The sequence below is a fragment of the Marinobacter sp. 3-2 genome, assembly GCF_003751355.1.
In the GTDB taxonomy this organism is placed as follows: Bacteria; Pseudomonadota; Gammaproteobacteria; order Pseudomonadales; family Oleiphilaceae; genus Marinobacter; species Marinobacter adhaerens.
The window spans coordinates 111,631-169,301 of the sequence record NZ_RJUQ01000020.1 but is presented as its reverse complement, the minus strand read 5'-3'; the positions used below and the strand labels follow the sequence as shown (position 1 = coordinate 169,301).

Below are 57,671 nucleotides of genomic sequence, written 5' to 3'. Positions count from 1 at the left end.
TTCGTTATGCAGGTAAAGCCAATACGGAGAAACAACCACGCTCAACCAACATAGAGAATACCGTTCTTACAGAGATACAGACTGTAAGACCAAACACACCTGGTTGCACAGTAAACGAACTGATTGCAGGAGCCGCAAGCCTTGATATAAACCAATCAAAGCCACTGAACATCAATCGGATCTTCAACATTCTGCAATGCATACAGGTGATCAACACTCGAGAGATCAAAACAATGACTGGACTTAATAAACGGCAGGCTCAGAAGTACATGAGAGCAGTTAAGTTCATCATTCCGTATCTGGAATCATACTTTAACTCCATAGAGGCGCCCGACCACTTCATTCAACCCATAACACATTGACCAAACCGCTTTAATCAAACCACGAACTGATAACAACCAAACCAGACATCCCAACAATCGGAATCAAAGGTTTCAGAACTCCACTCGTGAGATTCAGAGACGCCTATGAGCAATCCAGTTAACCAAGACGCAACATCACAACCTCAGTTCTACACAACTGAACCTCCTAAAACCCCAATCAATAAACCGCTAAGGACATTTCATGGCATATATACAAGGATCACCACCGGTTAAATCCAACCAAACCAGCGCAGAGAACACCTCTCAGGTACTGCTACCCAAACCACTCACATTAAACCCCGACATAAAAGGAGGAACACACATGTATAAGGCACGCTTTGATCCAAACTACGTTCAGGTCGCCAAACATGAAGCCGCAGAAATTCTGGGCATCACTACTGAAGAGCTGGATCACCGAAGAGCACGCGACAAGCATTGCCCAAAAGGATTCAGAGACTGGGAACGCTTTCCGCCAACCACCCGCTTCCGACTCTCTGACATCTACGAATACAGTGAAAACATAATGAACAGAGCACAAGAAGCCCCCACAGATCCCATTGTCGATTAGAACAAGCGTTCAGTGATAAAGGAGCAGTCATGCACCAACTAGACTACAAACATATAAACCCATATCACGTTCAAATCCCCAAGAAGCAGGCCGCAACTATACTTGGAATTAGCGTTTCCGAGTTAGATAGGCTCAGAAAGTCAGATCCCCGGTGTCCCAAAGGGCACAAAAGAGATCCTGAAAGGCTTGCCAGAGTATATTTCCGCTTGTCTGACATTTATGCCTATAGCGAGGCTCTTATAGCAGACTCGATGCCGACTGAAAGCTACCAAGACGCCGGAAATGAATCTTAAACCACTAACAGCCCTCCGAAGAGCTCCAAGTACCTGAAAACCTCATGCATATATGGACTTGCGTAAGCACTCGGGCTATATAAATGGCTCGCTGGGGAACTTTTGAGACTGACTTAAGTTGATAAAAGCCCTCATGCTTCCCGCAATGTCAGCATAGCGGAAGGCACTTGAGGGAAGACTGGCGTAATGGCCTGTCGTCAGACGAAAACCCTTACCCAAAAGGCTCTTCCGAGCACCAGTACTACGCCTGGGAGCATCACCGGCTCATGCACGACGAGTTTGTTCGGGATTGTCTGGCGCCTTCCTATTCAAAGAACCAAGGACGTACCCATGAAAAAGTTGTTGTTTGCCATGCTGGCACTGACCATTTGCTTGCCCGTACAGGCTCTTGAGCAATATGAACCTAGCACCTGTATGGATCACGCGGATATGGCCACAGTTGTCATGGAATACCGACAAACCGGACAGCTACGTAGTCGACTGATTGAAATAATCGACGACGCCTACGAGAAAGGCACAGCAATACATAGTGTCAACGTGGAAATCGTGAACCAGGCCTACCTTAAACCAGTCCTCGTTGATCCCCAGGCAAAGCAGGACGCTGTTCATCAATACGCAGTCTATTGGTACAACGTCTGCCAAGACGTACAAAAGAACCAATAATACTGCTGCCCCTTGGTTTCAGGGGGCATCGGAGAGGGGTTGGATATAATGGACGACATCTGACCTCAACCCTTCAACAAGATCTGCCGTTATCGGCCACCCTCAGCATTTTCTGTCCGGCGAACCTAAGCAGGTCTTTCGCTGGGGGAGCAGAATCCTTATAGCAACCTGTTCAAAACTGGCACTTAGCCTTCAAGGCCGTAAATTGCCACATCACGAGTCAACTTGACCGCCGGCAAGAACTGAATCTTCTTGAACAAGAGCCTTTCTTGTAAATCCGCAGATCGCAGATTACTAGCTGTCGACTCTAATCCAGCAATACCACGCCTTACCTCTCAACAACCGTTTGCACCAGTCCAGCAACTTCGTTGATGACGTGTAACCGCTTAATCAATCAAACAACTAAACCCATGTACAAACAAAATACAACGCACTACTGCACACCCAATAGTACCAATAGACGGTACAGCCACAACAAGCCCAACCAATACACCAACGCGGGGGGTAGATGATGAATCAACCCCGCTGGGTACTTGAACGAAGACTAACCGAACTCACTGGCCTCACCAAAGAACAAGTAAGACTCCGAAGATCCCAATGGATTGAGAGTCGACAGTGGAAAGTCGGGCCAGACAAATCCTTTTGGTACAACCTTGAAGAGATAGACAAATGGGTAGAACTAGGAAGGGCAGCTTAAGCCCTGAGGAGGAACGCAAAGCGATTGAACAGTTGGTTCAACAGTCACCAGGCATTGAACTGCGGGGTGAAGCGCTCCGAATTGATTTCATGTATGAAGGCAAACGATGCCGGGAAACACTGAAGATACCGTTAACCTTTTCCAATGTTGAATATGCGGTCAACAAACGTAAGAGCATTCAGTTGGAGATCCGCCAAGGCACATTCGACTACGCAGTGCATTTTCCTGAGTCGGCAAAGTCTCGGAACACTCCGGCAAGTCGAAAGATCACACTGAAGGAGTTGTATGACCGGTATTTGTTGGTTAAGACCACAGATATCACTGAAGAAACCGAACGGAGATACAAGGTGGCTCTCAAAGTCTGTGGCGAGATGGTTGGCTGGTCTGTGCCGGTCAACACGTTGATGCCCGAGGATGTTGACCAACTCAGAGCTCGCCTGATAGCGAGTCGAAAACCCGCCACAGTTAACCATTACCTAGCCACATGGAACGGAATGGTGGAATGGGGACGGTCAAACGAGTACGTCACCAGATCATTGGAAGCGGTCTTCTTCAAAAATCGGGCAGAGGATCCAGACCCGCTCACTTTGGATGAATACAAGCAGATCATCGAGAAAGGCTGCCTACACGCCCAGGATAAAGCGCTGGTGACGTTAGCGGTCTACGCAGGCCTACGTCCCGGGGAGCTCTGTGCATTGGCAAGAGAAGACGTGAAAGGCAACCTGCTGCATGTTCGCCGTTCAGTGACTGCCTCCAAGGTTCTAAAGGTACCGAAGACTGGCATGGCTCGGAAAATTTGGTTGGTTCCTCCCGCCATGGAGGCCGTAAACGCTTTGCTGAAAATGACCGAGAATGCAAAACCAAAGCAGGAGACCGTTGAGATCAGCCGCCACCAGACGCGCCAGGAAACGCTCACACCACTGGTCACACCATTGCAGGCCCGAAATAAATCTGTCGCCACTCCTCGGATGCAAGTTGGATCATGGGCCAGAAAATGGGCGAAGCTGTTGTCAAGGGCGGGTGTCCGACGTCGGGTGGCCTATCAAACCAGACACACTTACGCCTGCTGGTCTCTGACTGCCCATGGTAACATTGCGTTCATTGCAAAGCAGATGGGCCACAAGGACTATTCCATGTTGGTGAAAGTCTATGGCCGGTGGATGGATTCAGAATCTGAAAACGAGGCGGAATTCATCTGGCAACAGTTGCAGAAAAGCGGTGCGTTTTGCCCCACGATTGCCCCAAGCTAATGAGGAAGTATGCCGAAAGTCAGTAACGAAGCGCCCTCCAGCGAGTTATCCAAGCACACCCCAATGATGCAGCAGTACCTGAAGATCAAGGGCCAGCACCCCAATGAACTGGTTTTTTACCGCATGGGGGACTTTTACGAACTGTTCTATGAAGATGCCAAGAAAGCGGCCGAGCTGATGGATATTACCCTCACCGCCCGGGGCCAATCTGGCGGCAATCCGATCCCCATGGCCGGCATCCCCTATCACTCTTCTGAGGGCTACATTGCCCGGCTGGTTCGGGCAGGTCAATCCATCGCCATCTGCGAACAGATCGGAGATCCTGCCACCAGCAAGGGTCCGGTTGAGCGACAGGTGGTGCGGATCGTCACACCGGGGACCCTGAGCGACGACGCCTACCTGGAGGATCGACGGGACAATCTACTGGTGGCTATCTATAACCATCGGGAGCAGTTCGGTTTTGCCTCGCTCGATATTTCCAGCGGCCGTTTTGCCGTGTCGGAGCTGGAAAACCTGGAGGCCCTGCAGGGCGAACTGCAGCGCCTGCGTCCGGCGGAAATCCTGATCAGCGAGGATTTTCCCTACGAGGACGTTCTGGAGGGTTTCACCGGAATACGCCGTCAGGGGCCCTGGCTCTTCGAATCCGATACGGCCCGCAGGGTTATTACCCATCAGCTTCAGGTCAGGGACCTGACAGGTTTCGGCTGCGAGGAACTCAATCTCGCCGTCTGTGCCGCGGGCTGCCTGCTGCAGTATGCCAAGGAAACCCAGCGTACCGCCCTGCCCCATATTCGCAAGCTGACCCGCGAACGGCGCGATGAAGCAGTCATCCTGGACGCTGCCAGCCGTCGCAATCTGGAAATTGACACCAATCTCATGGGCGGCCACCAGTACACCCTCGCCTGGGTCATGGACCGCACTGCCACATCCATGGGTGGACGGGAACTCCGGCGCTGGCTGAATCGGCCGCTTCGGGATGTGGAGATCGTCCGCCAGCGTCAGCAGGCAGTATCGGCGCTGCTGGACGGGTTCCACTATGAGCCGGTGCACGATCTGCTGAAAGCTGTTGGCGACATTGAGCGCGTGCTCGCACGGGTCGCCCTTCGTTCGGCCCGGCCAAGAGACCTGGCGCGGCTTCGGGATGCCTTCCAGGCCCTGCCGGACCTGCAGGAAACCCTGAAACCGGTCAATTCCCACCACGTCGTCAGGCTGGCGACCATCATTGGGGAATACCCGGAACTGGCGGATCTGCTGGAGCGCGCCATCATCGACAATCCCCCGGTCGTGATCCGTGAAGGCGGGGTCATCCGGGAAGGCTTCGACGAGGAGCTGGACGAGCTGCGCAACATCAGCGAAAACGCCGGCCAGTATCTGCTGGATGTCGAAACCCGGGAGCGGGATCGCACCGGTATCAGCACCCTCAAAGTAGGTTACAACCGGGTCCACGGCTACTACATCGAAATCAGCCGGGCCCAGTCCGATCAGGCGCCGGTGGATTATATTCGCCGGCAGACCCTGAAAAACGCCGAGCGATTCATCACGCCGGAACTCAAGGAGTTCGAGGACAAGGCCCTTAGTGCCAAGAGCCGGGCCCTGGCCCGTGAGAAAGGCCTGTACGATGACGTACTGGAAACCGTCGCCGGGCAACTTGCGCCACTTCAGGATGCCGCCCAGGCACTGGCAGAACTGGATGTGCTGAGTAATTTTGCCGAGCGCGCCACCTCCCTGCGCTTTTCCGCGCCGGAGTTCAGCGAATCCCCGGGTTTTGACATTGAAGAAGGGCGCCATCCGGTGGTTGAACAGTTACTGGACGAGCCGTTCGTACCGAACGATCTGCTAATGGACACCCAGCGCCGCATGCTGGTGATAACCGGCCCGAACATGGGCGGTAAATCCACCTATATGCGTCAGGCCGCGCTGATTGCCCTGCTCGCCTACACCGGCAGTTTCGTGCCCGCCAACCGGGCAGTGATCGGCCCCGTGGATCGGATTTTTACCCGCATGGGTTCCTCGGACGATATCGCCGGCGGCCGATCCACCTTCATGGTGGAAATGACCGAAACCGCCAACATCCTGCACAACGCCACCGAGCACAGCCTGGTGTTGATGGACGAGGTTGGTCGTGGCACCAGCACCTTTGATGGCCTGTCCCTGGCCTGGGCTACTGCCGAACACCTTGCCCGGGAGATACGCTGCTACACGCTGTTTGCCACCCACTATTTCGAGCTGACCCAGCTGGCCGATGAGCTGCAGCATGCCGTTAACGTGCACCTCACGGCCACTGAGCACGACGACAGCATCGTGTTCCTGCACAACGTGCATGATGGCCCGGCAAGCCAGAGCTACGGTCTGCAGGTAGCAAAGCTGGCAGGCGTGCCACAGGATGTGATCCGTAACGCCAAAACCCAGCTCTCCCACCTGGAGGGCAGCGCTTCGCCAGCGGCGCCGGCAGCCTCGGCCGCCGAACAGGGCAACAACGCATCCCTGGCCAAGCCGGCAACAAAGGTAAATGAATCCGTTTACCAGGGCGACATGTTCGCCAGCCTGGAGCCCAGCGCCGTGGAAGAGGCACTTAAAGACATGGACCTCGACGGACTAACCCCCCGGGATGCCATGAATCAGCTTTACGAACTGAAGGCGTTGATGAAGAAATAGCGAAGAATTGATCTGTGTAATAAGGTTATAGCAGTCGAACGCTTGCGGCTGTGCGGGTCGCTCCCTACAATATCGCGCACCAAAATATAACGGCAGCGCCCGACGGCGCTCCTGATGAGACTGACCGACCACTGGACCAGGGATCTGACTATGGCGTTTATCGTTACTGATAACTGCATCAAGTGTAAGTACACAGACTGCGTGGAAGTCTGTCCGGTAGACTGCTTCTACGAGGGACCGAACTTTCTGGTAATCGACCCGGACGAATGTATCGACTGCGCCCTGTGCGAGCCAGAGTGCCCGGCCGAAGCCATTTTCTCGGAAGACGAGCTGCCGGCCGATCAGGTCCAGTTTGTGGAGCTGAATGCCGATCTGGCCGCCAAATGGCCGAACATCACCGAAAAGAAAGATCCGCTGCCAGACGCTGAAGAGTGGGATGGCAAGCCGAACAAGCTTCAGTATCTGGAAAAGTAAGCATCCGGAACTGGAACAAAAAAGGGAAGCCGAGGCTTCCCTTTTTCTTTGCCTGAAGCTCCATGATTGCGTCAGGTGCTGGCCAGCTTGGCGCCCATGGCCACGAAAAACCCTCCCGTCAGGCCGTTCAGCGTTCGCTTCACACGCGCGTTTACACCAAGACTCCGAAACGTAACCACCACCCAGGCCAGACCACACTGCCAGAGCATTGCCAGCAGAAAATGCACACCGGCCAGCATCAGCGATTGCTGAAAGGCGTTGCCTGCCGGATCCACAAACTGTGGCAGCAAAGCCATGTAGAACAGCGCGGTTTTGGGATTAAGAACGTTGGATAGCAGGCCCTCACGAAAGGACACCGCCAAGCCAACCTTCCGGCGGGCGACCGTTACATCCTTTGCCGCAGGCGCGTCACCCCTGCGAAGGGCCTGGCGCAACGAACCGATGCCGAGCCAGACCAGGTAGCAAGCGCCGGCCCACTTCAATGCAGAAAATGCCCAGGCGGTTTCCACCAACAGGAGCGAGATGCCCAGCGCCGAGAGCGTGGCATGAATGAACAGGCCGCTACAGATGCCGACACTGGTCACGCACCCATCCCGCAAACCGCCCCGGCCGGTGTTACGCATCACCAGCAGGGTATCCACACCGGGCGTGATGGTGAGCAATGTAATGGCAACCAGATAGGCCCAGAACAGATCCGATATCAACGTCATGCCCTCTCAAAATCCTGAACGAAACCTTCCCCGGGGCCCTGCCGACAATCTCAGACTCAGGCCTCCTGCTGGAGAATCTTACGCGCAGCGGCGGACTTGTAAAATGGCGCAAGGCGCCGACGAATCAGGGCCTCAACATAGCCCTCTTCACGCAACACGTCTATAACCGGAATTGCGTAGGCATCTATCTCCGCCATAACAACCTCGCGGCTCACCCCCATATCGCCCAGCAGGTCTGTAAGCGGGCGCTCGCCATATTTGTCGAACAGGTGGGAAACCACGGCCCGGGCACAGTTCTCAAAGTATCCGGTCTTGCGAAACTGCAGCCAGAACTCATAGCCCAGCACCACAAACTCCTGCAGCTGCACGTCTCCGAGCCCCTCGTGAAGCTCGGCAATGGTGCGATCCTCCAGAGACACCCAGGCGGCCATCACACTGTCGCGCAGCTCCTCATCAGACAGGGCACTGTGCAGGAATTGCTCACTGCGGCTGATCAAACCGGGCAGGCTGTCAGACAACCAGGCTTTCAGTCGACGCTCAAAGGTTTCATCCAGCCCCGGCACCGCCCGGTTGGCCATCCGCTTGCCAAATTTCATCATCGAACCAACGCCCGGCACAGACTTGGTGATCAGGTTATCCTCGTACAGGTAGTTCACCAGGCCGTGGTAAACGACATTGGACACCAGCTCCTGATAGACCGGGTGCGCCATGATCTCGCTGATCACCCGTTCACGTTGCTGCCGGAGCTCCAGAGCTTCCTCCAGAAAGCCCGTGGCCTGTTCGCGGGTGATGATCTCGCCAAGGGTGGTCTTTGACTGCACATCGGCATTGAGCACCTCGGTGGCCATCTCCGCGGCCAGTTCCGGAATGCCTGCATCCAGTTCCATGTCCATAACGATACGCTGGATAACGCCCATCACCTGCTCTTCCGAGGTTATCCGGCCAAGGGTTATCTCGCCGGCATAATGCCAGAGCTCATCGAGCTCCTGCTCCAGGAACTTGCGCAGCTTAGCGCCCTTTAGCGAAGCCAGCTCATGTTTCACATGCTGCTCAAGCAGTTGGTTGGCGAGATCCGTTTTGCCTTTGGTCATGGCGTCAGTTGTCCTGTTGAAGAAATGAAACACACAGGCCAGAGGCTAACACGAACGAAACGCTGGCAGGTTTGCCAAAACTACAGGTGGAGAGGCGCGGCCGGGCCAGTATGCTTCAGTCACGCACCCTGAGAAGGAGTTACTGAAAATCGTTGAAGGTGTGGGGTTCCGCAGCAAGTGCGAGGCAAAGACTGCCGGGGCCAATGTAGATGCTGCTGGTAATCCCCATCTGGGAGAGCAGCAGTTCCACACCATTGCGTTCGCAAGCATCGCGCAGTCGGTTGAGCCCGGGCAAATCCTCGATCTCCGTCCAGGTAAGACCACAGGACAGGCTTACATAGGGTGTCAGAAGCCCGGCTTCGACACGGGCAGCGGCATAGTTCATCACCTTTTCCACGGCCACGTCGAAACTCCGGGTTTTGGCCGCAGGCTGGCCCTCAGCCCCCTGCCCGAAGATAACCGGCGTAATGTTCAGTGCTTTGCCCAGGAAGGCAACCAGCGCCGACACACTCTTGTCACCACGACGCCGTGCCCGTTCACGGATGTAGTGCAGATCCCTCGGAATGACGCAGGTGTAGATCTTGTCGCTGAAGGTTTCCACCTCATGGCGCAGGGCATTCTTGGACACATTCTGGTCAATCAGCTTGAGCGTGTGGGCTGCCAGCAGGCCCTGGCCGGCAAAAATCTGTTTACTGTCGATCACACGCATAAAGAACCGGCCATCACGACCGGCGGCCTCCCGCGCACCTTCGTAATTCGCCAGGACACTGTTCATAGCCTCGGTGGCATTCTGGAAAATCAGGCTTCGGGATTTCGTGACCGTCTCGCAGATAGCAACATCGAACTGGGTGACGATCTTCTCCATGAACAGGTCGTGTATCTGCTCTGCGGTGAAGGCGCGGGTTTCCGCCTGATGCCCTTTCTGCAACAGGCCGCTCTGGTAGAACTCCTGGGTCCGAACCGGATCATGCTTGTCTATGTAGGTCTGGCCATCGATTACAGCGGTTACCGGCAGCACGAACAGGTCGTGCTTGCGGCTGAACTCATAGGGTAAGTCGCACGCAGAATCGACGATCAAACCAACTCGCATGGTGGGCCTCCAGCTCCGGGTAGCTTCTCGAACGGAAGCCCCCCTTTATTGTCGTTATTCTTTGTGCCGCACAGTTTTACACACCGCGATCAGAATTTCAGCAACCCGGCCCTATCGTGCTGCCGATGTCATATCCAGCTCACGGAGATTCTGCTCGAGCAGCTCGCGGTTATCCTGCTGCCAGGGGTGAAAGCCTTTACGGAAATACGCCAGGAATTCCGGCAGACACTTGCGGAGCACTCCGGGCTTGCCCCAGAGAAAATTAAACCCACCAACCCAGGTGCGCAGGCTCCAGAGTTTGCCATCGGCCTTCAGCAGGCTACAGGTATTCAAAAAGGTGTACTTGAAGAAATTCCAGGTAACAAAGAGGAAGACGATCCGGCGAAGCCGCTCATTGCCGACACATTCCCGGTAAACATCAAAGGCGACGGATTTGTGTTCGGTTTCCTCAATCGCATGCCATCTCCAGAGCTTTGCCATGGTCGGCGTGGCGCCTTCCATCCACTCCGGGTGGCTCAGGATGGCATTGGCCAGGACGGCGGTGTAATGCTCGGCGCCACAGGTACCTGCCAGTTGGCGGCTTGGTGGCAGTTTGCCCACCCACTCCATATGCTTGCGGAACCGTTGGTCCAGGGCATCAATATCGTAACCCCGGGCCTTCAGGGCCTCGTTGTAATCCTTGTGCTCCCTGCTGTGCAGGGCTTCCTGGCCAATAAATCCGCGGATCTCCGCTTTAAGCTTTGGATCCTCGATCTTGTCCCGATAGAGCCTTACGGCATTGATGAACTGCTGCTCGCCATCGGGAAATTGCAGGGAAAGGGCGTTGAAGAACGCGGTCCGGAAAGCATCGTTGCCATGCCAGAGCGTTTTCAGATCCTCGCTGACATCGAACCGCAGATGTCTCGGCTCAACGGACACCCCCTCGGGCGTGGAGCTGATGGTCATGACTGCCTCCTGTTTTTGTAGTGTTGTTATCAGTATTGAACAGCGGACAAAATTTCATCAGTTCTGGCAGTTTAAACCCGGAAACCGCGCGGAAGGAATACTTCGGGAGGAAAAATTAGACAAATTGTCACGAAATGACATTCTGTCAACGCCCATGCTCAGGGAAACATTCAGGCATAAAAAAGGGAGGCACGAGGCCTCCCAAGGACACACAGGGGGTCAACGCCTTCCGGTGCAGAGCCGGAAGACGCAGGTTTAGTGCTCTTCCGCGGCTTTCACGCCCGGCGCTTCCGGGTCGGCGGTAAAGCCAAGCAATTTGGTACGTTCAATCAGGAAATAGAGGACGGCGCCGGTGGCCAGGCCCCAGCCAGCGCCATAGACGGCCAGAACAACGCCCATGGTGCCGGCAATGCCACGCTCGGTGTTATTCTCCAGCTGCTCCAGCCCTACCATCAGGCAGATATAGCCGGTCAGCAGCAGTGTCAGTGACAGGGCAATCGGCAGCACCGGTTGGAAGAAGCTCACCAGCGGCAGAACGAAAAGGGCAATAAAACCCGTAATCCAGAAAGTACCACCGCCACTGTAGATGGAGTCCATGGCGTTACGACCGTACTTGTAGCGCTCGGCCATGGTGGCAGTGACAGCCGTCCAGATCGGGCCCGCCAGCCCCGGATAGGGTGCGAAGAACGCGTGGCCACCATTGCGGATAGCGGTTACCAGATGCACCCGGTCGATGCTGTTATCGATATCTTCGTCTTTGCGCAGATGATCAACGCGGTTCATCAATGACTGGCCGACCACGATATCGCCGAAGGCAATCACGTAGGCGATCACCGCCGTGGGAATGGCGTACAGGAAGACGTCGGCATCCGGGAATCCGACGGCGAACGGCAGGTAGTTCCACAGCTCATCAAACGCGGGTTTGGTGATGCCCCACTCCACATTGGGCACCTCGTATTCGCCAGTTGCAAAGCCAACCAGGATCGCAACCACCATACCCGGCACCATGCCGTAGTTGGCAATCTTGCGGGCGATTGAATTGCTTTCCACAAAACCTTTGAACGATACCGAGAACATCAGGTAGAGGCACACCAGGCCACCGATGATCAGGGAGATCGGCGTGTTGGCGAGACGGCCGCCTGCCTCAATCTCACCCATCAGGGCGGCGATACCGGCACCGATGATAATCCCGCCTTTCATGGAACGGGGAATCAGCTCCACCAGTTTGCTGCCCAGGCGGGTAATACCCAGAACCAGGAAGATAATGAACACCAGGAACTGCAGCGCGAACAGCGCCTGAATCGCCTCGGGGCCCGGCTCATAGTCGCTCAGGAACAGCAGAACCACAGGAATCCCCGGCGTAATCCAGCCCGGAACCAGGGGAACACCCAGCAGTGCCGGCAGCATGAAACCGATACCACAGATCACCACGTAAGCCAGAGCCACGTCGTAGGGCACACCCAGGTATTTCTCAAGAAGGGGAATCATGGCCAGGCTGACCACGAACATGATCAGAGCCTGCACCATCTCCGCGAACTCCCAGCGGTAATGAACGAACGGCAGACGAACCTTGAAGGGACCGGCCGGCCAGAACGGCTGCTCTTCCCCGTTCTTTCGGTGAAACATTTGCATAAAAAGGTCTCCGGGCTCACGCGGCGCGTGTGCCTGACAGCGTTGTTTTTTCTGGTTTAATTCGGCTGCGCCGGGGCCGGCGCAGCCGATCGGGGAATCAGTCCAGTTCTTTGGCCTGGTCCCTCAGCACGAACTTCTGGATCTTGCCCGTGGAGGTTTTGGGCAGCTCCGAGAAGACGATGGTCTTGGGTACCTTGAACCGGGCCAGATGCTCGCGGCAGAAGTTGATGATGTCTTCCTCGCTGACTTGACCGGCTTCCGGCTTCAGGGTCACAAAGGCGCAGGGGGTTTCGCCCCACTTTTCGTCCGGCCGCGCAACCACAGCTGCCTCAAGCACAGCCGGGTGGCGGTAAAGGGTATCCTCAACCTCAATGGTGGAAATGTTCTCACCACCGGAGATGATGATGTCCTTCAGCCGGTCCTTGATCTCCATGTAACCGTCTTCGTGCCATACCGCCAGGTCGCCGGTGTGGAACCAGCCACCCCGGAAGGCCTCTTCGGTGGCTTTGGGGTTCTTCAGGTAGCCCTTCATCACCGTATTGCCGCGCAGGAAAATCTCACCGATGGTTTTGCCGTCTTTGGGCACTGGCTCCATGGTGTTCGGGTCGCCGACCATCGTGCCTGCCAGAGTGTGATAGCGAACGCCCTGACGGGCCTTTTTCCGGGCACGATCATGCAGTGGCAGCGCATCCCACTCGGATTTCCAGGCACAAACGGTTACCGGGCCATAGACTTCGGTCAGACCGTAAACGTGAGTCACCTGGATGCCCATTTCCTCGATGGCACCAATGACCTGGGCGGGGGGTGCCGCGCCTGCTGTCATGGACTTCACGTCGTGATCAATGCCGGCCTTGGCGGATTCCGGCACGTTCAGCAATGCGTTAAGCACAATCGGGGCGCCACACATGTGGGTAACCTGATGATCCCGGATCAGCTGCAGAATCTTCTCGGGATCAACCCGGCGCAGGCAGACGTGAGTGCCGGCCATGGCGGTGATGGTCCAGGGGAAACACCAACCGTTGCAATGGAACATCGGCAAGGTCCACAGGTACACCGGGTGCATGTCCATGGACCAGACTGTCTGGTTGCCGATGGCATTGATGTAGGCGCCACGGTGATGATAGACCACACCTTTTGGATTGCCGGTTGTGCCGGAGGTGTAGTTCAGAGAGATCGCATCCCACTCGTTCTCCGGGAAGCTCCACTGGAATGCCGGATCCCCTTCCTGAAGGAACGCCTCGTAGTCCAGATCGCTGACCTGAACACCCTCGCCATACTCGGGATCGTCCACATCGATCACCAGCGGCTTGGTGTCCAGCCGGCTGACGGCGTCCCTGATCACCTCACCGAACTCCCGGTCGGCAATCACAACCTTGGCCTCACCGTGATCCAGCATGAAGGCGATGGCCTCAGCGTCCAGGCGAACGTTCAGGGTGTTCAGCACCGCGCCAATCATGGGCACCCCGAAATGGGCTTCCACCATCGCGGGAATATTCGGAAGCATGACGGCAACGGTATCACCGCGTCCGATGCCGCGCCCTTTGAGGGCTGATGCCAGACGGCGGCAACGTTCGTAGGTCTGCGCCCAGTTGTAACGGATGGCCCCGTGAATGACGGCGGGATACTCCGGGTAAACCGTGGCGGTACGTTCGATGAAATCAACGGGAGATTGGACGGCGTAGTTGGCGTCGACGGGCGCCAGGCCTTGATCAAATATCGAGGTCATTGCGTGGTCCTCTTGAGTACTGTTGTTCTTATGGCGTATTCAGGAATATCGCTAAACTAGCTATACTTCGGGCTGGTCAGAATAGTATTGGATAGCAAAAACACTAGAAACTATACCAACGTATTATAGTTAATTTACTATAACGATAAGCCATGAACGATTTTTCCACTCCAAGTGTATTTAGTTTGCATGACGCCGACCCGCAACCCGGTTTGATCCTGGATGCGACAGGCAGCGTTCTGGAGGGCAACCTGGCCAGTCTTCATCTTTGCCAGAACGCCAACCTGACCTCGCTGTTCCATCTGCTGCCGATCAACGTTCAGGCGCTTGTGAAGTCGTCCCTGGAGCAGGAACGATCGATCGAGAATGTGGAAGCCAGAATTCCGGCGGACACCACCGAGCGTTTCCTGGTGTGGACGTTCGTCCCAGATATCGGGAGCTCGACGGTTCTCGCGCGGGCCAGAGACGCTACAGACGAAATCATCAACCGGGACGAAGCGACCCGCTCCAACCGTCTCTACCGACTGATTACCGAGAACACCACCGACCTCATATCCCGCCATGCCCCGGACGGACGGTTTATCGATGCCACGCCCGCATCCTGGCGGCTGCTGGGCTACTGGCCGGAAGAACTGAGGGGTAAGCCTCTGGAAGAAATTTTCCGGGGCGATCAGGTGGCTCAGAAGCTGGCTGAAACCCGCAACCAGTTACGGGACGACGGCTACGCCACCATGACCCTGGAGATCATTCACCGGGACGGTTCCCGCCGCTGGTTCGAGATTGCCAGCAGGGCCATTCGGGAAACCTACACTGGCGCTGTGATTGAAGTCATCAGCGTATCCCGGGATATCACTGCCCGGGTAGAGTCCGAGGAGAACAACCGCAGGCTGGCCGACGAACTCGCCCACACCGCCAGGCTTGCCACTCTGGGTGAGCTCGCCTCAAGCATTGCCCACGAGATGAACCAGCCATTGGCCACCATCGTGAACTTTGCCAGCGCCAGCCAGCGCTATCTCAAAGGCGCCCGAACCAATCCCGAATGCCTCGATCGAGTGGACGACGGCCTCCAGAAGATTGTTCACCATGCCAACCGGGCCTCGGAGGTCATCAAACGTTTGCGAGCCTTCCTGCGCAAGGGCCAGAAGCGCACCGCACCAATCGCACTGAACGAAGTCGTCAGCAATGTCGCCCGTCTTTGCCAGTGGGAGGCCGAGAAAAACAAGGTGCAGATCCGCGAGAATCTGGCCTGTTGTGCGCCCGTCATCACCGCCGACCCGGTGCTGCTGGAACAGGTGCTGATCAATCTGATCCGCAACGGTATCGAAGCCACTGTTGAGGCTCGCGGTGAGCATAACCCGGGCCCACACTCGCAGATCACGATAACGACTTGCATCAACGATCAGAACGAAACCCTGATTGAGGTCATCGACGAAGGCCCGGGGCTCGACGCGCAGGGCATTCGCCAGATGTTCCAGCCGTTCTATACCAGCAAGCCCCAGGGGCTTGGCCTGGGGCTCTCGATGAGCCGTTCGATTATCGAAGGCTTTGGAGGCTTCCTGGACGCCAGGCCGGCAGCAACGGGCGGACTCTCGCTGATCTGCCGTTTCCCGGCCAGCCCGGGCCACAAGAACAGAACCCCGAACACGGAGATGCAGCCAGATGAGTAATCAAGCGACACCGGAAGCCACCACCGTCTATGTGGTTGACGACGACGCCGGCATGCTGGAATCCACCCAGTGGTTGCTGGAATCGGTCGGCTTGAACGTGGAAGCCTACAGCGACGGCCGGAAATTCCTGGATGCGGTTGGCAACAAGAAAGCGGGCTGCGTGGTTCTGGATGTGCGGATGCCCGGGCTGGGCGGCCTGAACGTTCAGGAGGAGCTTCAGAAGCGGGGGCTGGACCTGCCGATCATCTTTGTCTCCGGGCACGCCGACGTTCCCATTGTGGTGAGGGCGTTCAAGTCCGGGGCCTTCGATTTCATCGAGAAGCCTTTCAATGAACAACTGCTCCTGGACAGCGTCCAACAGGCGCTGCAGGAACATCAGCAGTCCGCTCCAGAGTTGCAAGGTGATGAGGCAACCGAAGCCCTGCTGGCCACCCTCACCCGCCGTGAACGGGACGTGTTCCTGCCACTGGCCCAGGGCTACACGAGCCGGGAAATCGCAGAACAGCTGGATGTCAGTGTCAAGACGATTGATCTCTACCGGGCACGAGTCATGAAACGCCTGGGCGCCGATCGCCTGCCGGATGTGACCGGCACCGCCATTGCCGCCGGCCTTCTCGATCCGCTGGACCTGCGTGGCGAGAAAACCTGAACGGCACTAACGCGCCGCAGACTGGACGTCGTGCGCCAGCACACCCAGCCTGCCCACGGCATGCTCGATGCGCTCACTCCAGGGGTTGGCGCTGTTCAGCCTCAGGCAATTGTCGTATTTGTCGGCGGTTGAGAACATCAGCCCCGGCGCCACGTTGATATCCTCCGCCCTGGCCTTGTGGTAAACCTCGGTGCCGGAAACGCCGTCGGGCAACTGGACCCATAGCACAAACCCACCCTGGGGACGGCTCACTGCCGTACCTTCCGGGAAGGCCCTGGCCACAGCAGTCCGCATCCGTTCGGTGGCTTCGCGATAGTGCTGCCGGGCTGAACGGAGGTAGCGATCATAGCCGCCCTGCTCCAGAAAATGCGCTACCGCCATCTGTGGAATCGATGACGTGGCCAGATTAACGAAATACTTGTGCTGCCTGGCGCTGGCCATATGCCGCCCCGGCACCATCCAGCCCAGCCGGAGGCCCGGTGAAATAGTCTTTGAAAACGAACTGCAATAAATCACATTGTCCGCCCGATCAAAGGCCTTGGCCGGTTTCGGCCGGTCCCCGGTGTGATGAAGGTCGCCGTAGATGTCGTCCTCGATCAGCGGAACAGCCGCTGCCGCCAGCATGGAGACCAGCTGCTTCTTGCGCTCGTCGGACATTTGCGCACCCATGGGGTTGCTGTGATTGGTCACGACCACACAGGCTTTCAGGGGCCACTGTTCCAGGGCCAGTTGCAGGCCTTCAAGGCTCAGACCCTCGGAAGGATGCGTTGGGATTTCAATGACCTTCAGCCCGACCACTTCCAGAGCCTGAAGAATGCCGGGGAAAGACGGCGATTCCACGGCCACAATATCTCCGGGCTGGGTTACCGCCCTCAGCGCCAGTATGATCGCCTCCTGGGCGCCATTGGTGGCAAGTACGTCGTCTGGCGTCACCGGCACACCGAGGGTCGCCATCCGCTGGGCGATCTGCCGGCGGAACGATTCCTTGCCAGGAAAGGCATAGTCCAGGGTTTCCAGACCCCGGCGTGCCGCCCAGAGCGTGCTGTGCTGGATCTGGCGGAGCGGCAGGTAATCCGGGTGGGGGATCGCCGTAGCCAGCGGTACCATGCGCTTCTGTTCGTCCGCGCACAGGTCCAGGGTCATCTCCCTTGCACTGACTGGAACCGGACGGCTTCGGTGTCGGCGCATAACAGGCTCGGGGGCGTCCACAGTCGGTAGCCGCACGAAGTAGCCGCTACGTTCCCGGGCCTGCAGGAAGCCCCGCGCCTCAAGCGTCTGGTGTGCCTGGAGGATGGTCGAGATGCTAACGCCGAACTGCCGGCTCAACTGTCGCACGCCCGGTAGCCGTTCGCCGTCCCGGTACACGCCTTCATGAATCAGCCCCTGAAGCTGATCCGCGACCTGGTTGTAGAGAATGCCCATTGCCCGCCCTCGCCTGCGAAGCTTCATCGTGATAATGATCTATTGCACCAGAACCCGAGCTGTTCGGTGCAGTACAGATTGCTTCCGATATGACCAGTACAGATCTCACCAAATACATTCTGTACCGGTTCAAAACCAGATTATCTGAATCTGTTATGGCAGTCAGATCTTTTCCTACAATAGGCTCGAAATCAGATGATATTTCCAAACAGGCCAGCGCTTTAAAATAGGAGAAGAGACCGTGACTTTACCCATCTATCAGGTTGATGCGTTCACCAGCGAGGTGTTCGGTGGCAACCCGGCCGCGGTCATGCCGCTGGACCAGTGGCTGCCAGATAACCTCATGCTCTCGCTTGCCGCGGAGAACAACCTCTCCGAAACAGCCTTTTTCGTGCCTCTTCCGGCCGGCGAGGACGCGGATTTCCATATCCGCTGGTTTACTCCGGGCACAGAGGTACCACTGTGCGGCCATGCCACCCTGGCCAGCGCCTGGATCATCTTCAACAAACTCGGCTGGGACAGAGAGCAAATCCGTTTACGCTCCAAAAGCGGCCCACTCTCCGTCCGGCAATCCGACGACGGCTGGCTGGTACTCGATTTCCCGAATCTGGCCTACGAGAAACAGCCCACGCCGGCCCTGATTCGGGAAGCTCTGGAAAGCGCGCCTGATACAGCGTTTTTTGTTCCAAACGACACCAATTACATGGTGGTCCTGAAGGACGAAGACGCTGTGCGGTCTGCGCAACCGGATCTGCGCAAATTAAAGCAACTGGGCAACCAGGGGCTGATCATCACCGCACCTGGCAACAACTGCGATTTTGTCAGCCGCTATTTCGCGCCTGGCGCCGGCATTGATGAGGACCCGGTTACCGGTTCCATTCACAGCGTGCTGGTGCCTTACTGGTCCGAACAACTGGGCAAAACCGAGCTTGAGGCTCGGCAGATTTCTGCCCGGGGCGGTGTACTTCGCTGCGAGTTAAAGGGGGATCGCGTCGACATTGCCGGCCAGGCAGCCTTCTTTATGGAAGGCGCCATTCATTTGTGAGGCACACTTGCAGAGTGCAAATGAAAAAACCGACATGGTCGCCGGTGATAGCTCTGACGGTCAGTTTCGTAAACTTATCCTCAATTCTTAATCAGAGGCGAAGTGATGACAGCGACCAAAGCATTTGCAGCACAGTCACCAACGTCCGGCATGGCACCTCATACCATAGACCGCCGGGAGCCACGTCCCGATGACGTTGCGATCGAGATCGACTACTGCGGGGTCTGCCATACCGACATTCATTTTGCACAAAACGACTGGGGGATCACCGAGTATCCGGTTGTCCCCGGCCACGAAATTGTGGGGCGGGTCACGGCCGTTGGTCCCGAGGTCAAAAACTTTAACGTAGGCGATGTCGTCGGCGTCGGGTGCATGGTGGATTCCTGCCGTACCTGCTCAGCTTGTGAAGCAGGTCTGGAGCAGTACTGCAGCGAAGGCATGACTTCCACCTACAACGGCCAGGACCGCCACGATCACTCCATCACCTTTGGCGGCTATTCCGAGCGTATCACCGTCAGCGAACGGTTTGTCGTTCGCATTCCGGAAAAGCTGGATATCAAGGCCGCTGCGCCTCTGCTTTGCGCCGGCATCACCACCTACTCGCCGCTGCGCCATTATGGCGTCAAAGCGGGCCACAAGGTCGGTGTCATCGGCATGGGCGGTCTCGGTCACATGGGTGTTAAATTCGCCCGGGCACTTGGCGCGGAGGTGACCATTTTCACCCGCTCCGAGAGCAAGGTTCCGGAAGCGAAAAAGCAGGGTGCCGATCATGTAGTGATCTCCACCGATGAAGATCAGATGGCCGCAGCCGCTGAAAACTTTGATTTCATGCTGGACACGGTTCCAGTCCAGCACGATCTGAACCCTTACCTCAACTGCCTGAAGCACGATGGCACTCACATACTGGTTGGCCTGCTGGAGCCGGTAGAGCCACCGGTAGAGGCTGGCGCCCTGGTATTCAAGCGCCGAGTTCTGGCCGGGTCGCTGATCGGTGGCATGCCGGAAACCCAGGAAGTTCTGGATTTCTGCGCAGAGCACGACATCAGCTGCGACGTCGAGATGCTCGACATAAACAACCTCAATGAGGCCTACGAGCGCATGAAAAAAGGCGATGTGAAGTATCGCTTCGTGATCGATATGCAAACCCTGAAAAACGGGTAACTGCAAAGGCGACCGGGCCCCACGGGCCCGGTCTCTGATTCCTTCTCATCCCGCCACTTCATACGTGGTTACCCCGGCACCACAGACGCCAGCCCCCCATATCCGTATAATTCGGCCACTCAATGTTCGTACTCGGTTTGTGGTTACCCCATGCCTTCACACTACGATGTCATTATTATCGGCGCTGGCGCAGCAGGCCTGATGTGCGCGGCCACTGCGGGCTATCGCGGCCGCAACGTGCTGGTGTTGGACCACGCCAATAAACCCGGCAAGAAAATCCTGATGTCCGGCGGCGGGCGCTGCAATTTCACAAACCTGAACAGTACGCCGGCCAACTTCCTTTCGGATAACCCGCACTACTGCATTTCTGCGCTAAAGCGCTATACCCCCCAGGATTTTCTGGAACTTGTAGACCGCCACGGCATTGAACATGAGGAAAAAGCCCCTGGTCAGTTGTTCTGCAAGGACAGCGCCAAGGACATTCTCAATATGCTGCTGACCGAATGTCAGTGGGCGGGCGCGGACGTGAGAATGAAGACAGCGGTCGACCGCATCACCGAAACCGACAGCGGCTACCGCTTGCGCGTCGGCTCCGGCGACCTCACCTGTGAATCCCTGGTGATCGCCACCGGAGGCCTGTCGATTCCTACCATGGGCGCCACAGCGTTTGGCTACCGGGTAGCCGAGCAGTTCGGCCTGGAAATCCTTCCTACCCGCGCTGGTCTGGTGCCCTTTACCCTGCAGCCGGAATTGAAAGAACAGCTCGCACCATTGTCCGGTGTCAGCTGCCCTGTCGATGTCCAATGCCACGACCAGCACTTCCGGGAACCCATGCTGGTCACCCATCGCGGGCTCAGCGGCCCGGCCATGCTCCAGATTTCCAGTTTCTGGGAGCCGGGCGACAGCCTGGCCGTCAACCTGCTGCCGGCCTGTCAGATCAAGGACGACCTTTTGGACCTGCGGAAAACCCGGCCACAATCCACCGTTGGGCACTACCTGGCCCAGCACCTGCCAAAACGGTTTGCCCAGGCCTTTAACGAACTCCACGGCTGGACCGGCCCGTTGCAGGGCTACAAGAACAGCGATATTGAACAGGTTGCCGACGTTCTGGGCCAATGGTCGATCAAGCCGGCTGGAACCGAAGGCTACCGAACGGCAGAGGTTACCCTTGGTGGCGTCGATACGCGCCAGCTGTCATCCAAGACCATGGCGGTGTTGGAACGTCCAAACCTGTATTTTATCGGTGAGGTAGTGGATGTCACCGGCCACCTCGGCGGGCACAACTTCCAGTGGGCCTGGGCATCGGGTGTGGCGGCCGGCAGCAGCGCCTGACCGTTCATCCGACTCCACAATCCGGCCGTAGAACTGGTAACCTGAGTCCATGTATTGGCCTTGCCGGAGAACACGACAGACAGGGGGAACGGATGCTCCAGAATACCAATAACACCACCAGCAACGCCCTTGTCGTCGAAGGCGGCGCCATGCGCGGCATCTTCGCCGCAGGTGTACTTGATGCCTTTCTCGAAAAGCGGTACCAGCCTTTCACCGAAGCCTGGGGCGTCTCCGCCGGTTCAACCAACCTGATTGGTTACCTCTGCGGCCATCACGGCCGGAATCACAGGGTGATTACCGACCACGCCTGTCGGCCGGAGTTTATAAACTGGGGGCGATTCTTCCAGGGCGGGCATTTGTGCGATGTTAACTGGCTCTGGCACCAGTCCTACCGGGAGGTGCCACTTGATCTGGACCACTACCTGTCTGGCACCACCAAACTCTGGGTAGCAACCACGTCGGTCATGACGGGCGAGGCCCGGTATTTTTGCGTCGACGATCACAACATCCACGATGTGCTCACGGCCTCATGCTCCATTCCCCTGGCCTACCGTGACTATCCGAGCGTCGACAACGAGCCCATGAGTGATGGCGGAATCGCTGATTCCATTCCGGTTGTAGAGGCCTACCGCCGGGGTGCGCGGGACATCACCGTCGTGCTATCCCGGCCGCTGGGCTATGAGAAAAAGCCGTTGGCGTTTCCGGCGCTCACCAGGCGTATGTTTCGGGAGCAACCGGGACTTGCCGAGGCACTGATCCATCGGGGCGAACGATACAACGAGACGCTGTCGTTCATTCAAAATCCGCCGGACGACTGCCGGCTTCGGATCATTGCGCCACCGGACGATTTTCCGGTAAGCCGGTTGACGACCGATCTCAACAAACTGGATCTGGGGTATCAGCAAGGCCACCGCGCCGCGATGGCCTATCTTGCGGAATTGGCCCAGGAAGTAGCCTAGCGAAGGACGACGAGGGGCTTTCTGGCGGTTTCCAGCATCCTGGTGGTTGTACTGCCCACCAGGAACTGACGGATGCGGGAGTGCCCGTAGGCGCCCATCACCAGAATGTCGATATCATGTTCTTCCTGGTAAGCGTGCAATGTGGGTTCCACATCACCGGCGCGGATCGCCAGAGTGATCTCGGATTCCAGCCCCGCCAGCATTTTCTCGGCTTTTTTGAGCTGCTCCCAACGGTCATTGGTATCCGCTCCAACCATCACCAGATGCAGTGGCATGCCTTTGAGAACGGGGCTGCCGGCCAGCAATTCCACACCCTTGAAGGCCGTGGCACTGCCGTCGAATGCCAGCATGGCACTGCGAGGCTGGGTGTACTCATCCGGCACCAGGAGAATCGGGCGATGCATGCTGCGAATCACCGTCTCCAGCTGGCTGCCAATGTGAGTGTCACGCTCCGAGCTACTCTCACCGTGCAGCCCCATGACCAGCAGCCGGGTCTGATTCTCCAGCGCCAGCAGGGACTCGGTCAGGTCCCCATGTCGCTGTCTCTGCACCACGTCTGAGATGCCAGCTTCGCCAACCCGCTTTTGGGCTTCATCCAGCATGTGATGCCCGTGTTCGAGGGCCAGTTTGGCGCGTTTTCGATCCAGTTCTGCGAGATCCTCCAACAGCTGTTCACGACTGCCAAGGCCGATGCTTCCGGCCAGATCCGGCTCTGCCGGATAACGCTCTTCATCAAGCACGTGCAATAGCATCATGGGCGTTTCCATGTGCTTGCTGGCCCAGCTGGCGTAATCGCAAACTGCGGGAGCGGCCTGGGAGCCATCAATACAGGCAACTACTCGTAACATCTCAACCTCGCCTTCATGATCCTTGTGATTTTTATTCTGACTGCGATCGCTGTTGGATTCCCTGGTCTGTGTCATGTCAGTGCCCCATCAGCTGGTCAACGGCGTCCGGCTTGTCGTGCACGCCAAAGCGGTCAACGATCGTGGCACTGGCTTCATTCAGACCGATCACCTCAACCTCCGAGCCTTCACGGCGGAACTTGATCACGGCTTTGTCCAGGGCACCCACTGCGGTGATATCCCAGAAATGCGCGCGACTCAGGTCGATCACCACATTATCGACTGCTTCCTTGAAATCAAAGGATTCCATGAATTTTTCCGAGGAGCTGAAGAACACCTGACCCACAACGCGGTAGGTGCGGGTGTCGGTGGTTTCATCCAGCTCGGAGGTCACCAGCATGTAGTGGCCCACCTTGTTGGCGAAGAACAACGCCGCCAGCAGCACGCCGGCCAGAACACCGAAGGCCAGGTTATGGGTGGCAACGACGACAATAACGGTTACCAGCATCACGATGTTGGTGGAAAGCGGATGCTCACGCAGATTGCGAATCGAATCCCAGGAGAAGGTACCAATCGACACCATAATCATCACCGCTACGAGGGCCGCCATGGGGATCTGGACCAACACGCTGTCCAATAGCAGCACCATAACCAGCAGGAAAAGACCGGCCGTGAGGGTGGAAAGCCGGGTCCGGCCGCCGGATTTCACGTTGATAATGGACTGGCCGATCATGGCACAGCCGGCCATACCACCGATCAGGCCGGAGCCGATGTTGGCAATGCCCTGACCCTTGCATTCACGGTTACGGTCACTGGTAGTGTCCGTCAGGTCGTCCACGATGGTGGCCGTCATCATGGATTCCAACAGCCCCACAATGGCCAGCGGAATCGAGTACGGCAGGATGATCATCAGGGTTTCCAGGTTCAGAGGCACGTCCGGCCACAGGAATACCGGCAGGGTATCCGGCAGATCGCCCATGTCCCCAACCGTCCGGATGTCCATTCCGCTAACCACGGCAACGGCTGTCAGAACGACGATGCACACCAGGGGCGAAGGCAGAACCTTGCCCACAACGGGTAGCAGGGGAAACAGATAGATAATTCCCAGACCCGCGGCTGTCATTGCGTAAACGTGCCAGGTGACGTTGGTCAGCTCGGGCAACTGTGCCATAAAGATGAGAATGGCCAGGGCGTTCACGAAACCGGTCACCACCGAGCGAGAGACGAAGCGCATCAGGCTGCCAAGCTTCAGATAACCGGCAATCAGCTGCAGCACGCCTGTCATCAGGGTTGCGGCCAGCAGGTACTGCAGGCCATGCTCTTTCACCAGCGTCACCATCAACACCGCCATGGCTGCGGTTGCGGCAGAAATCATCCCGGGGCGCCCGCCCACGAAAGCGATGATCACGGCAATACAGAAGGAGGCATACAGCCCCACCTTGGGATCGACTCCGGCTATGATGGAGAAGGCAATGGCCTCGGGAATCAGTGCCAGCGCCACAACGATACCGGCGAGCACATCGCCACGAATGTTCGAAAGCCAGTTGGCTTTAAGGGAATTCACCATGATTTCGGGGTTCCAGCTTGCTACGAATTCAAAGGTCGCGAAGCTTATCAGCCCCCTTACAGGAAAGTAAGGTCGCTAGCGGTAAGTTCTTAGACGTCTAACGACCGGCGCCCTCTACTGCTATTATCAGAACATCATTGATTTACAGGAGCTTGCATCGCCCCATGGACGACGTTGCCGCCCAGTTTCTCGCTGGAAACCAGACTACCCTGAATCTCGCCGTTGCTCTTCTGCTTGGCGCCATCATCGGCCTCGAGCGGGGCTGGGACGCGCGGGATCAGAAATCCGGCGAGCGAATTGCCGGTATCCGCACCTTTGCTCTGGTGGGCCTGCTTGGCGGTATTTCCGCGTTACTGGCCCGGGAAATCACGGAGTGGGCGTTTCCGGTGCTCCTGGTCAGTGTCGTGGCCATGGCCATCGTGGCCTACAGCGAACGCCTGGAGCATATCCGCAACTTCAGCATCACCGGTATGGTCGGCATGGTGCTGACCTTCTGTTTCGGGGCAGTGGCGGTGGCTGTGGACCCGGTTATCGCCACAGCAGCCGCTGTTGTGACCGCTATCATCCTGGACAACAAGCAGGAAATTCATGGCTGGGTGAACAAACTGAAGGAACATGAACTGGATGCCGCCCTGAAACTACTGCTGATTTCCGTGGTCATGCTGCCGTTATTGCCGAACGAAAAGATGGGTCCGGGCGGCGTTCTCAACCCCAGGGAAATCTGGTGGATGGTGGTGATGATCGCCTCCATTTCCTTTGTCGGCTATTTCGCCATACGGGTCGCCGGTACCCGCAAAGGCATCCTGTTTACCAGCCTCTTCGCCGGGTTGAGCTCGTCCACTGCCCTCACCCTGCACTTCGCCCGCCAGGCCTCGAAAACTCCGCAGCTCAACGCCCAGTTCGCCACCGGTATCCTGATTGCGTGCGGCACCATGTTCCCCCGCATCCTGGTTTATTGCCTGGTGATCAATCCCGATCTGTTGCCCAGTCTGATCTGGCCCGTGCTTGTGATGACCGCCCTGCTCTATGGGCCCGCGCTCTTTATCTGGCGGAAAAATGATCGAGAGCTCCAGGTAAGCCAACCAACCCTCAACCAGAACCCGCTGGATTTGACCTCGGCCCTGGTTTTTGGTGCGTTGCTTACAGCCATCCTGCTGATGGGCGAGTTCCTCGGCAACTGGCTGGGTGATGCGGGCATCTATTTCCTGGCAGCCACCTCGGGTATCGCGGATGTGGACGCAATTACCCTCTCCCTGACCCGCATGTCCAACAACAGCCTGGCCATGGGAACAGCAGTCATCGGCATTGTGATCGCCGCTGCCACCAACAACCTCGTGAAATCGGCGCTGGCCGGGTTTGTCGGCAATCGCCAGATCGGGCTGCTGGTCGGGGGGCCGATGGTGCTTTCTCTGGCAGCCGGGCTTCTGGTCGCCTGGCTGCAGTAATCCCTTACCTGGCCCGACGGAACGTCAGATTGTAACGATACCCGCCCGTTAGCGGGTGCTCCCCAGCTTTGAGGGTCAGCACGCCGTGATAACGCATCCGGGCCGGGCCGCCCCAGACCACAACGTCACCATGGGCAAGTGGCACGCGGATGGGGCGTTCGCTGCGTTTGAGACCACCAAACTGGAACACCATCGGCAGGCCCAGAGAAACCGACACGATGGGCTGCGTGAAGTCCTGCTCATCCTTGTCCTGATGCAGCCCCATTTTTGCCCCGGGCTGGTATCGGTTGATCAGACAGGCGTCCGGTTCAAATCCCTCAAAACCAGCGGTTTCGGCGGCGCTTCTGGCCAGTTCCCGGAAAGCCGCGGGCATGGCTGGCCAAGGCCGGCCGGATTCCGGATCCTCCACCTGATACCGGTAACCCCGTCTATCGGTAACCCAGCCAAGATCCCCGCAGCAGCTCATGGCGGCAGACATGGCATGGCCACCGGGGGTCTTCATGTGTCTGAACGGCGCTTCTGAGGTAACCGTTTCAATGCCGGCCATGAGCGATTCGGCGTTCGGGAGCGCGAACTGCCGCAGCACCACCGCGCCATCCACCAGAGGCTCGACTGTCTGTTCCGGTGGCTGTTCGCCAAACAGGTCCTGAGTCATAACTACCGATTCCCCCTGAATAAACGGAAAAAGTGCCGGGCAGCGACTAGTCTTTTACTAAACAGGTCTTCTCCGCCGTCTTACGCCAATCCACACCGGTAAGGATCATTCATGCATCGAAAACGCCAGGCTGCCCAGATTTCCCTGGCCCTTCTGATTGCATCAGCCATTACGCTCGGCATGCTGGTTCTTACCATTGTGCTGATCGGTCAGAGTTTCCGGGGCATGGAGGCAGCCAAGGTGTCCGCCGCTGGCGCCACCGCCCGCCAACTGGCCATCAGTGTTGACGACCGGATACAGGCCATCACCGCGCCACCGTCCACCGCCCTAGCGGTGCTCAGCCACGACAGCCTCGCAGGCGCCAATACGCTGCCCCAGCGCCTCGACCGGCTGCCGGTTCTGGCCGACATACTCACCAGCAGCGACATTGTCAGCGCCGTTTATGCCGGTTACCAGAACGGAGACTTTGTTCTCCTGCGCAAGGTTCGCAGTTCCGGAATACTGCAGTTTCCTGATGCCCCCGAAGAAACCCGCTTTCTGCTGCAGACGATTACCCACGGGGGCAATCAAACGCCGGGTCAATGGTATTTCTTCAATGCCGACATGCAAGTGATTGAAGAACGCCCGGTACCAGAATACAACTACGATCCGCGTACCCGGCCCTGGTTCAATGCTGCCCAGGCATCGGATGCCACGGAGCTTTCCGCGCCCTACGCGTTCTTTACCACCCGGGAAACCGGCATCACGCTGTCCCGTCGGGCATCGGAAGAAACCGGGGAGCAGGGTACGATTTTCGGCATCGATGTGACCGTGACCGACCTGAGCACCCAGTTGGCAGAACTCCGCCAGACACCGAACACCCGGATAGCCATTGTTAACCAGTATCGGGAAGTGCTGGCCGATTCGGGCGATGCAAAAGAGCCCGGACCGGCGATTTCGAAAGCTTTGGATCGGGTCGGGGATCGCAAGGAGGGCAGCTCTGTCACAAGCTTCAGCGTTGACGGAAAAGACTGGTATGCAATGACCGAGCCCCTCGGTGCACTGGAACAGGAGGGGCTGACCATCGCCGTGGCAATACCCTCGGATGAACTGCTGGCCGAGGTCTGGGCGGCATTGGCCAGACAAACGGTTATCGCCGGACTCATTGCTATTGTGTTGCTGGTGATCGGATGGTTCCTCGGGCGGCAGGTAGGTCGCCCACTGGAGCACCTGACCGATCAGGTGAGCCGGTTGTCGCGGTTCCGCTTCGATACGCCGGTCAAATCCGACTCGAACATCCGGGAAGCCCGCCAACTGAGTGTTGCGCTGGATGACATGGCGAAAACCATCCGCAGTTTCCAGAGCATCGCCACCGTGCTGAACCGGGGCCAGGATCTGAACCATCTGCTTCGGGACATCCTCGAACAGATTATCCATATTGTCGGGCAGGAGCGCGGCGGTATCTACCTGTTCACGAGCCAGAAGAACCAGCTCTCTCTTGCTGTCAAACAGGATCTGCAACTGCCGGACACCATCTCGAATGTGCACGCGAATCATGATGACAACGACATCATCCGTTTGCTTCGGCAGCACATCCCGGGGCACCCGGTGTTCGCCGTACTTCGCAACCGCCGGAAACAGCTGATCGGCGTCCTGGCGATCGAGATGGAGGTGGGCGACCACACCCAGTTGAGTGACGATCTGATCGTCTTCGTGGATGAAATTGCCGGTTCCGCCGCCGTGGCCATCGAAACACGAGAACTTATCGAAAGCCAGCAAGCACTTCTCGAAGGCATCATCCGGCTGGTGGCTAATGCCATTGACGCAAAATCCCCCTATACCGGCGGCCACTGCGAGCGGGTACCCAAGCTCGCCCAGATGCTGGTAGATGAGGCCATCGCCAGCGACGACCAGGCCTTCGATTCGTTCACCATGACTGAAGAGCAGCTGCAGGAATTCCATATCGCTGCCTGGCTTCATGACTGTGGCAAGATCACCAGCCCGGAGTATGTGGTCGACAAGGCGGTCAAGCTGGAGACCATTCATAACCGCATCCACGAGATCCGCACCCGATTCGAAGTGCTGCACCGGGATGCCGAAATCCGCTTTCTCAAACGGAGACTCGCTGGCGACGACGAGGCGCCCGCAGACGAGGAACGCCAGGCTACCCAGGCCCGATTGCAGGAGGAATTCGATTTTATAGCAACGGCCAACCAGGGCGGTGAGTTCATGGCCGACGAAAATATCGAAAAGATCCGCAGCATTGGCGGGCAAGCCTGGGTGCGGCATTTCAGCGACCGTCTCGGCCTGTCTCCGGACGAGAAAAATGCCCTTGAGGGTTGTCCGGAACGGCCACTGCCCTGCACCGAAACGCTGCTTGCCGACAAACCGGAACACCTCCGGCCCTGGGGAGAGCACATTCCCCCGGTCAGAAAGGAAGACCCGAGAAACCGCTGGGGGTTCGATATGGAATTGCCGGAGTTCGCCTACAACCGTGGTGAGCTACACAACCTCACCGTGGCCAAAGGGACGCTGACCGACGAGGAGCGCTTCAAGATCAATGAACACATTGTGCAAACCATCTGCATGCTCGACGCCCTGCCACTGCCAGACCGGCTGGCCAATGTTCCGAGACTGGCCGGCACTCATCACGAACGCATGGACGGCCAGGGCTATCCCTGCGGCCTGACGGCGGCCGAGATGGGAATCCCCGAGAAGGTCATGGCGGTAGCGGATGTGTTCGAGGCATTGACGGCTGTCGACCGCCCCTACAAGCAAGGCAAAACCCTCACAGAATCCCTCACCATCATGGCTCGGATGGTTGAAGAAGGACACATTGATCGCGCGGTATTCGAGCTGTTCATCCGGTCAGGGACCTACAAGCGCTATGCCCGTCAGCACCTGCAGCCCGGGCAGATCGATCACGTCGATGAAAGCCTGTTCATGAAGCCGGGCTGAAAAACACGTATATTCTATGGGCTGATTCATTCCTGTTAAGGACTCATTAATGCTGTTTGCAATCATAATTGGCGGTCTGATTGGCTACGCCTTTGGCAAATTCCCGGGCTTTCTCATAGGTGCGGCGATTGGTGCCTTTCTCTTGAACCTTCTCAAGCGCCGCCTGATTGGCAAGCTCCAGAGCATTCAGTCCGGTTTTATTGAATCGGTTTTTGCGGTGATGGGTGCCCTGTGCAAGGCAGACGGCGTGGTATCCAGGGATGAAATCCAGATGGCCGAAGCCATGTTCGTTCGCTTCCGCCTGAATGAAGAACAGAAAGCCAAGGCCAAAACCGCCTTCAACCGTGGTAAAGAGCCGGATTTTGACCTGGATGCCGAACTTAACCGGTTCCTCCAGGCCAGCGGACGCCAACCCGCGTTTCTCCAGATGTTCCTGCAGGTTCAGGTATCAGCCGTAGCTGCGGACGGCAAGGTGCACCCGGCCGAACACGAAATGCTGGTAAAAATCGCCCGTGGGCTGGGGCTACCGGAGAGCCAGGTGGACCAGCTGGAAGCCATGCTCCGAGGAGCCCACACCAACCGGGCCGGTGCGGGCCAGCCCTCCTCCGCTGATCAGATCAGCGATGCCTACAAGGTTCTTGGGGTATCGCCTTCCGCCAGTGATGATGAACTCAAGAAGGCCTACCGCAAGCTGATGAGCGAGAACCACCCGGATAAACTTGCCGGCCGGGGATTGCCCGAGAGCATGCGGGAGATGGCAGAGGAACGCACCCGCGAAATCAGTCATGCCTACGATGTGATCAAGGAAGCCCGGAAAAAATCTGCGTAAGGCCCTCTGCCGTCACCGGGTCAGAACCAGCGCGGTACCCGCACGCGATAACGCTCGTAGTCCTCGCCAAATTTATCCGCCAGCGCCTTCTCCTCCTCCCGGGCCTGGCGGGTGATCACCAGTACACCGGCCACCAGGCATACCAGGGAAAACACACTGGGCAAGGCCAGGAAAAAACCGAGCTGCCCAGCCATCACAGCCAGGAACAGGGGATTACGGGAACGGCCAAATGGCCCGCCTGTGAGCAGTTTGCGCTCATCCTTCCGAGGATCGATACCAGAGCGCCAATCCTCATGCATGTAGGCCTGCAGATAGTTCACGGTAGTAAATGAGCCAATCAGGAGGAGCATGCCAACCATCAAAATCGGCCACACATAGAGCGGGCCGAACACGCCCAGCCAGGGGTCGATATCCGCAAAAATCCGCACCACGCAGACGCCGAGAATGAACGCCCGAAACACATTGAAGGTTTGCCGGTGCCACCAGGGCGCACTCCCTCGCTCACCATAGTTAATGTGCGAAAAGCGCATTCTCTGATACAGCCCGAGGCTTCGGCCAGCAAACTGCAGACCGATCATCAGAAAGAAAATGCCGAGAAAGTGGCGTACGAGGGGTTCAATAAATTCCATCAGGATCGCTTACAACGTTTTCAGGCCGACAGCTTATTATTTGAAGAGGTCTGTGAAAAGGCCCTGTGCTAGCCGCCGACCACTCACCCTACCTAAAATGACATGTCATCACGTTTTCAAATGCAGTAGAGTCGTTGAATCACTTTCAAGGAGAGTCTGGCCATGAGCGCCCCGCAGTCCTGCCACAGTTTCAGAAACGACGCGATAGGTTGCGATGACGCCACTGCCCTTGCCGAACGGGTCCGCCGCCGGGAAATATCGATCACCGAACTCACTCAAGCCGCTATCGCTCGCGCACAGGCGGTCGAACCGCTCCTTCACGGTCTGGCCTCGGCGAATTACGACCAGGCGATCCGGACTGCTTCAAAGCTTGATGCCGCCGACCAGACCGGTTCCTTTCCCCTGTTCCGCGGTGTTCCAACACTGATCAAAGACAACACCAACGTGTCGGGCATGACCACACGGCACGGCTCCCTGGCCGTGCCCAGCGTTCCTGCATCCGATACCAGTCCATTTGCCCGCCAGTTGCTTGCCCAGGGTTTTCTGTGCCTGGGTAAAAGCACCCTGCCGGAATTCGGATTCAACGCCACAACCGAGCCCGCACACGCGCCGGCAACCTGTAACCCGTGGAACCTGGCCTATTCCTCCGGAGCCTCCTCAGGCGGTTCAGCGGCCCTGGTGGCGGCCGGCGTGGTACCCATTGCCCACGCGAATGACGGCGGAGGCTCCATACGGATTCCGGCCGCCTGCTGCGGCCTGGTCGGCCTTAAGCCCACACGAGGACGATTGATAGACAACGAAGCGGAGGCCTCCCTGCCGATCAACATTATCAGCGAGGGCGTGGTGACACGCTCGGTACGGGATACCGCCAATTTTTTCGAGCAGGCCGAGACCTATTTCCGCAATCCCGGCCTGCCGGCCATTGGAAGAACGGAGGGCCCCTCCGGTCGTCCTTTGAAAATCGGACTGGTGCTGGATTCCATCAACGGTCAAAAAACCGATGACATCACCCGACGGACTGTCGAAGAAACGGCGCTCAGGCTGGAAAAAATGGGCCACCGCATTGAGCCAGTACCCGTTCCGGTGCACAGCACCTTCCCTGATGACTTTGCGCTTTACTGGGCACTGCTTGCCTTCGGCATCAGGGCCAACGGCAGGAAACTGCTTCACCCGGCCTTCGACAAACACAAAACAGACGGCCTGACCAACGGCCTCGACAGGATGTTCCGGCGACAGTTCTGGCGCCTGCCAACTGCGATCTGGCGGCTCAAGCGTTCCTGGCACGACTATGCACATGCCATGGCCGGATTTGATGCCGTGCTTACGCCGGTACTTGGCCACACCACATCCGCCCTTGGCCATCTGAGCCCCGATGTGCCTTTTGACACCCTGTTCGAACGGCTGCGCGAGTATGTGAGCTTCACCCCTCTGGCAAACGCCACGGGCGCACCGGCAATCTCACTGCCCATGGGCCACACGCCCGATCAACTGCCCGTGTCCGTTCAGTTTATGGGGCGGCACGGAGGCGAACGCACGTTGCTGGATATCGCCTTCACTCTGGAAGCCAACCATCCCTGGCCACTACTTTGCGATTTCAACCGGAACCATCTTGGCAGTGGGGAACAAAACACCAGGGACTCACTGGCCAATCCCGTTTGAAGTTGGACACTTATAAAAACAGCTGCCATATTCTTTAAAGAACTTAGACGTAACCTGATCAAGTATCCAAACCGAGAGCCAAGGCCGTTCGTAATTCTAAGAAGGACAATTTATTGAGCCCGGCCATGCGTGACAGTGAAGTCCTCGTGACCCACCACAAGGCACTGATGGAGCTGAGCCACAATACCAGCTTTATCGAGATGCCCCGCCCCCGGAAGCTGGCAGCCCTCATGGAGCTGTGCACCCGGCTATTGGGCGTGAAACGGGCGAGTGTCTGGCTTTTCCCTCCGGAACGGGACCGGATCACCTGCGAGTGGCTTCACGACAAAGAGCTGCCCGGCCGCAATAGCTGCATCGCGCAGAATGGCTCAGAGTTCAACCTGTTTCGCTCAGACCACCCTGACTACTTCCGCGCCATCACCGAAGAACGAGTCATTGCCGTAGAGGACGCCCGCAATGATATCCGTACCCGTTCCTTCGACCGCGATTATCTGTCCGTGCAAAACATTCATTCCATGTTAGACGCGCCGATTTTCGACGGCGAACAACTCAGCGGGGTTGTCTGCCTGGAATCAAGTGTGCGCCGTGACTGGTCGGTCCCGGACATTTCTCTGTCAGCTGCCATTGCAGACACCATAAGCCTGATGAACACTCACGAGGCATGGCTGAGATCCAAGCGGGCGCTGGAATACGTCAGTCGCTACGATTCTCTCACCGGACTCGCCAACATTGATTCACTGCGTGACCGGCTGAACCACCTGGTGCGCAAGATCAAAGGCCGGGGCACCGGCAGTCTTGCACTGCTCTGGATTGACGTTGACCGCCTTAAAACCATCAACGATGGCCTTGGCCCTCAGGCGGGGGACCAGGTCATCGCCGATATCGGACAGCGCCTGAAGGAAATCCAGTTGGCGGGCAAGGACTTTCTGGCGCGCATTGGAGGGGATGAATTTGCCCTGGTTATTCGCAACTACACCCAGCCGAGCTTTCTGGACGAGGTGATCCGCGAGATCCACAACCGTATTCGCCAGTCGATCCGGGTGTCCGATCAGGATCTGAATGTCAGTGCCAGTGTGGGCATTTGTCACTTCCCGGGCGATTGCCACGAGTCAGAAGAACTGCTCAGAGGTGCAGAGGCTGCGATGTACCACGCGAAGCGGCAGGGCGGGGACCGTTCGACCCTGTTCGATTCGGAAATCCAGATGACAGCCCGCTCCCGGTTTGCGCTCGAGAGCGAGCTGCGGGAAACACTCAGAACCAGCGGCCTCGATGTCTTCTACCAGCCAATCATGGACCGCACGGGAACACAGCTGGAAAGCGCCGAGGCCCTGGTTCGCTGGCAGCACCCGCAACGTGGCTGGCTGTCACCGATTGAATTTCTGGACGTGGCGCGCAGCGCCGGCCTGATGTATGAGCTGGGCGCCTGTGTGCTGAAAAACGTCTGCGCCCACTGGCGTGAGGCAAGAGACCGGAACACGCCATTACCAACGATATCCGTCAACCTGTCGGCAGAGCAGATATTGGTCCCAGAATTGCCAGAGCTGGTAAAAGAGATCTGCGGTAACCGGGGCATGCCGGTCAGTGCCCTGCAGTTTGAGGTGATCGAAGACTCCATCCAGGGTGATTTCAGTGTCATCGGTCGGGTTCTGGAACAGCTGGTACACGCCGGCGCCGAGCTCGCTATCGACGATTTTGGCACCGGCTACTCATCGCTGTCCCGTCTCAAAAGCCTGCCCTTCTCCCGCATCAAGATCGACCGCTCGTTCATCAACAACCTTCCGGATGACGAAAACGATTGCGCTATCACCCTGTCGATCATTGGCCTGGCCAGGGGGCTTGGCCTTTCTGTCGTTGCAGAAGGTGTGGAGAGCGAAGCCCATGAAAGCTGGCTGTTCGAGAAAGGCTGCGACTACCTTCAGGGCTACCGTTACAGTAAACCGCTTCCCTACCCAGAGTTTATAAAGCGCTACTTTTCCGAGTGATCGTGCACGTCAAATCCCGGGAATAGCGATAACACCTCCAGAAAACTGGCCTCCGGAGCGGCGCTAATGGTCATTGGTTCACCCGAAACCGGGTGTCGGAATGCCATCCGGGTTGCGGCCAGCATCAACCGTCCCTGGCCGAATCGCTCTGCAAAATAGCGATTATGGCGGCCCCGGCCGTGATTGGCGTCGCCAATGATCGGGTGGTTGATGTGTTTCATGTGCCTGCGCAACTGGTGCTTTCGGCCGGTTTTCGGGTTCATTTCAACAACGGCGTAGCGACTGCTCGGGTATTTCTCGATCTCCACTGGTATCTCGGTCGTCGCCAGCGTGTGGTAATAAGTGAGAGCGTCCCGCACCGGCTGCTCTTCCCCTTTCAGCCGTCGATCCTCCGGTTCCTCTCGCAAGGGGTGATTAATTTCCCCGTGTTCCGGCGGCCAGCCACGCACCATCGCAAGATAGGTTTTCGCCACCTCACCGGTCATCATCGCCATACCCAGCGTGCGGGCAGTGTCGCTGTCCCTGGCAAACACCAGGACGCCGGAGGTAGGCCGGTCCAGTCGATGGACCGGGTAAACATGCTGGCCCCCATTTAGCGCCCGGGCATATTGCAGGGCAAACTCGGTTTCGTGTTTGTCGATAGGGCTCCGGTGCACCAGCAGCCCGGCTGGCTTGTGGACGATCAAAAGGTGATCGTCTCGAAACAGAACGGTCAGTGGGTTACTCATAGGGTAGGTGTCATAAAAGTTTCATATTCAAAAGAGCCGATTTCAGTCAAGAGCACTTCAGAACGGCCGATACAACACTAGATAACCTGATCAGCCATTTGCACGTATACACTAACGACACACCGCTAACCCCCGATCGAATTCAGGACTTACCAATGAACTGGTACTCGAAAAGCATTCTTAACCGGGTTCTTCTCGTCGTTTTAACGGCGAACCTTATCGTCGCTGCGGTGGCGGTGGTTTACCTGAATTTCTCTCTAAAAGTCAAAGATGACTTTAACAGTCTTGTCAGCACCAGAATGGTTAACGCCCTGGAAGCCCAGGACGTGCTGTCTGACTTCAAGACCCAGGTCCAGGAGTGGAAGAACGTCCTGATCCGCGGATCGGACGCAGACCAGCTCGAAAAATACTGGACCCGTTTCAAGGAACGTGAAGCGTCGATCCAGAGCCAACTTGATGAACTCATTCCCCGAATTCAGGAGTCCGAGGCAAAAACGCTGATGTCTGATTTCAAACAGGCACATCGAGCTATGGGACGGGCCTATCGTGAAGGATTCGAGGCGTTCACCCAATCCGGTTTTGATCCGAACGCGGGCGATACGGCCGTTCAGGGCATTGACCGGAAACCCGCCAGGTTGATTGAGGATGCGGCAACCGCCGTTCGGGAAGACAGTCTTGTCAGGGCCGAGGACCTCAACGCCGTAGTTACAGAGCGCAGTTGGCTTGTGGCAGGCCTACTGATCACTGCAATTGTTCTGGGTACCATCGCCCTGATCATGATTCTGCTGTCCGGTGTGGTTCGTCCCGCCCAGAAACTCACCCGGCAGATCTCCCGTCTCGGGAACGGTGACCTGTCCGATCCGGTCACGATGCAACGTGCCGACGAGCTGGGGCAACTCGCCGATGCCGCCCGCAGCCTGCACCGGTTCCTGAGCGATACTGGCACCCAATTGAGTGAAAACGCCAGGCAACTCAACGAAACCGGCGAATTGATCCGTCAGAACGCCGACAGTGTCGTCAGCCAGTCTGACCTGGCCCACCAGCGCATCGAGCAGATTGCGACAGCCATGAACGAAATGTCTGCCACCGCGGAAGATGTGGCCAGTCATGCTGCCTCGGTAGCCACCGAAGTGAGCCAGACATCCGACGAGACGGCTACAGCGGATTCGCAGATCAACAAGGCGGTAGACAGCATGCGGCGGCTGACCGACCAGATCCGGAACTCGGCCGAAACCGTTAACCAACTCGCCAATGATGGCAAGAAGGTCGGCGACGTTATGCAGGTTATCCGGGAAATTGCAGACCAGACCAACCTGCTGGCACTGAACGCCGCCATTGAGGCGGCCCGGGCCGGCGACGCAGGTCGCGGATTCGCGGTGGTTGCCGATGAAGTCCGGAACCTGGCTGCCAAGACCCAGGAAGCCACCGTGGAAATCGACCAGATCATCGGCGCCATCAGTGGGGCTTCGCGGGACGCCACCGAGTTCATGCAGGCCTCAGGCGTTGTAGCTCAGGAAAGCAGCGAGGCCGTTGAAGCCGTACGCGCCACCCTGGCCGAAATCAACCGGCGCATGGGCAGCATCAACGACGCAACAACCCAGGTTGCTACAGCGGCCGAAGAACAGACCAGTGTCTGTGAAGACATCAACCGCAATGTCACGGATGTGGCCGAAACCTCCGAAGCCATGCACCAGGCTGCTGAAAACAACCTGCGCACGGTACCTGAACTGGAAGCCATGGCTGCCCGGGCCCAGGAACTGGCGGGCCGGATCAAGCATTAAGTCGTTCGGAAGCGGCTGGTCAGTCTCCCGAAAGCCTGACCGGCCCGGTTACCCAGCACCAGCAATGCTGGTGTGAGCAACAGCGTCAGCACCGTAGCAAACGCCAATCCTCCCGCGATGGCACTGGACAGCTGGGTCCACCACTGGGTTGATGGCGCACCAAGGCCCAGGGAGGGCGTCAGCAGGTCCACATTGACGCCGAGGACCATGGGCATCAACCCCAGCACGGTGGTGATGGCCGTCAGCAGCACCGGCCTCAGGCGAAGGCAACCGGTTTCCAGGGCGGCCTCGTAGGCTTCAACACCGTCCTTGCGCATCTGATTGTAGGTATCGATCAGAATGATGTTGTTGTTTACCACGATGCCTGCCAGGGCAATCGTACCCATGCCCACCATCACAATGCCGAACGACTGACCGTTTACCAGAAGGCCGAGCAGCACCCCGGCGGTGGAGAGCACAATCGCCGAGAGAATCAGGAAGGTCTGGTACAACGAATTGAACTGAGTCACCAGTATCAACAGCATGAGACCGATGGCTACCAGGAAGGCCGTCGCAAGGAAGTTGGATGCCTGCTGCTGATCCTCGTTCTCGCCGGCAAACTTCACCGAAATTCCTTCTGGCGGTTCCGGCATCTCGGCCTGCAGGGCCCGCAGCAGCTCATCCACGCGGCGACCCTGTGCCAGATCGGATTTGATAGTTACCGTGCGCTGGCCATCCACCCGGACAATACTGTTGGTTTTGTCGCCCGGGCGAAGATCGACGAATTCCGAGAGCGGCACCTGGCCCCGGGAGGTATGAATGGTCTGGCGCTGCAGATGATCCAGTTCCCGCCAGTTGTTCGGCACGCGCACCACAATGTCCACTTCATCCCGCACGTCTTCCGGGCGATAGGTTGCCAGTTTCAACCCGTTGGTCACCAGGCGCACGGCACTGCCGATACCCAGCACATCGGTACCGAAGCGAGCGGCGGCTTCACGGTCAACCTGCAGCCGCCACTCAATCCCCGGAAGGCTGCGGTCGTCTTCAATGTCCACGAACCCACCGAGCTCACGCATACGGTCTTTGATTTCGTCCACGTAGCCATTGAGACTGTTTGCTTCGCGGCTGCTCACCTGTAGCTCTATCGGTTTGCCTTCGGCAGGCCCACCTTCCTGTTTGCGGAATTCCAGCTCAACGCCCGCGATATCGGAGGTCATGTCGCGGAAATCCTCGAGAATCGCACTGGCGGGTCGCCGGGTGAACCAGTCGGTAAACTGGAATTGCAGAACGCCGATGACATCTGGCGCCAGTTGCGAGCTGGTCTGTACCATTGAGCGGGCGTACAGGGCCTTCACCTCGGGCATGCCACGCAACCGCTGCTCCACTTCACGCACAATGGCATCCCGCTCCCACACTGAGAGATCACCCCTAGCCCTCACCTGAACCTGGGCGGAATCCGGCTCAACACTGGGGAAGAACTCAACCCCATGGTTAAAGCGGGCATACGCGGCGTAGATCACGGCGATCACGCACAGCACACCAATCAACGTCAGCCCCGGTGAACGAAGTAGCAGCCCCAGTACCCGTCGATAACCCTCCATCAGGCGCCCCGAAGAATGCCCCTGCCGCGCCCGGCGCCCGCCGCTGGTGCTGCCCAGTACGGGCAGGAACACCAGCGCCATGGCCAGGGACGCAATCAGGCAGATGATCACCGTGAGTGGCAGGAACTTCATGAACTCCCCCACCACGCCCGGCCAGAACAGCAACGGCACGAACACCGCCAACGTGGTTGCCGTAGAGGCAATAATGGGCCAGGCCATTCGGCTGGCCGCCTCGGCCCAGGCGTGTTTTACCGTTTGCCCTTCCGACAGGTTCCGGTCCGCCAGCTCCGAGACCACGATGGCGCCATCCACCAGCATACCCGCTACCAGAATCAGACTGAACAACACCACGATATTGAGCGTGAGCCCCATGCTCCAGATCACCAGGATGCCGGTCAGGAACGCCCCCGGAATGGTCAGCCCGACCATCACCGCAGAACGCGGTCCCATGGCGGCGATCACTACAATCAGAACCAGCACAATGGCGGTAAGCACGTTGTTCAGCAGATCACTGAGGATATCGCGCACCTCTTCGGACTGATCCATGATGTAGCGGATTTCCAGCGAGTCCGGCAACTGAGGCCTGGCCTCATCGATCAATTCGCGAACCTGGGCAATGGTCTCGATGATGTTGGCACCCGAACGCTTGGACACCTCCAGCACCAGCGCCGGCTCGCCGTTGATGCGGGCAAAGCCGGTGGGGTCCTTGAAGGTGCGCTGGAGCATGGCCACGTCGCCAAACGTAACGACCGTGTCACCATCCACTTTCACCGGCATGGACATCACATCTTCGATGGTTTCGATCACGCCGGGCACTTTCAGGGCCATGCGGCCGTTGCCGGTATCGAGGGAGCCTGCAGCGACCAGTTGGTTGTTGCGGGTTACGAGGGACGCCAACTGGTCAAAATCAATGCCGTAGCTCTCCAGAACCTGGGGATCGACCACGATTTCCAGCAGGTCTTCCCGGTCGCCGCCAATCTCCACCTCAAGCACTTCCGGAATCGACTCGATGGCATCCTGGAACCGGCGGGCGATGGTGATCAGCTCGCGCTCCGACAGTGGCCCGGACAGACCGACGGATAACACCGGGAACAGGGACACGTTGATTTCGTTCACCCTCGGCTCATCTGCTTCCTGGGGCAGCTTGGTGCGAGCGGTATCCACTTTCTCGCGAACGTCCTGCAGCGCTTTGTCCGGATCAAATCCGGCATCGAACTCCAGCATCACCGAGGCATGCCCTTCAGAGGCCGTACCCCGCATTTCCTTGATGCCTTCCAGGGAACGCAATTCCTGTTCCATGGGACGAACAAGAAGGCGCTCGGCGTCCTCCGGGCTGATGCCGTCCAGGGTCATGGAGACATAGATCATGGGAATGGTGACGTCGGGGTTGGCTTCCTTGGGGATGGTCTGAAACGCGGCAATCCCCCCGAGAATCAGGAAGAGCAGCGTCAGCAAGGTGGTCCGGCTGCGGTCGATGGCGGCAAAGATCAGTGCGCGCATGCGGTCTAGCCCCTGTCTTCAGCGGCGTCGACCGGCACGACCTGCTCACCGGTGCTCACGAACCCACCGCCCCGGGTAATCAGACGGATCTCATCCGGCAAACCGGTCACCCAGGCACCATCGGTAGACACGCTGAGTAGTTTCACTTCGCCGAACTCAACACGGTTCTCGCCGTTCACGTACTTCACTCCGGGGCGACCGTCGTCACCCAGTGACAAATAGGCAGGTGAGATAAACATCGCCTTTACCTCGGGCAGTGCCACCCGCAGGCTGGCGCTGCCGCCAGCCACTCGTTTGCGATCCGGATTTTCCACCGCGATTTCCACGGCAAAACTCCGGGTTTCCGGAGAAGCGGCGCTGGCCACAAAAGTCACGATGCCAGAGAGACGGCTGCCATCCAGCAGGTCCACACGAACCGCCTGGCCGGTTGCCACATCACCCACCGACTGCTGGGGAATCTGCGCCGTGGCTTTCAGGCGATCCACCCTCACCAGTTGAAACAAAGGTGACCCCACCTGCACAAGATCGCCGGTGTCCACCGACTTGCGATTAATGGTGCCGTCAAATGGCGCTTCCGGGGTGAGATGATTGATTGCCTGGCGGGCGCTGGTCAGTTCGGCATTGGCCGCAGCCAGCTCGCTTTCCAGAGCCAGGACCTCGGATTCCGCCGCAAGATTGCTGGCCCGCAGCCGGCGAGCGGCTGCAAGATCCGCCTCCAGTTTCCGGACCCGGGACTGCCAGCGCAAAACGGCTGCACTCCTTCCTTCATCGGCAATCGTAAGCAATGTCTGGCCTTCCCGGACCTGCTCTCCAAGCCCGACTGCCAGGGACTCCACCCGCCCGGGCACCTGGGCGCTCAGCATCACCGAACTCCAGGGTTCCAGCTGGCCCTGGAGCATAAGCCCCGGCTCGTGGAGCCGTGCCGAAAGCGTTTCCACCTGCACGGTCGTGAGCTGGTCATCGCCGCTGTCCTGACGCTCCGGCGCCTCGTCACTGGCCACCTTCACCTCGCCAGTCGCCATCCAGATTACCAGCGCAATCACGATCAGAAGTGACAGTCCGAGAGAACCCCATTTTGCTTTCGTCATTGAATGCTCACTGTTCCTGAATCGAGGGTGGCAGAAAAAACCGGCAATTAACGGTTGCATCCGGCTAAAAACGTGGGGTAGATTCTACACAGAATCTTTTTACGAATTCAGAGCAGACTGTCGATTTTATGAATCTCAACGCAGTGATTGTCCTTGTGAAGCTAGTCCTGGTGGTCGTGGTACCGTCCGGGGGCTTCTGCGTGGACAAGCGGGTGAGATAGCGACAAACCTGACAAGACACCAGAAACCCCCGGCACCGAAAGGTCCCGGGGGTTTCTTTTTTTACGGCAAAAGAAAAGGGAAAAACGACCATGAACGGCGCACAGCACATTCTTGAAGCGTTCCACCGCCATAACATCAGCACGGTCTTCGGGTATCCGGGCGGCTGCATCATGCCGCTATACGACGCGCTGGTGGACGATGTGGGCGTGGAGCACGTGCTGTGCCGCCACGAGCAGGGATGCGCCCTGGCGGCCGACGGCTATGCCCGGGCCAGCGGCAAGCTGGGCGTGTGCATTGCCACGTCCGGTCCCGGCGCCACCAACCTGATCACCGGTGTTGCCAATGCCCACCGGGACTCCATTCCCATGCTGGTCATCACCGGCCAGGTGCCGTCTGGCCTGATCGGCACCGACGCCTTCCAGGAAACCGACGTACTGGGCATGACCCTGGGCATCGTAAAGCACAGTTACCTGATCGATGATGCGGACAGCCTGCCAATCATCATGGAAGAGGCGATCGAGCTGGCCCAGAGCGGTCGCCCCGGACCGGTCTGGATTGATATCCCCAAGGACCTGTTGCTGAGCGACTTGGCCGATGCACCCTTCCCCCAGGCCCAGCCCTCTGAGCCGGCTTCGCCAGACCTGAAGGAAGCCCTGGCGATGCTGCGCGCCGCTCGCAAGCCCCTGCTGTACAGTGGTGGAGGTATCAGCCTGGCCCACGCCGAGGAGACCTTCCGGGCCTTTGCGGAGTCCTCAGCCCTGCCGGCAGTTGTCACGCTGAAGGGCATTGGCAACCCCGGCAAACACAACCCCTACAACCTCGGCATGCTGGGCATGCACGGCTCCCGGGCCGCCAACAAGGCCGTCGACGAGTGCGACCTGCTGCTGGTCATCGGCGCCCGCCTGGACGATCGCGCCACCGGCAAACTGGACGGCTTTGCACCCAATGCCAAAATGATCCACATTGATGCTGATGCCGCCGAGATCAACAAATTGCGCGATGCCGATCTGGCCATTCGCGGTGATCTGAACCACGTCCTGAAAGCTTTGGCGGGCGCCTTGCACGCCGACCCACTGGCCATCAGTGAGTGGCAGAAACAGTGCCGCACCTGGTACACCACCGGCGGCTTCCACGCCGCCGACAACGAAGAGCCCCTTGCCCCAATTACCGGCCCAGCCTTTATCCGCCAACTCTCCCGGATTGCCCCGGACGACACCGTGATCGCCTGCGACGTTGGCCAGCACCAGATGTGGGTAGCCCAGCACTACGACTTCGATCACCCGCGCCATCACCTGACCAGCGGCGGCCTCGGCACCATGGGCTTCGGCCTGCCCGCCGCCATCGGCGCCCAGTTTGCGGATCGCAACAGCACCGTCATCAACGTTACCGGCGATGGCTCTTTCATGATGAACGCTCAGGAACTGGCCACCATCCGCCGCTACAACCTGCCGGTGAAACTGATCGTCATGGACAACCAGTGCCTGGGCATGGTCCGCCAGCAACAGGAACTGTTCTACAACAACCGGGAAAGCCAGATAAACCTGGACGACAATCCGGACTTCGTTGCCATGGCCCGGGCCTTCGACATTCCGGCCCTTTACATCGAACGCACCGACCAGATCCGCCGGGGCATTGAAACCATCCTGGCCTACAACGGCCCGATGCTGCTGCACGTTGCCATCAGCCGTGAAGAGAACGTCTGGCCCATCGTAAAACCCGGCGCCAGCAATACCGACATGATCGACGAAACCGCCCGCACCGCCAAAGCCAGCAAGGAGCAAGTTGCATGAACCCGCAAAGCCAACCTTCGACACCCAGCTATACCATCAACTGCCGCATGACCCACGAAGCCGCCGCCCTGGAGCGGCTCTGCCAGGTGGTCCGCATCCGCGGGTTCCGGATTGCCACCATGGTGGTGGAAACCGCCGGCGAGCATTTGAATATCGCGCTGACGCTGGAGGGTACGCGGCCGATTGCCATGTTGCAGTCACAACTGGAGAAGCTTCACACCGTTGCCGAGGTTGCCCTCGCGGCTGGATCTGTGGCCCGGTCTCGTTCGGCCTAAGCTTGCGAGGTTGTCTTCGTTAGCCTGAGGTTTGGGGGGCAGAGTCTTTTTGTAGCCTTCGGTCTGGCGGGCAGGTACGAGGGTGGGGGTATCTTTTCTTCGGGGAAAACAACTCGCTGCGCTCAGACATCTTTTCCCTGTCAGAAAAGATACCCCCACCCCCTACCGACGGGCAGAAACGATATTTCTGCAGAAAAGAGAAAACACAACGTCTTTAAGCCGGTGAACCCGCGTTGCACGTCGGCGCGGGGTGGTAGGCGGATTTTTCGCCGGAAAAAGATGTCTGAGCGAAGCGAGTTGCTTTTTCCAAGAAAAACTCCACCTGCCACCCCGCAAGCCCGCCCCTCAACCAACAGGCTACAAAGGCGGGCCCTCCGAAGTTTCTGGCGAAATGATTACCAGGCTTTGTAAGGCAGGAACTTCCCGTTCATGGTAACCACAACACGGTCGCCCTTCGGATTCTCTTCCTTCTCGATGTCCATGGTGAAATCGATGGCACTCATGATGCCGTCGCCGAATTTTTCGTGGATCAGTTCTTTCATGGTATCGCCGTACACACCCACCACCTCGTACAAACGGTAGATCAGCGGATCCTGCGGAACGGCACCGTCCCAGGCTTTCTTGGGGCATACCTGCAGGGCCTCTGCCACCGGCTTATCAAGACCGAGGATTTCGCACAGGGCGAAGGCCTTGTCTTCAGTGAGGCTGTTCATCCCCAGGGCTGCTGAGGTGGTGAATACCGGAGACATGCCGATGGTTTCGGCGATGGATTCCCAGGTCATACCCTTGGAAACTTTGGCTTCCAGGATTTTTGCGGTCATCAGTTCTTTGTTCATCATGGCTGTTTCCTCTCTTCGGTTTTGACGTCAGGCATTCACCGCACGGGCGGCAGTTTCGGATTCGGTTTCAGATTCGTCAGACGCCGGCCCTGACTGGGCAACGCCTTTGGCGGGCTCCACGATTTTCGGGGTGCCGTCTTTTTCTGGCAGGGCCGAGCCACTGCGGTTGACCAGGAAGTCCACCAGGTAGTCCCGGGTCTTGTGATAGGCCGGGTTCTGGAAGATGGTGGCTCGGGCCCGCGGGTGCGGAATGTCCACTTTCACACTTTCGGCGATGCGGGCATTGGGGCCGTTGGACATCAGGAAAATGCGGTCGGACAACAGGATCGCTTCGTCCACATCGTGGGTGATCATGAACACGGTCTGGCGGGTCTCTTCCCAGATTTTCACCAGTTCGTCCTGAATCACGCCCCGGGTGAGCGCATCGAGCGCACCGAACGGCTCATCCAGCAGCAGGAGTTCGGGCTGGGTGGCGAAGGCGCGGGCGATACTTACCCGCTGGCGCATACCGCCGGACAGCTGGGACGGCTTGCGATTCAGTGCGTGGTCCAGGCCTACCATCTTCAGGTAGCGTTCGCTGTGTTCTTTCACCTTTTCCTTGGACCACTCGGGCCAACGGGCGCGTACGGCGAAGACGATGTTGTTCAGGGTGGTTTTCCAGGGCAGCAGGCTGTAGTTCTGGAACACCACGCCGCGCTCAAGGCCGGGGCCTTTGATTTCCTTGCCATTCATCACCACGTTGCCGGCGCTGGCTTCGTCCAGGCCTGCCAGCACGTTCAGGATGGTGGATTTACCGCAACCGGAGTGGCCGATGATGCAAACAAACTCACCTTTCTCCAGGGCAAAGCGGATATCCTCGAAGACGGTGAGCTCACCGCCCTGGCCGTCCGGGTAGACTTTGGACAGGCCATCAACTTCCAGGAATGATTTACTCATAACAGGTCTCCGTTCGGAGGGTTGAGGCCGGCACCGGAAACCGGTGCCGGACCGCTCATTCTTTGTATTCCACCAGTTTCTGGGCCTTGCCCAGGGCCAGGTCGAGCAGCATGCCCACCACCCCGATCATCAGGATGGAGAAGATCACACTGGCCAGATCCAGGTTGTTCCATTCGTTCCACACGTAATAGCCAATGCCGGTACCGCCCACGAGCATTTCTGCGGCCACGATGACCAGCCAGGCGATGCCGATCGAGATCCGCATACCGGTCAGGATCGTGGGTGCGGCGGCCGGCAGGATCACGGTAATAGCGGTGCGCAGGGGCCCGAGTTCGTGGGTGCGGGCCACGTTGACCCAGTCCTGCCTCACGTTGGCCACGCCAAAGGCGGTGTTCAGAAGCATTGGCCAGATCGAGCAGATAAAGATCACGAAGATCGCCGAGGCATCCGAGTCCTGGATGATGAACAGGGCCAGTGGCATCCAGGCCAGCGGCGAGATCGGCCGCAACACCTGGATGTACGGGTTCAGGGCCTTGTACATCAGCGGCGACATGCCGATCAGGAACCCAACAGGCAAGGCAATAGCCATGGCCGCAAGGTAGCCGGTCAGCACCCGGTACACCGAATAGGCCAGCTGGATGCCAATACCCTTGTCGTTGGCGCCGGCGTCATAGAACGGATCAGACAACTCCGCCCAGGCCAGCTTGATCACCGCCGAGGGTGGCGGCACCCGGGATTCCTGCTCCACACCACCCATCAGCATTTCGTATTCGGTCAGTCCTGTCTGGGCCTCCGGGGGCTGGGTTGCCATTTCCCAGAGCCCCAGGGCCAGAATCAGGAACGACACCGACAGCAGTGCTGCCCGGACGTTCAGGGAAGCCATGGTTACACCCTCCCGATGTCGAAGCTGCGTGCGTATTCTTCGGCACGATCAGAATCGAACGTCTTGCCCATGATGGTGTGGGTCTTGTAGGTCTTGTCCGGAGCGGTGTAACCCAGTTCTTCCATGATCTTGCCGGTCTCGCTCGCCAGGTAGACCTGCTCGGCAATGCCTTTGTAGTCCACATCACCCTCGATATAACCCCAGCGCTTCATCTGGGTGAGGATCCACACGCCCATGGAGTGCCACGGGAACGGGTCGAAGTCGATGCGGTCCGGCACGTCTTTTACCTCGCCAAGGCCATCGGCGTAGTAACCGGTCAACACCTGCTGAATCACCGGTACCGGCTGGTTCAGGTAGTTCTTCGGTGCGATAGCTTCGGAGATTTCCTTACGGTTATCCGGATTGTTGGAGTACTGCGTCGCGTCGATGATGGCGCGCAACAGGGCGCCGTAGGTGTTCGGGTTCTGGGTCGCGAACTGCTTGCTGCAGGCAAAGGCGCAGCACGGGTGGCCTTCCCAGATGTCCTTGGTCAGCATGTGGATGAAGCCCACCTTCTCCCAAACAGCTCGCTGGTTGAACGGATCCGGTGACAGGTAGCCATCCAGGTTACCGGCGCGGAGGTTGGCAACCATCTCGGGTGGCGGGACCACTCGGATCTGCACATCTTTGTCCGGGTCGATACCGTTCTCGGCCAGGTAGTAACGCAACAGGAAGTTGTGCATGGAGTACTCGAACGGCACGCCAAACTTGAAGCCTTTCCACTGTTTCGGGTCGCGCTTGTCCTTGTGGTCGACGTGCAGCACGATGGCCTGGCCATTGATGTTCTCAACGGCCGGCATGATGAACGGCTCCGGTGTGGAGCCCGCGCCCATGGTCATCGCCAGGGGCATGGGAGTAAGCATATGTGAGGCGTCGTATTCGCCAGCCAGGGACTTGTCCCGGGCCACCGCCCAACCTGCGGTCTTGGTAACGGTCACATCCAGGCCGTAACGCTCATAAAAGCCCATCGGGTGGGCCATGATGATAGGCGTGGCACAGGTGATCGGTACAAAACCAACGTTCAACTTGGTCTTCTCGAGCTTGCCCAGGGATTCCTTTACCGCGGCCTTGGCCTTCTCCATCGGGAACACGCTGCCCAGAACCGCCGCTGCAGTGCCCGCGCCCATCATTTTCATGAAGGCGCGTCGGCTGTGCTCGTTGTGGCCAAACACCGAGCGCACCACCGCGCCCTCGATGGCGCGATCCATCATCGCTTCTGAATCCAGATGCTCGTCAGCAACTGCCTGCTGGCCGGCAGAGGGCTTGAGATCGAGGGAAATCGACGGGGTGCTGTCGCCGGGTTTGCACTCGGGGCAGCCGCAGGTCTTGGCATGAATCAGGGACTTGTCACCGTCAAACGGGTTTCCAAGGCTTTTCGTAGTCATGGCGCACTCTCCTGGGTTTGGGACCTAAGTTTTGGGTTATTTCTGCACTCTCACGGTGCAACAAAGGTGCGGCTCGGGCCCGAGGCTGGAAATGGTCGGGTCGGCTCCGCGTTCTGAGAGAGCTATCGCAGGGTTTGTGCCAAGTCCGGTTATTTTTTTAACTGACTGTTTTTATTTGAATAAAATTAAATTACCTGCAAATGGAACGACTACGAACTTTCGTAATTCACGATTTCTCGTAGTCCTAACTGCGATTTTTCGTAGTTGGCACAGGGTTTGTTGTGTTTTCCCGGACTGCCCCCAGGACATCGCCATGAATACCGAAGCCATCAATGCCCCGGAACTTACCGGAAACTGGATCGACCACCTGCCAGAGGCTGCCCTGCTGGTAGATGCAGGCAGGGACCTGATTCTGTCCGCCAACAGCGCCATGGGCCGAATGATCGGCTCCGACCGGCAATCCCTCGTCGGAACGCCATGCACCCACCTGTTCACCGACCAGCGCCCCCAACTGATTGCCTTCACCGAGGAAACCCTGTTTCGCAGCCACGGCTGGAGCCGCGACTTCTTTCTCCAGCACCGGGACGGCCATACCGTGGAACTGGAGATCTCCTCATCCAGAGTTGGCGAGGCGGAAACCCAGAATGTGCTGCTGTTGCTGAGGGACAGACGGCAGCTGCGAACCCTTCGGGAACGCCACGATGCCAACCACTACCATCGGGGCGGCCTGCTTGAATGGCGGCGGGTGGAAGAGCTGTTCAAGGACATGGAGCGGGAAAACCAGCTGATTCTTCATGCTGTCGGGGAAGGCATCTACGGGGTGGATGCCGAGGGGCGCGGCACTTTCGCAAACCCCGCCGCCGAGCGCATGCTCGGATGGCGAATTGACGAGCTTATGGGTCGGGTTCTGCATCGCGTGGTGCACCACTCCCATGCCGATGGCAGCCTTTACCCACTCAAGGACTGCCCGATATACGCCGCCTTCCGCGATGCCAGCGTGAAGCGCGTGGGCGAAGACTGGTTCTGGCGCAAGGATGGCAGCGGCTTCCCGGTGGAATACACCAGCACGCCGATTCTGGATAACGGGCATCCGGTAGGCGCAGTGGTGGTATTCCGGGACATATCGGCACGCCAGGAGGCCCAGAAGGAACTGCAGAAAGCGCTGGAGGAAGTGGAGACCCTCAAACACCGGCTGGAAATGGAGAATGCCTATCTACAGGAGGAGCTCAGCGCCGAGTATCATTTCCACGAAATCTTTGGCCAGAGCGAGGCAATCAAAGCCATCGTGCGACGTATCGGCATGGTGGCGCCCACGGATGCCAACGTGCTGATCACCGGTGAATCCGGCACAGGCAAGGAGCTGATCGCCCGTGCCATCCATCAGTCCAGCAGCCGGAGAGACCGCCCCCTGATTCGGGTGAACTGTGCGGCCATCCCCAAGGATCTGTTCGAGAGCGAGTTCTTCGGCCACATCAAGGGCGCCTTCACCGGTGCCGTCAGCGATCGCGTGGGCCGGTTCGAACTAGCCGACGGCGGCACCCTGTTCCTGGACGAAGTGGGCGAAATCCCGCTGGAACTCCAGGGCAAACTGCTCCGGGTGCTGCAGGACCAGCAATTCGAGCGTGTCGGCGAGAACAACACCCGGGCGGTGGATGTTCGCGTCATTGCCGCAACCAACCGGGACCTGAAATCGGAAGTTCAGGAGAAGACCTTCCGGGAAGATCTCTATTTCCGCCTGAACGTGTTCCCCATCGAGTCGGTGCCATTGCGCCGGCGCCTGGAGGATATTCCCATCCTCGCCCAGGAGTTTCTGAACCGGGCCTGCCAGAAGTTCAACCGGTCGCAGCTGGCCCTGAAAGAGCGTGACGTTGAAACCCTGAAAGCCTACCACTGGCCCGGCAACGTGCGGGAGTTGGAGAACGTGATCGAGCGCCAGGTAATCACCTCAGACGGTCGGCTGGATCTGGACCTGCCAGGTCCGGAATCCGCAGCCCGAACCACCCCGGCAGAAGTGGCCCCGGCGAGACATTACAGCGGTGACTTGATGACGGAACAGGATTTGCGGGAGCTGGAGAAACAGAACCTCACCCGGGCCCTTACCATGAGCAGTGGTCGGGTCTTTGGTGACGACGGCGCGGCCGCCATGCTTGGCATCAAACCGACCACCCTGACCTCTCGCCTGAAAAAGCTGAAGATCGAACCGAGAGAATTCCAGGTCAGGCCGGAGTAATACCCACCTGGTTCAGGGCGTAGGTCACCACAATCCAGAACAGCATCACCAGCGGCAGATAGCGGCCAATCAGGTAGATCCGCCACTCCCACCAACGGCTCTGGGTACCCAGCACTGTCCGGATTTTCTCGGGCGGAATAAACCAGCAGAACAAAGCGGCGCCCAACACCCCGGAGAAGATAATCACATTACCCCCGGCCACCCGGTCGATCACATCCAGTACCGGTTCCCCCGCAATGGTCCATTGCAGGGGCGTAAAGCTCAACGCGGATGCCGTGCCCAACACCAGCATGACCACAGTGACAAGACTCACAGCCTTGCCATTGCTGAGCCGAAACTCTTCCGCCACCGCAGCTATCATCACCTTCAGCCCGGCAAGGCTGGAACTGAACGCCGCCATGAAAAACAGGCTGAAAAACATCGTACCGACCCAGTAGCCGCCGACCATACCCTCAAACACCCGCGGCATGGTCACAAAGGCCAACTGGCTGCCCTCCGTCGGCTCCATGCCCAGACTGAACACGAACGGAAAGATCATCCAGCCTGCCAAAAGAGCCACGCTGGTCTCGGTACCTGCAACAATCAGACAGGCCCGGGGTACGTGAGTTTGTCTGGGAATAAAGCTGCCATAGGTCACCAGGTAACCCTGGCCAATAGCCAGAGAATAAAACGCCTGGCCGAAGGCAAACGCCCAGAGCTTGCCGTCCGTCAGACGACTCCAGTCCACCTGAAAAAAGAAATCCTTCGTCTGCTCCCAGCCGGAGGTGCGGCTGGCCAGAATCACCAGTCCGATCATCACAACGATCAACACCGGCATCAGGATCTTCGACAACAGCTCGATCGCTGTTACATCCCTGGCCAGGATGATCGCCCCAACGACAGTGACCGCGAAGAAATACCAAAGCGAGTTGTACCCCGCGGTAAAGTCATCAAAAACCTGGAGGTTGTTTGTTGCCGCATCCACTGCATAACCCAGGGTCCAACCGGTGATCACGAGGTAATAGCTGGTAATGGCAACGGTGATCAGCACCACAAACCAGCCATACACCACGCCGAAGCGGTTCACCTGCCGGTAGGTCTGAACCGTACTACCCTTGGAAAGACGCCCCGCCGACACTTCCAGAATCATGATGGGCAAAACCACCACAATCAGCGCCAGCAGATAAGCCACCACAAAAGCGCCACCACCGTTCTCACCCACCATGTACGGAAACCGCCACAGGTTCCCGAGCCCCACAGCCGCTGCGGCCATCGAAGCAACAAACGCAGGCTCGGAACTCCACTGTTTGCGGGATTCCTCAATAAACTTGTGGCGCTTTCGCACGGGGGTTCTTTCTCCAATGCCGGGGAATTTCAATGCATTGAAGGCTAGCAAATCATGGGTTTGGCCGCATGACTGATGTCAACTTGGGGTCTCTGGGAGTTTTAGGACTTCGGCCTTGGGGGAGTGGCCGGCGATGGGGGTACCTTTTCTTCTGGGAAAAACAACTCGCTTCGCTCAGACATTTTTTCCCGCCAGAAAAGGTACCCCCACCACCGTCCTTCGAACTAAGGGATTGGGGTCTCTGAAGTAGAGAAAAAGGGAATTTGTATTTCGCGATACCTCGTGGGTATCTCGGCGCGGGGTGGCCGGTGAATTTTTCGCCGGAAAAAGGTGTCTGAGCGAAGCGAGTTCTTTTTCCAAGAAAAATTCACCGGCCACCCCGCAGCCCGCCCCCAAACAGGCAGGCTACGTAGAGAAGCGATCAGAACAATTCAATAGCAACCGCAGTGCCCTCGCCACCACCAATACAAAGCGAAGCCACACCGCGCTTCAGACCACGCTGCTTCAGGGCATTGATCAAGGTAACGATAATCCGCGAACCGGACGATCCGATCGGGTGCCCCAGGGCACAGGCGCCACCGTGGACGTTGACCTTGTCAGCCGGCAGCTTCAGCTCGTTGATGGCTGCCAGGGTCACGACGGCAAAGGCTTCGTTGATCTCGAAGAGATCCACGTCGTCCACGCTCCAGCCGGCTTTCTTCAGCACCTTCTCGATGGAACCGATGGGCGCAAGGGTGAACTCGGCCGGCAGACGTGCGTGGGTGGCGTGGGCCACGATGCGAGCCTGGGGTGTCAGGCCACGGGCGTCGGCTTCGGCGGCGGAGGCCAGCACAAGGGCGGAAGCGCCGTCACTGATGGAACTGGAGTTGGCCGCAGTCACAGAACCGTCTTTGGCGAAGGCCGGCTTGAGGTGCGGGATTTTCTCCGGTTTGGCGTTGCCCGGCTGCTCGTCGGTGTCAACTTCGGTATCGCCGCCACGGCCGGAAACGCTGACCGGAACGATCTCATCACGGAACCAGCCGTTTTCGATGGCTGCCAGGGATTTCTGCAGGGAGCCGATGGCAAATTCGTCCATGGCCTGTCGGCTGATGTCGCATTTATCAGCGGTGCGCTGGGCGAAAACGCCCATCAGGCCGCCTTCGTAGGCGTCTTCCAGGCCATCCAGGAACATGCTGTCCATCACCTGGCCGTGGCCCATGCGCATACCACCACGGGCTTTAGGCAGCAGGTACGGCGCCTGGCTCATGTTTTCCATGCCGCCAGCGATCATGATGTTGTTGGTTCCTGCCTTGATCTGGTCGTGAGCCATGATCACGGCCTGCATGCCGGAGCCACACATCTTGTTGATGGTGGTGCAGCCGGAGCTGTCGGGAATACCGGAAGCACGGGAAGCCTGGCGGGCCGGGGCCTGGCCGAGGCCTGCGGGCAGTACGCAACCCATGATCACTTCCTGCACATCCGCAGGCTGGAGGCCGGAGCGTTCAATGGCCGCCTTGATGGAGATGGCGCCCAGATCCGGGGAGCGCACGGAGCTGAGGGAGCCCATCATGCCACCCATGGGGGTACGCGCCGATCCTGCAATCACTACGTCGTTGTTGCTCATGGTTTTCCTCACTTAATCAGGCTTTGCCCAGCACAGAGCGGGCAATGATTTCTTTCATGACTTCCGAGGTGCCGCCATAAATTCGCTGCACCCGCGCGTCGATAAAGGCCCGGGAAATCGGGTACTCGGTGGTGTAACCGTAACCGCCGAACAGCTGCAGGCAGCCATCGGCCACGCGGCACTGCATCTCGGTGGCGCTGTACTTGGCCATGGAGGCGGTTGGCGCGTCCAGTTCGCCCAGGTCGTACTGGTCGATGCACTGGTCCACGAACGCCTTGTTCACCCGGTAGTCAGTTTCCATGCGCGCGATTTCAAAACGAGTGTTCTGCAGTTGGGCCAGTTTCTGGCCGAACAGTTCCCTCTCCTGGGCGTAGGCAATGGTCAGATCCAGGGAGCCACGGGCGGCGGCCACGCCAAGGGCGCCAATCACCAGCCGCTCCCGGGGAAGCTCCTTCATCAGGTACACAAAACCCTGCCCCTCTTCACCGAGGAGTGCGGAAGCCGGGATGCGCATATCAGAGAAAAACAGCTCGGAAGTATCCCCGGAATGCTGGCCGATCTTGTCCAGATTGCGGCCTTTGCTGAAGCCAGGCAGCGACGTGTCCACCAGGAACAGACTGATGCCCCGGGCGCCGGCCTTCGGATCGGTTTTCGCGGCAACGATGACCATATCGGCGTGCTGACCGTTGGTGATGAAGGTCTTGGAGCCGTTAAGTATGTACTCATCGCCATCTTTCACCGCGCTGGTGCGAATCGCCTGCAGGTCACTGCCTGCGCCGGGCTCGGTCATGGCAATGGCACCAACGGCTTCGCCGGAGACCAGCTTGGGCAGCCACTGCTGCCGTTGCTCTTCATTACCCATGTGGCTCAGGTAAGGAGCCACAATGTCCGAGTGCACCATCACGTTGGTGGACAGAGCGCCGAATCCCATGCGGGCCAGCTCTTCACCCACCACCACGGAGAACTGGAAAGGCGCACCGATGCCACCCCACTCTTCGGGTACATCCACGCAGAGCATCCCGGCATTGCCCAGGGTGTTCCAGAGCTCGCGGGGAACCAGCCCGGACTTCTCCCAGGCTTCGTAGTGCGGCGTCACTTCTTTTTCCAGGACCTTGATCACGGAATCCCGGAACATCGCCAGTTCTTCTTTATCAACAGACACGGTCATGTATGTCTCCTGCAACTGAATGCTTTACTTGGGCGCCATGCGAAGCGCGCAGTCCAGACGAATCACTTCGCCGTTGAGAATCGGGTTGCGCACCATCTGGTCAACCATCATGCCGAATTCTTCCGGCTTACCGAGGCGCTTCGGGAACGGCAGCGTGGCAGCGAGGCTTTCCTGAACTTCCTCGGGCATACCCGCCATCATGGGCGTCATGAACAGGCCCGGTGCAATCGTATTTACACGGATGCCTTCGCGAGCCAGCTCACGGGCCGACTGCAGGGTCAGCGATACCACACCGCCCTTGGAGGCACTGTAGGCCGCCTGGCCAATCTGGCCCTCGTAGGCGGCCACCGACGCGGTGTTGATAATCACACCGCGCTCACCATCGGCGTTGGGTTCACGCTGGGCCATATCCGCTGCGGCGAGGCGCAGGATGTTAAAAGTACCAATCAGGTTGACCTGAATAACCTTGCTGAAGTTCTCCAGCGGCATCACACCCTCACGGCCCAGAATCTTCGAGGCCGTGGCAATACCGGCGCAGTTCACGGCAATACCGCAGGGGCCATGGGCCTCGCGGGCGGCGTTGATGGCGGCTTCGGCGCTGTCGGGGGAGCTTACATCGCACTCAAGGAAAATCCCGCCGATGTCCTCAGCCACATTGCGGCCCTGCTCTTTCTGCAGATCCAGGATCGCCACCTTGCATCCGGATGCCGCCAGCGCACGGGCCGCACCCTCGCCCAGCCCGGAAGCACCGCCTGTTACAATGGCTGCCACATTTTTGAATTCCATCGTTCACTCCCCTTTTCAGGATTCTGTTTGTTAAAAATCGGACCCTAAAACTACTTTACGTTTACGTAAACTTTATCTAACCTAAGTCTAAAAAGGAAATCCCAATGGACATTAAACAGACATACAGCATCAGCGAGCTCGCCAAAGAGTTCGACGTGACAACCCGGAGCATTCGTTTCTACGAGGATCAGGAGCTGCTCAGGCCCACGCGGCGCGGGCAGACACGGATCTTCAGTTCAAAGGATCGAGTGCGTCTGAAGCTTATTCTCCGCGGCAAGCGAATGGGATTTTCCCTCGCGGAAACCAAAGAGCTGTTCGACTTGTGGGACGAAACCCTCAGCGGCAATGAAAAACAGCTGCTGAAGATGCTGACCATCCTGGAAAACAAGCGGGCTCAGCTGGAACAGCAGAAAAACGACATTGCCCAGGCAGAAATGGAAATGGATACAGCCGAAGCCCGGTGCCGAGAGGCCCTGGCCGAGCTGCAGAAGAAAAAGAAACAGCAGGCGCCGGCGAAAGAAGAAGCCAGGCAGACGGCTGAAAACTAATGAATGACAGAAATCAAAGGTAGCCAACGATGAAATCACAATACTCAGAGCTCAACTTCGGCCTCGGCGAAACCCTCGATATGCTCCGCGAGCAGATCAACGGCTTTGCTGCTTCCGAAATCGCACCGCGCGCCGAGGAAATTGACCGCAACAACGAGTTCCCCATGGACCTGTGGCGGAAAATGGGCGACATGGGCCTGCTGGGTATCACCGTGAGCGAAGAATACGGCGGCTCCGACATGGGCTACCTGGCGCACGTCATCGCCATGGAAGAAATCAGCCGTGCTTCCGCCTCCGTTGGCCTCTCCTACGGTGCCCACTCCAACCTGTGTGTGAACCAGATTCACCGCAACGGCACCGAAGAACAGAAACAGAAATACCTGCCGAAGCTCGTCAGCGGCGAGCACATTGGCGCCCTGGCCATGTCCGAGCCCAACGCCGGCTCCGACGTCATCTCCATGAAACTGACCGCCAAAGATGAAGGTGACCACTACCTCCTCAACGGCAACAAAATGTGGATCACCAACGGCCCGGATGCGAACACCTACGTCATCTACGCCAAAACCGACACCTCCGCCGGCTCCAAGGGCGTAACCGCCTTCATCGTAGAGCGCGACGCTCCGGGTTTCAGCCGCCACCAGAAACTCGACAAACTCGGCATGCGCGGCTCCAACACCTGTGAGCTGGTATTCCAGGACTGCAAAGTACCCAAGGAGAACGTCCTGGGTGGTGTTGGCAACGGCGCAAAAGTCCTCATGAGCGGCCTCGACTACGAACGCCTGGTTCTCTCTGGCGGCCCGCTGGGCATCATGCAAGCCGCTATGGACGTGGTCGTACCCTACATCCGCGAGCGCAAGCAGTTCGGCCAGGCCATCGGTGAATTCGAACTGGTCCAGGGCAAAGTCGCCGACATGTACACCTGGATGAACACCGCCAAGTCCTACGTCTACATGGTTGCCATGTCTGCAGACCGCGGCGCGGAAACCACCCGTAAAGACGCCGCCGGCGCGATCCTCTACTCCGCCGAAATGGCCACCAAAATCGCCCTGGATGCCATCCAGCTGCTCGGCGGTAACGGTTACATCAACGAATACCCGACAGGCCGCCTGCTGCGGGACGCCAAGCTGTATGAGATCGGTGCTGGTACGTCCGAGATTCGTCGGATGCTGATCGGCCGTGAGCTGTACCTGAACAAGTAAACAGCCGCTGATCACATCGATTTACGGAAGATAACTCCCTCGGTACGCCGAGGGCGTGGCGGGTGTTCCTCCCGGGAATGTCTGCGGCCATGGATGGCCGCAGTCAAGCGCACATGGACGTGCTCGTAGCGTTTCCCGGGAGGAACAGCCGTCACGCCCGGATGCCCCCGAATAAGAAGGCAGGGAAAATGACCATACTCCAAAGCAAAATCAATCCGCGGTCCGAAGAGTTCCAGGCCAATCAGGAATCCATGGCCCAGGCCGTAGCCGACCTGCGCGACAAAGTTTCCACCATCCAGCAAGGCGGCGGCCCCTCCTACCAGGAGCGCCACATCGCCCGTGGCAAGCTCCTCCCCAGAGAGCGCATCAACCGCCTCCTGGACGACGGCTCCCCGTTCCTGGAAATTGGCCAGTTCGCCGCCTACAACGTTTACGATGAAGAAGTTCCCGCAGCAGGCGTGATCGCCGGCGTGGGCCGCGTTTCCGGCACCGAATGCATGATCATTGCCAACGACGCCACCGTAAAAGGCGGCAGCTACTACCCGCTGACCGTGAAAAAGCACCTGCGGGCCCAGGAAATCGCCCTGCAAAATCGCCTGCCGTGCATCTACCTGGTCGACTCCGGCGGCGCCAACCTGCCCCGCCAGGACGAAGTCTTCCCGGATCGCGACCACTTCGGCCGCATCTTCTACAACCAGGCCCGCATGTCGGCCGATGACATCCCACAGATCGCCGTCGTCATGGGCCTGTGCACCGCCGGTGGCGCCTACGTGCCCGCCATGGCCGACGAATCCATCATCGTCCGCAACCAGGGCACCATCTTCCTGG

At 58.2% G+C, this 57,671-nt stretch carries 47 protein-coding genes (2 of these 47 only partly in view); 25 read left to right on the top strand and 22 right to left on the bottom strand.

All coding sequences use genetic code 11. The annotated features are described in order from the left end of the window. The 7 genes from EDB94_RS20505 to fdxA form a co-directional block, all read left to right on the top strand. Positions 1-362, top strand: partial view of a hypothetical protein gene (locus EDB94_RS20505; RefSeq protein WP_108019308.1) — the 3' portion only. The gene continues 70 nt to the left of window position 1, outside the view; the window shows 362 of its 432 coding nt (coding positions 71-432); its start codon lies beyond the left edge, outside the window; its stop codon occupies positions 360-362. A gap of 322 nt (positions 363-684) precedes the next feature. Further along, entirely contained in the window at positions 685-930 is a 246-nt protein-coding gene (locus EDB94_RS20500; protein ID WP_108019309.1) for a hypothetical protein, read from the top strand. Positions 931-1,553: 623 nt separating this feature from the next. After that, complete coding sequence (locus EDB94_RS20490) at positions 1,554-1,886, top strand: hypothetical protein (RefSeq protein ID WP_108019311.1); 333 nt, start codon at positions 1,554-1,556, stop codon at positions 1,884-1,886. A 508-nt stretch (positions 1,887-2,394) separates the two neighbouring features. Further along, positions 2,395-2,583 (top strand): excisionase family protein, encoded by a 189-nt coding sequence (gene xisR, locus EDB94_RS21040; RefSeq protein WP_108019312.1) that lies wholly within the window; start codon positions 2,395-2,397, stop codon positions 2,581-2,583. After that, positions 2,556-3,833 (top strand): site-specific integrase, encoded by a 1,278-nt coding sequence (locus EDB94_RS20480; protein WP_108019313.1) that lies wholly within the window; start codon positions 2,556-2,558, stop codon positions 3,831-3,833. Before xisR ends, EDB94_RS20480 begins: the two co-directional genes overlap by 28 nt. Positions 3,834-3,842: 9 nt before the next feature. Further along, complete coding sequence (gene mutS / locus EDB94_RS20475) at positions 3,843-6,488, top strand: DNA mismatch repair protein MutS (protein WP_108019314.1); 2,646 nt, start codon at positions 3,843-3,845, stop codon at positions 6,486-6,488. A 150-nt stretch (positions 6,489-6,638) separates the two neighbouring features. Next, positions 6,639-6,962 carry a ferredoxin FdxA gene (gene fdxA / locus EDB94_RS20470; protein WP_008170541.1) on the top strand — a complete coding sequence of 108 codons (324 nt, stop codon included), beginning with the start codon at positions 6,639-6,641 and terminating at the stop codon, positions 6,960-6,962. Positions 6,963-7,033: 71 nt separating this feature from the next. Here the strand turns inward: fdxA and EDB94_RS20465 are convergent, their stop codons facing one another. The 6 genes from EDB94_RS20465 to EDB94_RS20435 form a co-directional block, all read right to left on the bottom strand. Then, entirely contained in the window at positions 7,034-7,672 is a 639-nt protein-coding gene (locus tag EDB94_RS20465; RefSeq protein ID WP_014576519.1) for a LysE family translocator, read from the bottom strand. A gap of 56 nt (positions 7,673-7,728) precedes the next feature. Then, positions 7,729-8,763: a hypothetical protein gene (locus tag EDB94_RS20460; protein ID WP_108019315.1), complete on the bottom strand. Its 1,035-nt coding sequence runs from the start codon at positions 8,761-8,763 to the stop codon at positions 7,729-7,731. A gap of 139 nt (positions 8,764-8,902) precedes the next feature. Next, positions 8,903-9,853 (bottom strand): DegV family protein, encoded by a 951-nt coding sequence (locus tag EDB94_RS20455; RefSeq protein ID WP_108019316.1) that lies wholly within the window; start codon positions 9,851-9,853, stop codon positions 8,903-8,905. A 111-nt stretch (positions 9,854-9,964) separates the two neighbouring features. After that, positions 9,965-10,798: a metal-dependent hydrolase gene (locus EDB94_RS20450; RefSeq protein ID WP_062785228.1), complete on the bottom strand. Its 834-nt coding sequence runs from the start codon at positions 10,796-10,798 to the stop codon at positions 9,965-9,967. Positions 10,799-11,053: 255 nt separating this feature from the next. Further along, the gene (locus tag EDB94_RS20440; RefSeq protein WP_108019317.1) at positions 11,054-12,430 is read right to left on the bottom strand and encodes a solute carrier family 23 protein; all 1,377 of its coding nucleotides are present in this window, start codon (positions 12,428-12,430) and stop codon (positions 11,054-11,056) included. Between the two features lie 97 nt (positions 12,431-12,527). Beyond that, a complete protein-coding gene (locus tag EDB94_RS20435; RefSeq protein WP_008170551.1) occupies positions 12,528-14,156 on the bottom strand; it encodes an acyl-CoA synthetase in 1,629 nt (542 codons plus the stop codon). Positions 14,157-14,308: 152 nt separating this feature from the next. Between EDB94_RS20435 and EDB94_RS20430 the strand changes: the two genes are divergently transcribed. Then, positions 14,309-15,823 carry a PAS domain S-box protein gene (locus tag EDB94_RS20430; RefSeq protein WP_108019318.1) on the top strand — a complete coding sequence of 505 codons (1,515 nt, stop codon included), beginning with the start codon at positions 14,309-14,311 and terminating at the stop codon, positions 15,821-15,823. Then, positions 15,816-16,472 carry a response regulator transcription factor gene (locus EDB94_RS20425; RefSeq protein ID WP_108019319.1) on the top strand — a complete coding sequence of 219 codons (657 nt, stop codon included), beginning with the start codon at positions 15,816-15,818 and terminating at the stop codon, positions 16,470-16,472. Before EDB94_RS20430 ends, EDB94_RS20425 begins: the two co-directional genes overlap by 8 nt. A 6-nt stretch (positions 16,473-16,478) precedes the next feature. Here the strand turns inward: EDB94_RS20425 and EDB94_RS20420 are convergent, their stop codons facing one another. Further along, entirely contained in the window at positions 16,479-17,894 is a 1,416-nt protein-coding gene (locus EDB94_RS20420) for a PLP-dependent aminotransferase family protein (RefSeq protein WP_108019320.1), read from the bottom strand. A gap of 241 nt (positions 17,895-18,135) precedes the next feature. Here EDB94_RS20420 and EDB94_RS20415 point away from each other — a divergent pair, with 241 nt between their 5' ends. From EDB94_RS20415 to EDB94_RS20400, 4 genes are all read left to right on the top strand, one after another. Then, positions 18,136-18,939: a PhzF family phenazine biosynthesis protein gene (locus EDB94_RS20415; protein WP_104270276.1), complete on the top strand. Its 804-nt coding sequence runs from the start codon at positions 18,136-18,138 to the stop codon at positions 18,937-18,939. Positions 18,940-19,044: 105 nt separating this feature from the next. Then, positions 19,045-20,100, top strand: coding sequence for an NAD(P)-dependent alcohol dehydrogenase (locus tag EDB94_RS20410; RefSeq protein WP_108019321.1), 1,056 nt, complete (start codon positions 19,045-19,047; stop codon positions 20,098-20,100). A gap of 150 nt (positions 20,101-20,250) precedes the next feature. Then, on the top strand, positions 20,251-21,432 hold the full coding sequence (locus EDB94_RS20405; RefSeq protein ID WP_108019322.1) for an NAD(P)/FAD-dependent oxidoreductase: 1,182 nt from the start codon (positions 20,251-20,253) through the stop codon (positions 21,430-21,432). Positions 21,433-21,524: 92 nt separating this feature from the next. Then, positions 21,525-22,391: a patatin family protein gene (locus EDB94_RS20400; protein ID WP_108019323.1), complete on the top strand. Its 867-nt coding sequence runs from the start codon at positions 21,525-21,527 to the stop codon at positions 22,389-22,391. Here the strand turns inward: EDB94_RS20400 and EDB94_RS20395 are convergent. Together EDB94_RS20395 and EDB94_RS20390 are read right to left on the bottom strand one after the other, a co-directional pair. Next, positions 22,388-23,314 carry a universal stress protein gene (locus tag EDB94_RS20395; RefSeq protein WP_062785247.1) on the bottom strand — a complete coding sequence of 309 codons (927 nt, stop codon included), beginning with the start codon at positions 23,312-23,314 and terminating at the stop codon, positions 22,388-22,390. The two genes, EDB94_RS20400 and EDB94_RS20395, sit on opposite strands and share 4 nt — an antisense overlap. Position 23,315: 1 nt before the next feature. Beyond that, complete coding sequence (locus EDB94_RS20390) at positions 23,316-24,803, bottom strand: SulP family inorganic anion transporter (protein WP_108019324.1); 1,488 nt, start codon at positions 24,801-24,803, stop codon at positions 23,316-23,318. A gap of 164 nt (positions 24,804-24,967) precedes the next feature. Between EDB94_RS20390 and EDB94_RS20385 the strand changes: the two genes are divergently transcribed. Beyond that, positions 24,968-26,248 carry an MgtC/SapB family protein gene (locus EDB94_RS20385; protein WP_108019325.1) on the top strand — a complete coding sequence of 427 codons (1,281 nt, stop codon included), beginning with the start codon at positions 24,968-24,970 and terminating at the stop codon, positions 26,246-26,248. A gap of 4 nt (positions 26,249-26,252) precedes the next feature. Here the strand turns inward: EDB94_RS20385 and alkB are convergent, their stop codons facing one another. Further along, complete coding sequence (alkB, locus tag EDB94_RS20380) at positions 26,253-26,903, bottom strand: DNA oxidative demethylase AlkB (protein WP_108019326.1); 651 nt, start codon at positions 26,901-26,903, stop codon at positions 26,253-26,255. Positions 26,904-27,014: 111 nt separating this feature from the next. On the opposite strand from alkB, the gene EDB94_RS20375 reads away from it, so the two are divergent. Continuing rightward, on the top strand, positions 27,015-29,840 hold the full coding sequence (locus EDB94_RS20375; RefSeq protein ID WP_108019327.1) for an HD domain-containing phosphohydrolase: 2,826 nt from the start codon (positions 27,015-27,017) through the stop codon (positions 29,838-29,840). Positions 29,841-29,889: 49 nt separating this feature from the next. Next, positions 29,890-30,669: a co-chaperone DjlA gene (gene djlA, locus EDB94_RS20370; RefSeq protein ID WP_053114762.1), complete on the top strand. Its 780-nt coding sequence runs from the start codon at positions 29,890-29,892 to the stop codon at positions 30,667-30,669. Between the two features lie 20 nt (positions 30,670-30,689). On the opposite strand, the gene EDB94_RS20365 is transcribed toward djlA, so the two are convergent. Then, on the bottom strand, positions 30,690-31,298 hold the full coding sequence (locus EDB94_RS20365; protein ID WP_108019328.1) for an isoprenylcysteine carboxylmethyltransferase family protein: 609 nt from the start codon (positions 31,296-31,298) through the stop codon (positions 30,690-30,692). A gap of 162 nt (positions 31,299-31,460) precedes the next feature. Here EDB94_RS20365 and EDB94_RS20360 point away from each other — a divergent pair, with 162 nt between their 5' ends. Both EDB94_RS20360 and EDB94_RS20355 read left to right on the top strand, forming a co-directional pair. Then, a complete protein-coding gene (locus EDB94_RS20360; RefSeq protein ID WP_108019329.1) occupies positions 31,461-32,957 on the top strand; it encodes an amidase in 1,497 nt (498 codons plus the stop codon). A gap of 125 nt (positions 32,958-33,082) precedes the next feature. Continuing rightward, a complete protein-coding gene (locus tag EDB94_RS20355) occupies positions 33,083-34,939 on the top strand; it encodes a bifunctional diguanylate cyclase/phosphodiesterase (protein WP_123499312.1) in 1,857 nt (618 codons plus the stop codon). On the opposite strand, the gene EDB94_RS20350 is transcribed toward EDB94_RS20355, so the two are convergent. After that, positions 34,924-35,667 carry a pseudouridine synthase gene (locus tag EDB94_RS20350; protein WP_108019331.1) on the bottom strand — a complete coding sequence of 248 codons (744 nt, stop codon included), beginning with the start codon at positions 35,665-35,667 and terminating at the stop codon, positions 34,924-34,926. The two genes, EDB94_RS20355 and EDB94_RS20350, sit on opposite strands and share 16 nt — an antisense overlap. 155 nt (positions 35,668-35,822) lie before the next feature. On the opposite strand from EDB94_RS20350, the gene EDB94_RS20345 reads away from it, so the two are divergent. Beyond that, the gene (locus tag EDB94_RS20345) at positions 35,823-37,448 is read left to right on the top strand and encodes a methyl-accepting chemotaxis protein (RefSeq protein WP_108019332.1); all 1,626 of its coding nucleotides are present in this window, start codon (positions 35,823-35,825) and stop codon (positions 37,446-37,448) included. Here EDB94_RS20345 and EDB94_RS20340 read toward each other — a convergent pair. After that, positions 37,445-40,528, bottom strand: a complete 3,084-nt coding sequence (locus EDB94_RS20340) for an efflux RND transporter permease subunit (protein ID WP_108019333.1) — start codon at positions 40,526-40,528, stop codon at positions 37,445-37,447. The two genes, EDB94_RS20345 and EDB94_RS20340, sit on opposite strands and share 4 nt — an antisense overlap. Before the next feature lie 5 nt (positions 40,529-40,533). Then, on the bottom strand, positions 40,534-41,616 hold the full coding sequence (locus EDB94_RS20335; protein ID WP_108019334.1) for an efflux RND transporter periplasmic adaptor subunit: 1,083 nt from the start codon (positions 41,614-41,616) through the stop codon (positions 40,534-40,536). Between the two features lie 311 nt (positions 41,617-41,927). Here EDB94_RS20335 and ilvG point away from each other — a divergent pair, with 311 nt between their 5' ends. Next, positions 41,928-43,628, top strand: a complete 1,701-nt coding sequence (ilvG, locus tag EDB94_RS20330) for an acetolactate synthase 2 catalytic subunit (protein WP_108019335.1) — start codon at positions 41,928-41,930, stop codon at positions 43,626-43,628. Next, positions 43,625-43,903 carry an ACT domain-containing protein gene (locus EDB94_RS20325; protein WP_108019336.1) on the top strand — a complete coding sequence of 93 codons (279 nt, stop codon included), beginning with the start codon at positions 43,625-43,627 and terminating at the stop codon, positions 43,901-43,903. Before ilvG ends, EDB94_RS20325 begins: the two co-directional genes overlap by 4 nt. Before the next feature lie 395 nt (positions 43,904-44,298). Here the strand turns inward: EDB94_RS20325 and cynS are convergent, their stop codons facing one another. The 4 genes from cynS to EDB94_RS20305 are packed head-to-tail and all read right to left on the bottom strand — an operon-like array spanning position 44,299 to position 47,985. Next, on the bottom strand, positions 44,299-44,742 hold the full coding sequence (gene cynS, locus EDB94_RS20320; protein WP_012138527.1) for a cyanase: 444 nt from the start codon (positions 44,740-44,742) through the stop codon (positions 44,299-44,301). A gap of 27 nt (positions 44,743-44,769) precedes the next feature. Beyond that, on the bottom strand, positions 44,770-45,678 hold the full coding sequence (locus EDB94_RS20315) for an ABC transporter ATP-binding protein (protein WP_062785271.1): 909 nt from the start codon (positions 45,676-45,678) through the stop codon (positions 44,770-44,772). A 55-nt stretch (positions 45,679-45,733) separates the two neighbouring features. Next, positions 45,734-46,561 carry a nitrate ABC transporter permease gene (ntrB, locus tag EDB94_RS20310; RefSeq protein ID WP_008170590.1) on the bottom strand — a complete coding sequence of 276 codons (828 nt, stop codon included), beginning with the start codon at positions 46,559-46,561 and terminating at the stop codon, positions 45,734-45,736. Positions 46,562-46,563: 2 nt separating this feature from the next. Next, positions 46,564-47,985 carry an ABC transporter substrate-binding protein gene (locus tag EDB94_RS20305; protein WP_008170591.1) on the bottom strand — a complete coding sequence of 474 codons (1,422 nt, stop codon included), beginning with the start codon at positions 47,983-47,985 and terminating at the stop codon, positions 46,564-46,566. A 313-nt stretch (positions 47,986-48,298) separates the two neighbouring features. Between EDB94_RS20305 and EDB94_RS20300 the strand changes: the two genes are divergently transcribed. Continuing rightward, positions 48,299-50,215, top strand: a complete 1,917-nt coding sequence (locus tag EDB94_RS20300; RefSeq protein ID WP_108019337.1) for a sigma 54-interacting transcriptional regulator — start codon at positions 48,299-48,301, stop codon at positions 50,213-50,215. Here the strand turns inward: EDB94_RS20300 and EDB94_RS20295 are convergent. The 4 genes from EDB94_RS20295 to EDB94_RS20280 form a co-directional block, all read right to left on the bottom strand. Then, positions 50,202-51,539, bottom strand: coding sequence for a sodium-dependent transporter (locus EDB94_RS20295; RefSeq protein ID WP_108019338.1), 1,338 nt, complete (start codon positions 51,537-51,539; stop codon positions 50,202-50,204). The two genes, EDB94_RS20300 and EDB94_RS20295, sit on opposite strands and share 14 nt — an antisense overlap. A gap of 421 nt (positions 51,540-51,960) precedes the next feature. Beyond that, a complete protein-coding gene (locus EDB94_RS20290) occupies positions 51,961-53,142 on the bottom strand; it encodes an acetyl-CoA C-acyltransferase (protein WP_108019339.1) in 1,182 nt (393 codons plus the stop codon). 16 nt (positions 53,143-53,158) lie between these two features. After that, a complete protein-coding gene (locus tag EDB94_RS20285) occupies positions 53,159-54,310 on the bottom strand; it encodes an acyl-CoA dehydrogenase family protein (protein WP_014576486.1) in 1,152 nt (383 codons plus the stop codon). Positions 54,311-54,334: 24 nt separating this feature from the next. Next, on the bottom strand, positions 54,335-55,096 hold the full coding sequence (locus EDB94_RS20280) for a 3-hydroxyacyl-CoA dehydrogenase (RefSeq protein ID WP_108019340.1): 762 nt from the start codon (positions 55,094-55,096) through the stop codon (positions 54,335-54,337). Between the two features lie 104 nt (positions 55,097-55,200). On the opposite strand from EDB94_RS20280, the gene EDB94_RS20275 reads away from it, so the two are divergent. The 3 genes from EDB94_RS20275 to EDB94_RS20265 form a co-directional block, all read left to right on the top strand. Beyond that, entirely contained in the window at positions 55,201-55,644 is a 444-nt protein-coding gene (locus tag EDB94_RS20275) for a MerR family DNA-binding transcriptional regulator (RefSeq protein ID WP_014576484.1), read from the top strand. Between the two features lie 29 nt (positions 55,645-55,673). Beyond that, positions 55,674-56,843 carry an isovaleryl-CoA dehydrogenase gene (locus tag EDB94_RS20270; protein WP_108019341.1) on the top strand — a complete coding sequence of 390 codons (1,170 nt, stop codon included), beginning with the start codon at positions 55,674-55,676 and terminating at the stop codon, positions 56,841-56,843. A 188-nt stretch (positions 56,844-57,031) separates the two neighbouring features. Then, positions 57,032-57,671 carry the 5' portion of a carboxyl transferase domain-containing protein gene (locus tag EDB94_RS20265; protein WP_108019342.1) on the top strand. The gene runs 968 nt beyond the window's last position, so only the first 640 of its 1,608 coding nucleotides appear in the window; it begins with the start codon at positions 57,032-57,034; its stop codon lies off the right edge, out of view.

Bases quoted from the DNA above. Each gene is read 5' to 3' on its own strand.
- EDB94_RS20500 (WP_108019309.1), top strand. From the start codon at position 685: ATGTATAAGGCACGCTTTGATCCAAACTACGTTCAGGTCGCCAAACAT.
- EDB94_RS20490 (WP_108019311.1), top strand. From the start codon at position 1,554: ATGAAAAAGTTGTTGTTTGCCATGCTGGCACTGACCATTTGCTTGCCC.
- xisR (WP_108019312.1), top strand. From the start codon at position 2,395: ATGATGAATCAACCCCGCTGGGTACTTGAACGAAGACTAACCGAACTC.
- EDB94_RS20480 (WP_108019313.1), top strand. From the start codon at position 2,556: ATGGGTAGAACTAGGAAGGGCAGCTTAAGCCCTGAGGAGGAACGCAAA.
- mutS (WP_108019314.1), top strand. From the start codon at position 3,843: ATGCCGAAAGTCAGTAACGAAGCGCCCTCCAGCGAGTTATCCAAGCAC.
- fdxA (WP_008170541.1), top strand. From the start codon at position 6,639: ATGGCGTTTATCGTTACTGATAACTGCATCAAGTGTAAGTACACAGAC.
- EDB94_RS20465 (WP_014576519.1), bottom strand. From the start codon at position 7,672: ATGACGTTGATATCGGATCTGTTCTGGGCCTATCTGGTTGCCATTACA.
- EDB94_RS20460 (WP_108019315.1), bottom strand. From the start codon at position 8,763: ATGACCAAAGGCAAAACGGATCTCGCCAACCAACTGCTTGAGCAGCAT.
- EDB94_RS20455 (WP_108019316.1), bottom strand. From the start codon at position 9,853: ATGCGAGTTGGTTTGATCGTCGATTCTGCGTGCGACTTACCCTATGAG.
- EDB94_RS20450 (WP_062785228.1), bottom strand. From the start codon at position 10,798: ATGACCATCAGCTCCACGCCCGAGGGGGTGTCCGTTGAGCCGAGACAT.
- EDB94_RS20440 (WP_108019317.1), bottom strand. From the start codon at position 12,430: ATGCAAATGTTTCACCGAAAGAACGGGGAAGAGCAGCCGTTCTGGCCG.
- EDB94_RS20435 (WP_008170551.1), bottom strand. From the start codon at position 14,156: ATGACCTCGATATTTGATCAAGGCCTGGCGCCCGTCGACGCCAACTAC.
- EDB94_RS20430 (WP_108019318.1), top strand. From the start codon at position 14,309: ATGAACGATTTTTCCACTCCAAGTGTATTTAGTTTGCATGACGCCGAC.
- EDB94_RS20425 (WP_108019319.1), top strand. From the start codon at position 15,816: ATGAGTAATCAAGCGACACCGGAAGCCACCACCGTCTATGTGGTTGAC.
- EDB94_RS20420 (WP_108019320.1), bottom strand. From the start codon at position 17,894: ATGGGCATTCTCTACAACCAGGTCGCGGATCAGCTTCAGGGGCTGATT.
- EDB94_RS20410 (WP_108019321.1), top strand. From the start codon at position 19,045: ATGACAGCGACCAAAGCATTTGCAGCACAGTCACCAACGTCCGGCATG.
- EDB94_RS20405 (WP_108019322.1), top strand. From the start codon at position 20,251: ATGCCTTCACACTACGATGTCATTATTATCGGCGCTGGCGCAGCAGGC.
- EDB94_RS20400 (WP_108019323.1), top strand. From the start codon at position 21,525: ATGCTCCAGAATACCAATAACACCACCAGCAACGCCCTTGTCGTCGAA.
- EDB94_RS20395 (WP_062785247.1), bottom strand. From the start codon at position 23,314: ATGACACAGACCAGGGAATCCAACAGCGATCGCAGTCAGAATAAAAAT.
- EDB94_RS20390 (WP_108019324.1), bottom strand. From the start codon at position 24,803: ATGGTGAATTCCCTTAAAGCCAACTGGCTTTCGAACATTCGTGGCGAT.
- EDB94_RS20385 (WP_108019325.1), top strand. From the start codon at position 24,968: ATGGACGACGTTGCCGCCCAGTTTCTCGCTGGAAACCAGACTACCCTG.
- alkB (WP_108019326.1), bottom strand. From the start codon at position 26,903: ATGACTCAGGACCTGTTTGGCGAACAGCCACCGGAACAGACAGTCGAG.
- EDB94_RS20375 (WP_108019327.1), top strand. From the start codon at position 27,015: ATGCATCGAAAACGCCAGGCTGCCCAGATTTCCCTGGCCCTTCTGATT.
- djlA (WP_053114762.1), top strand. From the start codon at position 29,890: ATGCTGTTTGCAATCATAATTGGCGGTCTGATTGGCTACGCCTTTGGC.
- EDB94_RS20365 (WP_108019328.1), bottom strand. From the start codon at position 31,298: ATGGAATTTATTGAACCCCTCGTACGCCACTTTCTCGGCATTTTCTTT.
- EDB94_RS20360 (WP_108019329.1), top strand. From the start codon at position 31,461: ATGAGCGCCCCGCAGTCCTGCCACAGTTTCAGAAACGACGCGATAGGT.
- EDB94_RS20355 (WP_123499312.1), top strand. From the start codon at position 33,083: ATGCGTGACAGTGAAGTCCTCGTGACCCACCACAAGGCACTGATGGAG.
- EDB94_RS20350 (WP_108019331.1), bottom strand. From the start codon at position 35,667: ATGAGTAACCCACTGACCGTTCTGTTTCGAGACGATCACCTTTTGATC.
- EDB94_RS20345 (WP_108019332.1), top strand. From the start codon at position 35,823: ATGAACTGGTACTCGAAAAGCATTCTTAACCGGGTTCTTCTCGTCGTT.
- EDB94_RS20340 (WP_108019333.1), bottom strand. From the start codon at position 40,528: ATGCGCGCACTGATCTTTGCCGCCATCGACCGCAGCCGGACCACCTTG.
- EDB94_RS20335 (WP_108019334.1), bottom strand. From the start codon at position 41,616: ATGACGAAAGCAAAATGGGGTTCTCTCGGACTGTCACTTCTGATCGTG.
- ilvG (WP_108019335.1), top strand. From the start codon at position 41,928: ATGAACGGCGCACAGCACATTCTTGAAGCGTTCCACCGCCATAACATC.
- EDB94_RS20325 (WP_108019336.1), top strand. From the start codon at position 43,625: ATGAACCCGCAAAGCCAACCTTCGACACCCAGCTATACCATCAACTGC.
- cynS (WP_012138527.1), bottom strand. From the start codon at position 44,742: ATGATGAACAAAGAACTGATGACCGCAAAAATCCTGGAAGCCAAAGTT.
- EDB94_RS20315 (WP_062785271.1), bottom strand. From the start codon at position 45,678: ATGAGTAAATCATTCCTGGAAGTTGATGGCCTGTCCAAAGTCTACCCG.
- ntrB (WP_008170590.1), bottom strand. From the start codon at position 46,561: ATGGCTTCCCTGAACGTCCGGGCAGCACTGCTGTCGGTGTCGTTCCTG.
- EDB94_RS20305 (WP_008170591.1), bottom strand. From the start codon at position 47,985: ATGACTACGAAAAGCCTTGGAAACCCGTTTGACGGTGACAAGTCCCTG.
- EDB94_RS20300 (WP_108019337.1), top strand. From the start codon at position 48,299: ATGAATACCGAAGCCATCAATGCCCCGGAACTTACCGGAAACTGGATC.
- EDB94_RS20290 (WP_108019339.1), bottom strand. From the start codon at position 53,142: ATGAGCAACAACGACGTAGTGATTGCAGGATCGGCGCGTACCCCCATG.
- EDB94_RS20285 (WP_014576486.1), bottom strand. From the start codon at position 54,310: ATGACCGTGTCTGTTGATAAAGAAGAACTGGCGATGTTCCGGGATTCC.
- EDB94_RS20280 (WP_108019340.1), bottom strand. From the start codon at position 55,096: ATGGAATTCAAAAATGTGGCAGCCATTGTAACAGGCGGTGCTTCCGGG.
- EDB94_RS20275 (WP_014576484.1), top strand. From the start codon at position 55,201: ATGGACATTAAACAGACATACAGCATCAGCGAGCTCGCCAAAGAGTTC.
- EDB94_RS20270 (WP_108019341.1), top strand. From the start codon at position 55,674: ATGAAATCACAATACTCAGAGCTCAACTTCGGCCTCGGCGAAACCCTC.